This window comes from Gilliamella sp. Occ4-3 (genome assembly GCF_001690675.1).
Lineage (GTDB): Bacteria > Pseudomonadota > Gammaproteobacteria > Enterobacterales > Orbaceae > Gilliamella > Gilliamella bombi.
This window is the reverse complement of the sequence record NZ_LZHR01000073.1, coordinates 115,344-173,014: the sequence shown is the minus strand read 5'-3', so window position 1 is coordinate 173,014 and position 57,671 is coordinate 115,344. Positions and strand designations below refer to the sequence as shown.

The 57,671-nt window shown below is 34.3% G+C and carries 52 protein-coding genes and 4 tRNA genes (2 of these 56 cut by a window edge); 33 read left to right on the top strand and 23 right to left on the bottom strand.

Annotation, left to right across the window (positions count from 1 at the left end; genetic code table 11):
* The 4 genes in view from A9G44_RS08700 to A9G44_RS08685 are tightly spaced (at most 56 nt apart) and all read right to left on the bottom strand, a layout consistent with a single transcriptional unit that may run on beyond the window.
* Nucleotides 1-195, bottom strand: the 5' portion of a protein-coding gene (locus A9G44_RS08700; RefSeq protein WP_065610457.1) for a PTS sugar transporter subunit IIA. The gene continues 243 nt to the left of window position 1, outside the view; 195 of the gene's 438 nt are visible here — the first part of the coding sequence; it begins with the start codon at nucleotides 193-195; its stop codon lies beyond the left edge, outside the window.
* Nucleotides 196-251: 56 nt separating this feature from the next.
* Nucleotides 252-1,667 (bottom strand): PTS fructose transporter subunit IIC, encoded by a 1,416-nt coding sequence (locus A9G44_RS08695; RefSeq protein ID WP_065610455.1) that lies wholly within the window; start codon nucleotides 1,665-1,667, stop codon nucleotides 252-254.
* A gap of 11 nt (nucleotides 1,668-1,678) precedes the next feature.
* A complete protein-coding gene (gene pfkB, locus A9G44_RS08690; protein WP_034910212.1) occupies nucleotides 1,679-2,599 on the bottom strand; it encodes a 1-phosphofructokinase in 921 nt (306 codons plus the stop codon).
* Nucleotides 2,600-2,610: 11 nt separating this feature from the next.
* The gene (locus A9G44_RS08685; RefSeq protein WP_034910211.1) at nucleotides 2,611-3,465 is read right to left on the bottom strand and encodes a tagatose bisphosphate family class II aldolase; all 855 of its coding nucleotides are present in this window, start codon (nucleotides 3,463-3,465) and stop codon (nucleotides 2,611-2,613) included.
* A 345-nt stretch (nucleotides 3,466-3,810) separates the two neighbouring features.
* On the opposite strand from A9G44_RS08685, the gene A9G44_RS08680 reads away from it, so the two are divergent.
* Both A9G44_RS08680 and A9G44_RS08675 read left to right on the top strand, forming a co-directional pair.
* On the top strand, nucleotides 3,811-4,632 hold the full coding sequence (locus A9G44_RS08680; RefSeq protein WP_065610453.1) for a DeoR/GlpR family DNA-binding transcription regulator: 822 nt from the start codon (nucleotides 3,811-3,813) through the stop codon (nucleotides 4,630-4,632).
* A 1-nt stretch (nucleotide 4,633) separates the two neighbouring features.
* A complete protein-coding gene (locus tag A9G44_RS08675; RefSeq protein WP_034910205.1) occupies nucleotides 4,634-5,599 on the top strand; it encodes a sugar kinase in 966 nt (321 codons plus the stop codon).
* Nucleotides 5,600-5,843: 244 nt separating this feature from the next.
* Here the strand turns inward: A9G44_RS08675 and hemW are convergent, their stop codons facing one another.
* Nucleotides 5,844-6,971 (bottom strand): radical SAM family heme chaperone HemW, encoded by a 1,128-nt coding sequence (gene hemW, locus A9G44_RS08670; protein WP_065610450.1) that lies wholly within the window; start codon nucleotides 6,969-6,971, stop codon nucleotides 5,844-5,846.
* 180 nt (nucleotides 6,972-7,151) lie between these two features.
* Between hemW and A9G44_RS08665 the strand changes: the two genes are divergently transcribed.
* From A9G44_RS08665 to yfbR, 21 genes are all read left to right on the top strand, one after another.
* Nucleotides 7,152-8,024, top strand: coding sequence for a D-hexose-6-phosphate mutarotase (locus A9G44_RS08665; protein WP_065610448.1), 873 nt, complete (start codon nucleotides 7,152-7,154; stop codon nucleotides 8,022-8,024).
* 181 nt (nucleotides 8,025-8,205) lie between these two features.
* On the top strand, nucleotides 8,206-8,490 hold the full coding sequence (gene rplY, locus A9G44_RS08660; protein ID WP_065560399.1) for a 50S ribosomal protein L25: 285 nt from the start codon (nucleotides 8,206-8,208) through the stop codon (nucleotides 8,488-8,490).
* Between the two features lie 181 nt (nucleotides 8,491-8,671).
* Nucleotides 8,672-10,132, top strand: coding sequence for a glucose-6-phosphate dehydrogenase (gene zwf / locus A9G44_RS08655; protein ID WP_065610446.1), 1,461 nt, complete (start codon nucleotides 8,672-8,674; stop codon nucleotides 10,130-10,132).
* 13 nt (nucleotides 10,133-10,145) lie between these two features.
* Nucleotides 10,146-10,844, top strand: a complete 699-nt coding sequence (pgl, locus tag A9G44_RS08650; protein WP_065610444.1) for a 6-phosphogluconolactonase — start codon at nucleotides 10,146-10,148, stop codon at nucleotides 10,842-10,844.
* Between the two features lie 255 nt (nucleotides 10,845-11,099).
* The gene (mraZ, locus tag A9G44_RS08645; RefSeq protein WP_065610442.1) at nucleotides 11,100-11,546 is read left to right on the top strand and encodes a division/cell wall cluster transcriptional repressor MraZ; all 447 of its coding nucleotides are present in this window, start codon (nucleotides 11,100-11,102) and stop codon (nucleotides 11,544-11,546) included.
* Nucleotides 11,547-11,561: 15 nt separating this feature from the next.
* Nucleotides 11,562-12,497 carry a 16S rRNA (cytosine(1402)-N(4))-methyltransferase RsmH gene (rsmH, locus tag A9G44_RS08640; protein WP_065610440.1) on the top strand — a complete coding sequence of 312 codons (936 nt, stop codon included), beginning with the start codon at nucleotides 11,562-11,564 and terminating at the stop codon, nucleotides 12,495-12,497.
* Complete coding sequence (gene ftsL / locus A9G44_RS08635) at nucleotides 12,490-12,870, top strand: cell division protein FtsL (RefSeq protein ID WP_080702296.1); 381 nt, start codon at nucleotides 12,490-12,492, stop codon at nucleotides 12,868-12,870. The genes rsmH and ftsL overlap by 8 nt, the downstream gene beginning before the upstream one ends.
* Nucleotides 12,870-14,648 (top strand): peptidoglycan glycosyltransferase FtsI, encoded by a 1,779-nt coding sequence (gene ftsI / locus A9G44_RS08630; RefSeq protein WP_065610438.1) that lies wholly within the window; start codon nucleotides 12,870-12,872, stop codon nucleotides 14,646-14,648. Before ftsL ends, ftsI begins: the two co-directional genes overlap by 1 nt.
* Before the next feature lie 9 nt (nucleotides 14,649-14,657).
* Nucleotides 14,658-16,211 (top strand): UDP-N-acetylmuramoyl-L-alanyl-D-glutamate--2,6-diaminopimelate ligase, encoded by a 1,554-nt coding sequence (murE, locus tag A9G44_RS08625; protein WP_081298302.1) that lies wholly within the window; start codon nucleotides 14,658-14,660, stop codon nucleotides 16,209-16,211.
* The gene (gene murF, locus A9G44_RS08620) at nucleotides 16,208-17,581 is read left to right on the top strand and encodes a UDP-N-acetylmuramoyl-tripeptide--D-alanyl-D-alanine ligase (protein ID WP_065610436.1); all 1,374 of its coding nucleotides are present in this window, start codon (nucleotides 16,208-16,210) and stop codon (nucleotides 17,579-17,581) included. The genes murE and murF overlap by 4 nt, the downstream gene beginning before the upstream one ends.
* 4 nt (nucleotides 17,582-17,585) lie before the next feature.
* Nucleotides 17,586-18,668, top strand: coding sequence for a phospho-N-acetylmuramoyl-pentapeptide-transferase (gene mraY, locus A9G44_RS08615; protein ID WP_065560405.1), 1,083 nt, complete (start codon nucleotides 17,586-17,588; stop codon nucleotides 18,666-18,668).
* Nucleotides 18,669-18,690: 22 nt separating this feature from the next.
* Nucleotides 18,691-20,025 carry a UDP-N-acetylmuramoyl-L-alanine--D-glutamate ligase gene (gene murD, locus A9G44_RS08610; RefSeq protein WP_065610434.1) on the top strand — a complete coding sequence of 445 codons (1,335 nt, stop codon included), beginning with the start codon at nucleotides 18,691-18,693 and terminating at the stop codon, nucleotides 20,023-20,025.
* Nucleotides 20,022-21,173, top strand: coding sequence for a cell division protein FtsW (gene ftsW / locus A9G44_RS08605; protein WP_081298301.1), 1,152 nt, complete (start codon nucleotides 20,022-20,024; stop codon nucleotides 21,171-21,173). The genes murD and ftsW overlap by 4 nt, the downstream gene beginning before the upstream one ends.
* A complete protein-coding gene (gene murG / locus A9G44_RS08600) occupies nucleotides 21,173-22,225 on the top strand; it encodes an undecaprenyldiphospho-muramoylpentapeptide beta-N-acetylglucosaminyltransferase (RefSeq protein ID WP_065610432.1) in 1,053 nt (350 codons plus the stop codon). Before ftsW ends, murG begins: the two co-directional genes overlap by 1 nt.
* Nucleotides 22,226-22,385: 160 nt before the next feature.
* Nucleotides 22,386-23,834 carry a UDP-N-acetylmuramate--L-alanine ligase gene (gene murC / locus A9G44_RS08595; protein WP_065610430.1) on the top strand — a complete coding sequence of 483 codons (1,449 nt, stop codon included), beginning with the start codon at nucleotides 22,386-22,388 and terminating at the stop codon, nucleotides 23,832-23,834.
* Between the two features lies 1 nt (nucleotide 23,835).
* Nucleotides 23,836-24,744 carry a D-alanine--D-alanine ligase gene (locus A9G44_RS08590; protein ID WP_065610428.1) on the top strand — a complete coding sequence of 303 codons (909 nt, stop codon included), beginning with the start codon at nucleotides 23,836-23,838 and terminating at the stop codon, nucleotides 24,742-24,744.
* 13 nt (nucleotides 24,745-24,757) lie between these two features.
* A complete protein-coding gene (locus tag A9G44_RS08585; RefSeq protein WP_065610426.1) occupies nucleotides 24,758-25,591 on the top strand; it encodes an FtsQ-type POTRA domain-containing protein in 834 nt (277 codons plus the stop codon).
* 21 nt (nucleotides 25,592-25,612) lie between these two features.
* Nucleotides 25,613-26,866, top strand: a complete 1,254-nt coding sequence (gene ftsA / locus A9G44_RS08580; protein WP_065610424.1) for a cell division protein FtsA — start codon at nucleotides 25,613-25,615, stop codon at nucleotides 26,864-26,866.
* Between the two features lie 81 nt (nucleotides 26,867-26,947).
* A complete protein-coding gene (ftsZ, locus tag A9G44_RS08575) occupies nucleotides 26,948-28,087 on the top strand; it encodes a cell division protein FtsZ (RefSeq protein WP_034910168.1) in 1,140 nt (379 codons plus the stop codon).
* 69 nt (nucleotides 28,088-28,156) lie between these two features.
* Complete coding sequence (gene lpxC, locus A9G44_RS08570) at nucleotides 28,157-29,071, top strand: UDP-3-O-acyl-N-acetylglucosamine deacetylase (protein ID WP_065610422.1); 915 nt, start codon at nucleotides 28,157-28,159, stop codon at nucleotides 29,069-29,071.
* Between the two features lie 81 nt (nucleotides 29,072-29,152).
* Entirely contained in the window at nucleotides 29,153-29,740 is a 588-nt protein-coding gene (yfbR, locus tag A9G44_RS08565) for a 5'-deoxynucleotidase (protein WP_065590386.1), read from the top strand.
* Between the two features lie 7 nt (nucleotides 29,741-29,747).
* On the opposite strand, the gene A9G44_RS08560 is transcribed toward yfbR, so the two are convergent.
* The 3 genes from A9G44_RS08560 to A9G44_RS08550 all read right to left on the bottom strand — a co-directional run bounded on the left by A9G44_RS08560 (nucleotide 29,748) and on the right by A9G44_RS08550 (nucleotide 31,397).
* Nucleotides 29,748-29,954, bottom strand: coding sequence for a zeta toxin family protein (locus A9G44_RS08560; RefSeq protein ID WP_143426354.1), 207 nt, complete (start codon nucleotides 29,952-29,954; stop codon nucleotides 29,748-29,750).
* A gap of 11 nt (nucleotides 29,955-29,965) precedes the next feature.
* Nucleotides 29,966-30,259 carry a hypothetical protein gene (locus A9G44_RS08555; RefSeq protein ID WP_065610418.1) on the bottom strand — a complete coding sequence of 98 codons (294 nt, stop codon included), beginning with the start codon at nucleotides 30,257-30,259 and terminating at the stop codon, nucleotides 29,966-29,968.
* A gap of 433 nt (nucleotides 30,260-30,692) precedes the next feature.
* A complete protein-coding gene (locus A9G44_RS08550) occupies nucleotides 30,693-31,397 on the bottom strand; it encodes a lipopolysaccharide core heptose(II) kinase RfaY (RefSeq protein ID WP_065610417.1) in 705 nt (234 codons plus the stop codon).
* A gap of 184 nt (nucleotides 31,398-31,581) precedes the next feature.
* Here A9G44_RS08550 and A9G44_RS08545 point away from each other — a divergent pair, with 184 nt between their 5' ends.
* Nucleotides 31,582-31,875 carry a GIY-YIG nuclease family protein gene (locus A9G44_RS08545; protein WP_034914645.1) on the top strand — a complete coding sequence of 98 codons (294 nt, stop codon included), beginning with the start codon at nucleotides 31,582-31,584 and terminating at the stop codon, nucleotides 31,873-31,875.
* Between the two features lie 12 nt (nucleotides 31,876-31,887).
* On the opposite strand, the gene A9G44_RS08540 is transcribed toward A9G44_RS08545, so the two are convergent.
* The 3 genes from A9G44_RS08540 to argD form a co-directional block, all read right to left on the bottom strand.
* Entirely contained in the window at nucleotides 31,888-32,874 is a 987-nt protein-coding gene (locus tag A9G44_RS08540) for a serine/threonine protein kinase (RefSeq protein WP_065610415.1), read from the bottom strand.
* Nucleotides 32,875-32,885: 11 nt separating this feature from the next.
* The gene (yihA, locus tag A9G44_RS08535; RefSeq protein ID WP_065610413.1) at nucleotides 32,886-33,497 is read right to left on the bottom strand and encodes a ribosome biogenesis GTP-binding protein YihA/YsxC; all 612 of its coding nucleotides are present in this window, start codon (nucleotides 33,495-33,497) and stop codon (nucleotides 32,886-32,888) included.
* Between the two features lie 65 nt (nucleotides 33,498-33,562).
* Nucleotides 33,563-34,774: a bifunctional acetylornithine/succinyldiaminopimelate transaminase gene (argD, locus tag A9G44_RS08530; protein WP_065610411.1), complete on the bottom strand. Its 1,212-nt coding sequence runs from the start codon at nucleotides 34,772-34,774 to the stop codon at nucleotides 33,563-33,565.
* Nucleotides 34,775-34,988: 214 nt separating this feature from the next.
* Here argD and A9G44_RS08525 point away from each other — a divergent pair, with 214 nt between their 5' ends.
* From A9G44_RS08525 to pflA, 6 genes are all read left to right on the top strand, one after another.
* Complete coding sequence (locus A9G44_RS08525; RefSeq protein ID WP_034914624.1) at nucleotides 34,989-35,258, top strand: oxidative damage protection protein; 270 nt, start codon at nucleotides 34,989-34,991, stop codon at nucleotides 35,256-35,258.
* 8 nt (nucleotides 35,259-35,266) lie between these two features.
* Nucleotides 35,267-36,334 carry a membrane-bound lytic murein transglycosylase MltC gene (mltC, locus tag A9G44_RS08520; RefSeq protein ID WP_034914627.1) on the top strand — a complete coding sequence of 356 codons (1,068 nt, stop codon included), beginning with the start codon at nucleotides 35,267-35,269 and terminating at the stop codon, nucleotides 36,332-36,334.
* A gap of 584 nt (nucleotides 36,335-36,918) precedes the next feature.
* The gene (locus A9G44_RS08515; RefSeq protein ID WP_065610409.1) at nucleotides 36,919-37,857 is read left to right on the top strand and encodes a hypothetical protein; all 939 of its coding nucleotides are present in this window, start codon (nucleotides 36,919-36,921) and stop codon (nucleotides 37,855-37,857) included.
* A gap of 632 nt (nucleotides 37,858-38,489) precedes the next feature.
* Complete coding sequence (gene focA / locus A9G44_RS08510; RefSeq protein WP_081298300.1) at nucleotides 38,490-39,338, top strand: formate transporter FocA; 849 nt, start codon at nucleotides 38,490-38,492, stop codon at nucleotides 39,336-39,338.
* 67 nt (nucleotides 39,339-39,405) lie between these two features.
* Complete coding sequence (gene pflB / locus A9G44_RS08505) at nucleotides 39,406-41,688, top strand: formate C-acetyltransferase (RefSeq protein WP_034914636.1); 2,283 nt, start codon at nucleotides 39,406-39,408, stop codon at nucleotides 41,686-41,688.
* A gap of 247 nt (nucleotides 41,689-41,935) precedes the next feature.
* On the top strand, nucleotides 41,936-42,715 hold the full coding sequence (pflA, locus tag A9G44_RS08500; protein ID WP_218055817.1) for a pyruvate formate lyase 1-activating protein: 780 nt from the start codon (nucleotides 41,936-41,938) through the stop codon (nucleotides 42,713-42,715).
* A 49-nt stretch (nucleotides 42,716-42,764) separates the two neighbouring features.
* On the opposite strand, the gene rarD is transcribed toward pflA, so the two are convergent.
* From rarD to recA, 11 genes are all read right to left on the bottom strand, one after another.
* On the bottom strand, nucleotides 42,765-43,661 hold the full coding sequence (gene rarD / locus A9G44_RS08495; protein WP_065610407.1) for an EamA family transporter RarD: 897 nt from the start codon (nucleotides 43,659-43,661) through the stop codon (nucleotides 42,765-42,767).
* Nucleotides 43,662-43,727: 66 nt separating this feature from the next.
* Entirely contained in the window at nucleotides 43,728-45,020 is a 1,293-nt protein-coding gene (serS, locus tag A9G44_RS08490; protein ID WP_065610405.1) for a serine--tRNA ligase, read from the bottom strand.
* 869 nt (nucleotides 45,021-45,889) lie between these two features.
* Nucleotides 45,890-46,066 carry a hypothetical protein gene (locus A9G44_RS13535; RefSeq protein ID WP_155266131.1) on the bottom strand — a complete coding sequence of 59 codons (177 nt, stop codon included), beginning with the start codon at nucleotides 46,064-46,066 and terminating at the stop codon, nucleotides 45,890-45,892.
* A gap of 1,061 nt (nucleotides 46,067-47,127) precedes the next feature.
* Nucleotides 47,128-47,204 (bottom strand) — tRNA-Arg (locus tag A9G44_RS08485).
* A 20-nt stretch (nucleotides 47,205-47,224) separates the two neighbouring features.
* A tRNA-Arg gene (locus tag A9G44_RS08480) sits at nucleotides 47,225-47,301 on the bottom strand.
* Nucleotides 47,302-47,320: 19 nt separating this feature from the next.
* Nucleotides 47,321-47,397, bottom strand: a tRNA-Arg gene (locus A9G44_RS08475).
* 18 nt (nucleotides 47,398-47,415) lie between these two features.
* Nucleotides 47,416-47,508: transfer RNA gene (locus A9G44_RS08470), tRNA-Ser, on the bottom strand.
* Between the two features lie 123 nt (nucleotides 47,509-47,631).
* The gene (gene csrA, locus A9G44_RS08465) at nucleotides 47,632-47,832 is read right to left on the bottom strand and encodes a carbon storage regulator CsrA (protein ID WP_034913196.1); all 201 of its coding nucleotides are present in this window, start codon (nucleotides 47,830-47,832) and stop codon (nucleotides 47,632-47,634) included.
* 132 nt (nucleotides 47,833-47,964) lie between these two features.
* The gene (alaS, locus tag A9G44_RS08460; RefSeq protein ID WP_065610404.1) at nucleotides 47,965-50,598 is read right to left on the bottom strand and encodes an alanine--tRNA ligase; all 2,634 of its coding nucleotides are present in this window, start codon (nucleotides 50,596-50,598) and stop codon (nucleotides 47,965-47,967) included.
* 205 nt (nucleotides 50,599-50,803) lie between these two features.
* Nucleotides 50,804-51,310, bottom strand: a complete 507-nt coding sequence (locus A9G44_RS08455; protein WP_162162656.1) for a regulatory protein RecX — start codon at nucleotides 51,308-51,310, stop codon at nucleotides 50,804-50,806.
* Nucleotides 51,303-52,349, bottom strand: a complete 1,047-nt coding sequence (recA, locus tag A9G44_RS08450) for a recombinase RecA (protein ID WP_034913207.1) — start codon at nucleotides 52,347-52,349, stop codon at nucleotides 51,303-51,305. Before recA ends, A9G44_RS08455 begins: the two co-directional genes overlap by 8 nt.
* Before the next feature lie 521 nt (nucleotides 52,350-52,870).
* Here recA and A9G44_RS08445 point away from each other — a divergent pair.
* Genes A9G44_RS08445 through A9G44_RS08435 form a run of 3 tightly spaced genes read left to right on the top strand, consistent with a single transcriptional unit; the run spans nucleotide 52,871 to nucleotide 56,352 of the window.
* Nucleotides 52,871-54,115, top strand: a complete 1,245-nt coding sequence (locus tag A9G44_RS08445; RefSeq protein WP_065610402.1) for a PqiA/YebS family transporter subunit — start codon at nucleotides 52,871-52,873, stop codon at nucleotides 54,113-54,115.
* A 15-nt stretch (nucleotides 54,116-54,130) separates the two neighbouring features.
* The gene (gene pqiB, locus A9G44_RS08440) at nucleotides 54,131-55,768 is read left to right on the top strand and encodes an intermembrane transport protein PqiB (RefSeq protein ID WP_065610400.1); all 1,638 of its coding nucleotides are present in this window, start codon (nucleotides 54,131-54,133) and stop codon (nucleotides 55,766-55,768) included.
* The gene (locus A9G44_RS08435) at nucleotides 55,765-56,352 is read left to right on the top strand and encodes a PqiC family protein (RefSeq protein WP_081298299.1); all 588 of its coding nucleotides are present in this window, start codon (nucleotides 55,765-55,767) and stop codon (nucleotides 56,350-56,352) included. The genes pqiB and A9G44_RS08435 overlap by 4 nt, the downstream gene beginning before the upstream one ends.
* A 44-nt stretch (nucleotides 56,353-56,396) precedes the next feature.
* Here the strand turns inward: A9G44_RS08435 and pabB are convergent, their stop codons facing one another.
* Nucleotides 56,397-57,671: the 3' portion of an aminodeoxychorismate synthase component I gene (pabB, locus tag A9G44_RS08430; RefSeq protein ID WP_179854829.1), read on the bottom strand. Its footprint extends 483 nt past the window's final position; only the last 1,275 of its 1,758 coding nucleotides appear in the window; the start codon falls outside the window, past its right edge — the gene reads right to left on this strand; the stop codon is at nucleotides 56,397-56,399.

Here is a 57,671-nt window from a genome sequence, read left to right as displayed (position 1 = left end):
GCCGTGTGGAATGGCGATTCCGTTACCTAAAAAAGTCGAAATTTGTTTATCACGATCAAACATTGCTTGGGTATAGTCGTCTTTGACTAACTTAGCTTGGATCATCTTTTCTGATACGTCTTTAATTGCTTCTTTTTTAGAATAGGATCCAGTTACGATTGAAATATCATGTACTGTCAAATTTAATGTGCTCATTTCTATTCCTTACTAAATTGAATATACCGAAATAAATCGGTATATTTCTTGATTGATTAAACTGATTTTTTGGCAACTAATTGTCGATTTTGATGAATACGTACTAAACCTAATAATATAGCGCCAACTAGTGCTCCTACGAAGATACAGCCTACCCATAAAAATGGTTTATTAACCAATGGCAGAACTAAAAATCCTCCATGTGGCGCTGGAACTTGAATTTGACATATGAATGTCAATACTGATGCGATTGCAGAAGATAACATCATAATTGGAATTACTCGCAAAGGATCCTTAGCCGCAAATGGGATTGCACCTTCTGTAATGTGTGTCGAACCTAAAACATAGTTAACAAGTCCAGCAGCACGTTCTTCTTCTGTGAAAGCTTTGCTGCGGAAAATAGTGGTAGAGAATGCAATAACAAAGGGTGGTACTATACAAGCAGCAGACACACCTGCCATGAAATAGAAATTTCCTTCACCTAACAACATAGTGCCAGTAACATACGCTGCTTTATTAACAGGACCACCAAAGTCAAACGAACACATTGCTCCAATAACAATACCGAGTAAAACAGGATTTGCAGATTGTAATGATTCAAGGAAAGATTTCATTCCATTATTAATACTTGCAATTGGACCACCAAGTAAAAACATACCTGCACCGATAACAAATACACCAATTAATGGCATAATAAAAATCGATTTAAGTCCTTCAAATGAACGAGGTAATCCATCTAACATTTTTTTGACATAAAGCATTAAATAGCCTGCTGCAAAGCCGGCTATAATTCCGCCTAAGAATCCTGCACCAGTAATGTTGGCGATTAAGCCACCAACAAAACCAGCCACCATGCCAGGTTTTCCGCTTATTGAATAGGCAATAAATCCAGTAAAGATTGGTACCATTATGCCAAATGCTTGCCCACCTATTTTCATTAACAATGCAGCAAATTCATTATATTGGGCATTATTAGGGTCGGCGGAATAGATTCCCCATAAAAATGATAAAGCAATTAGTACTCCACCTGCGACAACAAATGGTAGCATGTTTGACACACCACTCATTAGGTGTTTATAGATTTGGCGTCCAATCGATTCTTTTACTTCTACTTGGTTTGATGAAACTGTGTTATTAGTGCTATTTTGGGCACCTTTACGAACAGGAACTGTACCTGACATAATTTTTTCGATTAGTGCTGCAGCCTTATGGATACCGTCTTTAACCGGTACTTCAAGCACGGGTAAACCATTAAAGCGATCTGGATTGACATCTTTATCTGCTGCAATAACAACACCAATTGCATTGACAATATCAGCATCAGTAATGGCGTTATCAATACCACCTGCACCATTGGTTTCCACTTTTATTTCGACTCCAGCCTTTTGGGCCGCTGATTTTAAGGCCTCTTCAGCCATATAAGTATGCGCGATACCGGTTGGGCAGCCTGTAACGGCTAATATTTTTTTCATAACAATCTCCTTTACTTGATTAGGGTAACTTCAAGTTGATCCATATAAATATTGATTTTATTTAGTAAACCTAATCCGTCTGATTCTGCAACGTTAGCGCCTGTTGCTGATGCCTTTTTTATGGCTTTTTCAATATGTTGTTGTTTAGGTAGCCATTCACTAAGAAAAGCTGCTAGTGACGCATCACCGGCACAAGCCGAGCTAATTAATTTGATTTTTACAGCATTGCAAAACCAAATATTTGTCCCATTAGAAAAGTAAAGCCCTTTAGCTCCCATGGTTAATAAAATATTTCTCGCTCCTTGCGCATGAATATTTTCTAGTGCAGCAATGACTTGTGATTTTGTTTTCGTTTCAAAGCCAAAAATCTCTTTTACTTCATCATCATTAGGTTTAATTAATAGTGGTTTATAGGAGAGTAAATCACCTAATTTTGGGTGACTAATATCAAGGATAACTTGAATATTTTTTTTGTTGCATAAATTTAAAATAGCCTTGTAATATTCAGATTCAATATTATTTGGCAAGCTACCACTGACGACTAAATAACTATTGTTAACCAGTGATTCAATAATAGTTAGCATTTCTGTTTTTTTATCATTAGGTATAAACGGACCTTTACTGACTAATTTATATTCGTTTTCATTATCATTGATAAAAACATTAATACGCGTGATATCATCAATAAAACAGGGTTTTGTCTTGACCTGTATTTTCGTTAGTTCATCAATAATATATTTACCAGAAAATCCGCCAAAGAATCCTAATGCACAAGTGGGGCTATCAAATTTATGCAATACGATTGAAACATTGACTCCTTTTCCATTCGGGCTATATTCAGTATGAGAGGTTCGATTAACTGCATTAGGGTTAAGCCCTTGACAATGAATATTCATATCGATTGCAGTGTTAAGTGTTAATGTATAGATCATTATCTTGGCCTCTATAATTTGCCTGCACATCCACATGTTGTAATAATTTTTTTGACAATGTCTTTCATTGCTGCTTTTGCAGGTTTCATATAATGGCGGGGATCATTGGCATCGGGATGTTCAATAAAGTATTGTTTTAATGCATCTGAAAATGCAATTTTTAATTCTGTCGCAACATTTACTTTACAAATTCCACGCTTAATACACTCACGCACGTCTTTTTCTGGAACACCCGAAGCGCCATGTAATACGAGAGGAATATCAACCATTGAGCGAATTTCTGATAAACGATCAAAATCCAGTTTTGGCTCTGATTTATAAAGACCATGTGCTGTACCAATGGCGATAGCGAGGGAGTCAATTCCTGTTTTTTCAATAAAATCTAAAGCTTGTTTTGGATTAGTATATAAAGCATCTTTATCATTAACGATTAAATCATCTTCAACGCCACCAAGGCGACCTAATTCAGCTTCAACACTAACATCGTAACGGTGAGCATATTCAACTACTTGTTTGACAATGGCGATATTTTCTTCATATGGAAAATGGGATCCATCAATCATGACCGATCTTACTCCAGCATTAATTTTACTGGTGATATCGTTATATTCTTCGTGATGATCTAAATGGACAGCTAATGGAATGTTATGCTTTTTTGATAAAGCATTTGCTATAGCAAGTATATTTTCTGTTTCTGCATAACTGTATGTACCAGGTGTACCAGCCAAAATAACGGGCGATTGTAATTCTGTTGCTGTTTCAACAACGACCTGCATAGTTTCTAAGTTATGGATATTAAAGGCAGGCACAGCATAATGTTCTGTTTGAGCCTTTTTTAGCATGTTATTACTTGAAATAATAGTCATATAACTTCTCCTTAATAATCTAATTCACTTTGTATTATGTTAGTAACTTTTGTTTTGAAAATTATTTCCATTAATTATGATTTCAAAACGAAAGTTACGCTAGTAATAATCGCGTGAGTTAGATCACAAAAATTAACATTACTTTTAAAACGAAATAAAAAAGATTGATAAATTTTCGTTTTGATAGTTAACATGTATATGTAAAACGCTGTGGGATAAAAAATGCTAATTATTAATGGTATGATTTATAAGATAAAATTCTAATCATAGTTTGATGTTGACCTAATATATGATTAATTCTATTATCACTATCCTTAATTTTTATCTATGGCGTAGGAAATAAAATTGGCTAGAGCATCTTCAGGTTTATTAAAACGACGATTACAAATTGCAGAAATTGTTCGTAAGCAAGGTGAAGTTAAAGTTGATGAATTATCTGAATTGCTTCAGGTCTCAAATGTGACTATTCGTCAAGATTTAACTTATTTAGAGCAGCAAGGATATTTAAAGCGTTCTTTTGGTGGTGCAATTTATGTTACCCCTGAAGGTGTGTTTAATCAGCTAAGTGTTAATACACCAAGTTATATACAAAGTAATAGTTGTGATATTGAATTAGTCAAAACCTGTTTAAGCTATATTAATGATGGCGATACATTGTTTTTAAGCCATGGAAATTTGATAAGAAAGTTGATTCCGTTTTTACATTGCAAAAAATCATTAATACTCATTATGAATGACATTAGCAATGCACAATTAGCGAAAGAGTTTACCGATGCTGAAGTAGTGCTTGTTGGTGGAGCCATACTGGAAGGGAATCTTTTGTTAGATAACAAAATGATCAATTTTATTTTGAACCAATTTTCTATATCACATTTTGTTATCGAATTAAGTTCAATCAATACTGATAATCAATTGATTATTGAAAGTTTAGAGCAGGTTAGAATTTATCAACAAATAATGAAAAAAGCAGCACATACAATTGGCATATTACCGCAACGTATTATTCATAATAATGATAATAGTATTGGAACTTTAGTTGATATTGATATGGTGATGTTATCAAGATCTGCTGTAACCGAGTATCATCAACAATTATTAGATGCTAATTTTGAGCAGCTTATTTCAAATAAATATTGTGTAACTTATCAAAACAAATTGGAGACATAATATGCGTTTTAAAATCTGCACGATAGGCGAACTGCTAGTTGAGTTTTTAGCAAAAGAACAAAATCAGCGTTTCGATCAAGCTGGGGAGTTTATCGGCCCTTTTGTTAGTGGCGCCCCTGCAATATTTGCAGATCAAGTTGCAAAATTAGGTTTTCCTGTTGTTTTTTTTAGTTGTGTAGGAAAAGATATTTTTGGAAAAATGTGCATCCATCGCCTTAAAAGTGATGGTGTCATTATTGATGGTATTACTCCACATAATAAGGCCAATACAGGTAGTGCGTTTGTTACTTATAAAGGTTCTAATGAAAGAGATTTTATTTTTAACATTCCAAATAGTGCATGTGGTTTACTTTCGTTTAACCATATTAATGAAAACTTATTAAGAGATTGTACTCATTTGCATGTAATGGGATCATCGCTTTATTCATTTCGTGTGATTGACGCTATGAGAAAAGCGTTGGATATCATCAAAAGTAAAGGCGGTACAATTTCATTTGATCCTAATCTACGCAAAGAAATGTTTGATATACCAGAAATGGAACAATCTTTCGATTATATTATGGAGTATACCGATATATTTTTACCCAGTGAAAGCGAAGTTAGCTATTTCATTAACAATAATGAAAATGAACAACAAACTATGTTTAAGTTGCTTAAAAAAGGCATTAAACATATTGTGGTAAAAGGGGGAGCTAAAGGAGCTAAATATTATGGACTTGATGAACAAGGTCATTTACAAACACTTCATGTTGATGGATACAAGGTCAACTCGATAGATCCAACTGGTGCGGGAGATTGTTTCGGGGCAACATTTGTCAGTTTAATGTTAGCAGGTTACTCTGTTGAACAAGCCTTGCAATATGCTAACGCTAGTGGTGCTTTAGCCGTATCTAAAAAGGGCCCGATGGAAGGAACTTCTACATTAGCTGAACTAAAACATTTCCTTTTTCATACTTCAATTGAATAGTTATTAAAATTAATGTGATTATCGGAATTATAGGCAAAAAAAACCCAATAACAAAAGTTATTGGGAAAACATAAGGAATAGGAAAACAATGAAATAATGCATTGTCGAGACATAGTATGTACTTTTTTTTGAAGAAAGTCTGTAAAGATATGTGAATAATTGATTAAATAGTTCGTATCTATCATGTTAAATAAACGTAAAGGATAAGTTTTTTTAGATAAATATAGGTATTTCAAAATGTTATCTATAAAAACATCTCTAATAACGAATTCAAGAATAACTTGCCATGATCAGTTACCAGCCAGTTTTGTTTATCCTCAATTAAATAGTTCTTTTCAATGGCAATCGCTATTTGTTTTTCAACTGAGTGTAAAGGTAAATAAGTCCGTTGTTCAAATTCATGTTTAGGTGTTGGTTCAAAAAGTCTAAAACGATTCATAAAAAATTCAAAAGGCAATTCCTCTTTTGGAACTGTATAATATTTATCTAAATAACGTCCCTCTAAATACCCTTTTGGATGACGAGTTTTTATAGTGCGAATAATTTTTCCATCAGGTTGCGTTAATTTACCATGAGCGCCACATCCAATGCCTAAATAGTCTCCAAATCGCCAATAATTTAAATTATGTTGGCATTGTAATCCTTCTTTAGCATAAGCAGAGGTTTCATACTGTTGGTAACCATTTTCAGTTAATAATTGATTACCTTGTTGATAAATTTCCCAAAGTTTATCATCATCAGGTAAAACTGGTGGTTTTGAACCAAATAGCGTATTTGGCTCAATCGTTAATTGATACCAAGATAAATGCGGTGGTGCAATAGCAATGGCTTGTTTTAGGTCATATAGAGCATCATCAATACTTTGATTTGGCAAACCATGCATTAAATCTAAATTAAAACTTCTTAAATTTAATGTTTTGGCAAGTTTTCCGGCTGTGATTGCTTCTTTGGGATCGTGTACCCGTCCTAATTTAACAAGTTTATCGGTCTGAAAACTTTGCACGCCAATTGATATTCGGTTTATACCCGCTTGTTGATAGCCATTAAATCTTTCTATATCAACAGAATTTGGGTTAGCTTCAATAGTGACTTCGGCATCTTTATGTATTGGGATGATCTCATTTATATTTGATAATAATTTATCAATCAACTCGGCTGAAAATAGACTAGGTGTACCTCCACCAATAAAGATTGAATGAATTGAGCGATTTGAACAGAAAATAGTATCGTTTTGTAGGTCTTTAAGTAAATGCTCTACATAAGACTCATAATTTGGCGTTTTTTTTATGGTATGTGAATTAAAATCGCAATAGGGACATTTTTGTACGCACCATGGCATATGGATATATAAACTTAATGGGATTTTATACATAAACGTAGTGTTACCTGAAACTTTTTGACAAAAACAATTAGAGTGTTGTTTCACTATTTATAGTGCTTTATTTTACTCCAATTCTTTAAAAAATGCTTTTGCATCTATTATGTTTTTATTATTAACTTAAGAAGTATACAATTATCAATAAGTTGTTAAATTTATTATTTAGGAGTAAATATGAGTATATATAAAGAGATTTTAGAGAGTAGCTTATCAGGTGTATCCTTAAGCCCATCAATTAAACAATCAATTTATGGTGAACTGCCAATTTTAGTTATTAATCATAGCACTTGTTGTGCTGTTGTTGCATTACAAGGTGCTCACTTATTATTTTGGCAACCATTTACTGAACAAACACCAGTTGTTTGGCTGAGTAACAAAACAAATTTTAAAAAAGGCGTAGCTATTCGAGGTGGAGTGCCTGTTTGTTGGCCTTGGTTTGGTCAGTTAGGCAATCCTTCTCATGGTTTTGCACGCATTGTCGAATGGACATTAGATTCATGTAAAGAGGACGAGCAAGGCGTTACCCTTGTTTTATCGCTCACTAATAATCCGCAGACAGAATCTTATTGTAGCAAACCTTTCTCGGTATCATTAAATCTTCATCTAGGTAAAACTTGTGAAGTTTCTTTAAGCTGCTCAGCAGATTTTGATGTAACTAGTGCTCTACATACTTATTTTGGAGTTGATAATATTGATAGTGTTGTAGTCAAAGGTTTAGGTGAAGCTTATCAAGAAAGACTTGCTGATGAAAACAAACCAGCGACTGTAGGTCAATTGACATTTAATCAAGAAGTCGATCGTATTTATACCAATGCAAGTAATCAAATCACTGTTACTGATGGCACTCGAACAATTCAATTAACCAATACTAATGTAAGTGATATTGTTACTTGGAATCCATGGATAAATAAAGCTAAATCAATGGGAGATTTTGGTGATGATGAGTATAAATCTATGGTTTGTGTCGAAGCAGGTTGTATCACAAAACCATTAAAGTTATTACCGAATAAAAAATCAACTTATGGTTTTAAAATAGAATTGATCTAAGTGTGCATATAATATTCCATATACGTAATCAATATTTTACTGATTTGTAATATGATTAATTGATTGCGTTTAGAGGGATAACACTTTATAATCTCCAACGCTTTTTAAAGTACTAGTTTGATAGTCAATTACTGGGTCGCCTGTAATTGGTTTCAATTTTAAATAATTAAGAGAAATTAATATGTTTACATTCAAAGCTGAAGTTAGAAAAGAGCATGGTAAGGGTGCGAGCCGCCGCCTGCGTCACGCTGGTAAATTCCCAGCCATTATTTATGGTGGAACTGAACCTGCAATCTCTGTTGTGCTTGATCACAACCAAGTTTTTAATATGCAAGAAAAACCAGAATTTTATTCTGAAGTGTTAACTATTGAAGTTGACGGAAAAGCAGTTAAAGTAAAAGTGCAAGCAGTACAACGTCATGCATTTAAACCAAAATTAGTTCATATGGATTTTGTACGAGCATAATTTGCTTATTGGAAAATTACCCAATAACTTGTTTCAAGCAAAAGGTCACCCAGAGGTGGCCTTTTTGTTTTAGAGTAAATAAAGGATAATGCCTATTACTATGATTTATCCTATTAATCGGGTGTACACCAACCATTCAACATAATAGAATAATTACATTATACCATCGTAGGAGAAAACCATGTCTGATATCCCAGCTTGCGATTTAGTTATTTTTGGTGCTAAAGGGGATTTGACAAGACGTAAATTATTACCGTCTTTATACCAATTAGAAAAGTACGGAAAACTACCTGAACAAACAAAGATTTTAGGCGTAGGGCGTGCTGATTGGGATCATGTTGCTTATTGTGAGGTAGCAAAAGAAGCGCTAATCTCGTTTATGCCGGAATCGTTAGACGATAATATTTGGCAACGATTTAGCCAACGATTGGACTTTCATAAACTAGATGTTAATGATAGTGCTGGTTTTGAAGGATTGAAAAATAAACTTGATTTGAATCATCCAGCTATTTTCTATTTTGCAATGCACCCAGGTGCTTTTGGGACTATTTGTCAAGGTTTAGCTGCTGCAGGATTAAATCAATCGCAAAACCGCATTGTGATGGAAAAACCACTTGGAACAGATCTCAACTCATCTCGTGAAATCAATGATTCAGTGGCTAAGTTCTTTAACGAATCACAAGTTTATCGTATTGATCATTACTTAGGTAAAGAATCAGTATTAAACCTATTAGCCTTACGATTTGCTAATACAGTGTTTGCGTCATTTTGGGATCGTAATTCTATCGATCATGTTGAAATTACGGTAGCTGAACAAGTAGGTATTGAAGGGCGTTGGGGATATTTTGATAAGGCCGGTCAAATGCGTGATATGGTACAAAACCATTTATTACAAATATTAACCATGATTGCCATGTCCCCACCTGCTAATCTTGAAGATGATAGCTTGCGTAATGAAAAAATAGCTGTACTTAATGCGCTTAGACCAATTAACAAATCCAATATTCGTGAAAAAGTAGTTAGAGGACAATATACAGCAGGTTTTGTTAATGGTGTTAATGTGCCGGGATATTTAGAAGAAGATGGCGCAAATCAAAAAAGTAATACCGAAACATTTGTTGCAATTCGAGTTGATATTGATAACTGGCGCTGGGCAGGTGTTCCTTTTTATTTACGTACTGGTAAGCGCTTACCAAGTAAATGTTCTGAAGTTGTAGTTTATTTCAAACCATTACCGCTTAATTTATTTAGTGAATTTTATCTAGAATTGCCACAAAATAAATTGACGATTCGTTTACAACCTGATGAAGGTATGGATATTGAAATCCTAAATAAAGTACCAGGATTGGATAGTAATCATAATTTACAAACCACTAAACTTGACTTAAGTTTCAGCGAAACTTTTCACCAACAAAGTGCTGATGCCTATGAGCGTTTATTACTTGAAGTTATGCGTGGGCGTCAAGCATTATTTGTTCATCGTAATGAAGTTGAAGCTGCATGGAAATGGGTTGATTCAATTATTAGTGCATGGGAATCAGAAAATGATGCCCCAAAAACCTACCAAGCCGGAACTTGGGGACCAGTCGCATCCGTTGCCTTAATCACTAAAGATGGGCATTCATGGCACGAATTTGAATAAAGGAAAAATAACTATGTTTACGTTAAATAAATATCAAAATAGTCAATTATTGATCGAAGATTTAACCTCACATATCGTCAATGAATTAAAACAGGCCATTGTACAAAAAGGACATGCTTCAATTGCGGTTTCTGGTGGTAAAACACCTATTCCATTATTTGTTTCACTAAGTCAACAAAATATAGAATGGAGCCGAGTTTTTATTACGTTGGTGGATGATAGATGGGTTGATGATACTGATGATGCTAGTAACGAAAAGTTAGTGAACACTTATCTATTACAAAATAATGCTAAATTGGCTAATTTTGTTGGTTTAAAAAACAGTTGTAATAATCCATTTGATGGTGCAGAAGTTACAGATAAACTTTTAGATAAAGTTCCGATGCCATTTGATGTAGTGATTTTAGGTATGGGAGAAGATGGGCATACTGCCTCATTATTCCCAGGCGCTGCTAATTTGGCTAACGGTTTAGATATGAAATCTGGACGGAAAGTTGTTGGTATGACACCATTAACAGCACCACTAGATCGTATTACATTAACATTGCCAGCTATTTTAAATAGCAAAAATATCTACCTACATTTAGTTGGTGAAAGCAAATTGCGTGTATTAGAACAAGCCGAAAAAGATAATGATGTTAATCAAATGCCTATTCGTGCTGTTTTGCAGCAGGATAAAGTTAATATAACTGGTTTTTGGACCGTATCTTAAATTTTCTTCATTTTTGTTTGCCGACTTACGTCGGCAAATCCCCCCTCCTTAATTTCCTTATACCAGCAATTTATTTTCTACATAAAAAACCTAGAAGATGCTTTTAAATCATTTATAAATTAATTATTCAAATACCTATTAATTTATTAAATTTTGTGGTAAAAAGTGGGGTTAAGTGGTAAAAATGGGTGTTTTTATTAACATATTGATTTTTATTAATTAAAATTTAAATAAATTATAAAGAAAAATACTTTTATGTTTAGTGGTGCAATTTCAATTAATTTAGATAATAAAGGGCGATTAGCTATTCCTACTCGCTACCGAGAGTTTTTATCTGAAGGTATGGTTTGCACAATTGGTTTATACGACCCATGCCTGACACTTTATTCAATGTCCGAATGGAAATGTATTGAACAACAACTTGCAACATTATCAGCTATTGTTGAAACTGAACGTAGAATAAAAAGATTGTTATTGGGGTATGCAACTGAGTGTCTAATGGATAATTCTGGACGAATTTTATTGTCATCTACATTGCGTACTTATGCAAAATTAGAAAAAAATACAATGTTTGTTGGTCAATCTAATAAATTTGAAATTTGGGATGAGACAAGTTGGTATCAACAAATTAATGATGATATTACCGCATTATCAAGCGATATTGAAAACTTATCAGATAATTTGAAAAGTTTAACTATTTAATAAGAGTAAAGATTGATGGATTATCAACATACGACGGTTTTATTAAACGAAGCTGTGAATGCATTAAATATAAAAAAAGATGGCATTTATGTTGATGGTACTTTTGGGCGAGGAGGTCATTCTCGTTTAATACTTGAACAACTTGGTACACAAGGACGATTGATTGCTATTGATCGTGATGAACGTGCAGAGCAAGCTGCGTTACAGATAACAGATCCTCGATTTACTTTTATTCGTGGTGAATTTTCTAATTTATACCGATATATTGAAGAGTTAGAATTATTGGGTGAAATTGATGGTGTCTTGTTAGATCTAGGTGTTTCATCACCACAACTTGATGATCCTGACAGGGGATTCTCTTTTATGCGTGATGGACCTCTTGATATGCGCATGAATACTAGCAAAGGTTTAACTGCAAGTGAATGGTTACTTAGCAGTGATGAAGACGATATTTCATGGGTATTAAAGACATTTGGTGAAGAGAAATTTGCCAAACGTATTGCTCGATCGATTGTCGAGCAGAATAAAATTTCGCCGATTACTCGTACCTTAGAGTTGGCTAATTTAATTGAAAAAGCTACACCAAAAAAGGATAAAAATAAGCATCCAGCTACACGTAGTTTTCAGGCTATTCGTATTTATATTAATAGTGAGTTGGAAGAAGTCGAGCAAGTGCTAAATAGTTGTTTATCAGTGCTTGCCAATCAAGGAAGATTAGCGGTTATTAGCTTTCATTCTTTAGAAGATAGGATTGTAAAACAATTTATTAGTAAACAGAGTAAAGGTCCAGATTTACCAGCTCGATTACCATTAACTGAACAACAAATAAAAAAATATGGTGGTGCTAAATTAAAATCCCTTGGCAAAATTAAACCTCAAACTATTGAAATTAATAATAACCCGCGTTCCCGAAGCGCAATATTAAGGGTAGCAGAAAGGAAAAATGAATAACCAAAACAATGATTTTTTTCTAGATAAAACTTATATTGATAAAAATTTTCAAAAAAGACCGAGTAAAAGCTTGTTTGGTGTAATTATTGGGGATTTATTTAGGCATCAAAAAATTTCATTGTTATTACTTGTGATGATTATTATTTCTGCTGGTGCAGTATTAATAACAACGCAACAGATTCGTAAACAGTTATTTGAACGTGAGCAACTTTTATTAGAACAAGATGTGTTAGAAAGCGAATGGCGGAATTTAGTTATTGAAGAAAATGTACTTGCTGATCCAAAACGTGTCGAAGAGAAAGCTAGAAATCAATTAGGTATGTCTTATGTGACACAGCAAAATGAAACAGTCATTGTAATAAAGAGTAAATAATGAAACCTGCCACTAAATATAAAAAAAATAAAACTAAAAAGGTTGCAAAAACAAATAAAAATAATAGGTTAAATGGTAAAAGACAGTTTTTTACACCGAATCGTTTTTATATTATATATGGACTTATTATTTTAGCGATTATTTGTCTTATGGCTCGAATGGCATTATTGCAAATTATTGAACCAGATAAACTGATTGCTGAAGGTAATAAGCGCTCACTTCGTCACCAAGAAATTGATGCACCAAGAGCCATGATCACCGATCGTAATGGGCGTGCGTTAGCAGTAAGTGTACCGATGTTTGATGTTTGGGCAGATCCTAAAATTGTTGTACAAAAAGGTGGTGTTAAAGCTGATGATATTAGATGGCAAGGATTAGCGCAAACGTTGAATATCCCAATGTCAACGCTAAAGCAAAAATTAAATAATCCATCAATGAGATTTGTTTATTTGTCTAAGCAAGTAACACCAACAATATCTGACTATTTAAAAAAACTAAAGTTACCGGGGATATCGTTTGCTAAAACATCTAAACGTTATTACCCTGCGGCAGAAAATATAGCTCAATTAATTGGTTTAACAGATATTGATGCAAATGGTGCTGAGAAAGGTTCTGAGGGTATTGAAAAAAGCTTTAATAAATGGTTAATAGGTGAATCGGGGCAAAGAGTTGTAAGACGTGATCGACTAGGTCGTGTTATTGAAGAATTAGAACGGACAGAAACAGAAACAGCATCAGATTTAATATTAAGTATAGATGAGCGTTTACAATCACTAGTTTATAGCGAACTTAGTCAAGCGGTTCAATTTAACAAAGCGGATAGTGGAACAGCTGTATTGGTTGATGTGCATACTGGTGAGATTTTAGCGATGGCAACCAGCCCATCTTATAATCCAAATAATCGCTCATCAATTGATTATAATTTATTGAGAAATAGAGCTGTTACTGATGCGTTTGAACCAGGCTCTACGGTTAAACCGCTAGTTGTAATGGCTGCCTTAGAAAAGAAAATTGCTAACTTAAATACTATTATCGATACTAGACCTTTTTATGTTAATCGTTATGAAATTAAAGATGTGTCATATCAAAAAACACTTAATTTGGCAGGTATCTTAGAAAAATCAAGTAATGTTGGCGTAAGTAAGCTAGCTTTACAAATGCAACAGGATGATCTTGTAGAATTCTATAGTCGATTTGGATTAGGTCAACCAACGGAATTAGGTTTAGGTGGTGAAGTTAGTGGTTCAATTGCAGCCGATAGAACCAGAAAATGGGCTGATATTGAGCGAGCAACATTTGCGTTTGGATATGGATTAACTGTTACCCCATTACAATTAGCAAGAGCTTATGCAACTATCGGTAGTTATGGAATTTACCGACCTGTATCAATTTTAAAAGTCACAGAACCTGTTAAGGGTAAACGTGTAGTTTCTGAAAAAGATGCTAAAACAGTTGTTCAATTAATGGAGGCTGTAGCTGTTACTGGTGGAGGAACTAAAGCATCGGTTCCTGGCTATAGTGTTGGAGTTAAAACAGGAACAGCGAAAAAATTATCTGGTGGACGGTATGTTAATCAATATTTAGCTTATACCGCAGGTATCGCTCCAGCAACAGCACCAAAGTATTCACTAGTTGTTGTTATTGATAATCCTAAAGCTGGCCAATATTATGGTGGTTCAGTTTCTGCACCTGTTTTCAGTCGTATTATGGGCGGTGTGCTTAGGACGATGAATGTGAAACCCGATCGCCAAGTTGATGGACAAATGATTATTTATTAGTAGGTGAAAATGCTAGCAACAAACTCGTTTAAAACATTATTGGAATTATTAGGTGGAAGATGTAATTTAAAATTAGATGATTTTCCACTTAATCATTTGCGTATAGATAGTCGCAAAGTAGGAAAAAACGATGTTTTTATCGCTATCAAAGGTCATACAGTTGATGGTCAAGCATTTATTCCACAAGCTATTTCAATGGGTGCAGTTGTTATCTTAGTAGAAGCAAGTAGAAAATCAAATGACTTAAAAATTGACTATATTAGGCATGAAAATAAATCGATAATTCCACAAATTAGTGTTTTCCAACTTTCACAGCGTCTATCCTTGATTGCTAATGAGTTTTATCATTCTCCATCAAAAAAATTATCTGTTATTGGTGTGACAGGAACCAATGGGAAAACAACTGTTAGTCAGCTTATTGCCCAATGTTTAACATTATTGAATGAAAAAACAGCACTAATGGGAACTATTGGTAATGGAATTTATAATGAACTTGAGCCATCAGTTAATACAACGTTATCAGCAGTAGATGTGCAAACCTTATTAGCCGAATTTGTAGAGAAACAGGTCAAAGTTGTAACGATGGAAATTTCTTCACATGGGCTTGCTATGGACCGGGTTAAAGGACTAAATTGCGCAGCTACTGTATTTACCAATTTAAGTCGAGATCATCTTGATTATCACAAAACAATGAGTAGATATGCAAAAGCAAAATGGTCGTTATTTAGCCTTGATGAAAAAGAAAAACAAGTTTTAACTGCTGGTAAATCAATTATTAATTATGATGACAACTATGGTAAAAGATGGATTGAAAAACTTCCACAAGTGACAGCTGTATCATGTCAAACAAAATCATTACGTCGACTCAAGGCGTTAAATATACCTTACGTTGGTGTATCAATGATCGAATATATTGATAAAGGTGCCCAAATTCATATGGAATCAAGTTGGGGAAATGCCATTATTAATAGTCGATTGCTAGGTGAATTTAATGTTTCTAATTTGTTATTAGCCATAGCTACACTTTTAACATTGAACTACCCATTTTTTGCTGTTGTTAATATGGCTTCTTTTTTGACTCCAATCTGTGGGCGAATGGAGGTTTTACATGTAAAAAATAGCCCAACGGTTATTGTTGATTATGCACATACTCCAGATGCGTTACAGAAAGCTTTGCAAGCTAGTCGAATTCATTGTAAAGGTTCTTTATGGGTGATTTTTGGATGTGGTGGCGATAGGGATACAGGAAAAAGACCTTTAATGGCTGAAATCGCAGAACAATTTGCCGATAAAATTGTTTTAACTAATGATAATCCACGTACTGAAGATGAAATGAAGATTATTCACGATATCCAACAAGGTTTAAATCATACCGATAATGTAAACATAATTACCAATAGAGTGCTGGCTATTACGCAAACATTAAAGCAGGCTAAGCCTAATGATGTCATTTTAATTGCAGGTAAAGGGCATGAGGACTATCAAATAATTGGTAATACCAAATATCACTATTCAGATCAAGAAACAGTGAAAAAACTTCTAGGAGTAGAGAATCAATCATGATTCCATTAGAAATTGAGCAAATAAAAAAAATAGTTAATGGTGAATCTTATTACATTCAAGACGAAAGTGCTGTGATTGATACAATTTGCACTGATTCACGAAAAATAATAAAACAATCGCTATTCATCGCGCTTGTTGGAAATAATTTTGATGGACATGCTTTTGCTGAACAATCTATTAAAGATGGTGCTATAGCCGTGATCGTCGATCATAAACTTGATAAGCCCATACCACAGATTGTTGTTAAGGATACTCGCTTGGCTTTAGGGGGAATCGCTAATTTTATCCGGCAGCAAAGTACAGCTAAAATTGTTGCGCTTACAGGTTCATCAGGTAAAACGTCAGTTAAAGAAATGACTGCGGCAATATTACAACACTGTGGACAGACCCTTTATACACAAGGCAATTTCAATAATGATATCGGGGTGCCATTAACGCTGTTACGCTTAACTAAACAAGACCAGTTTGCAGTTATAGAATTAGGCGCTAATCATATTGGTGAAATTGCCTATACTACAAATTTTGTTAAACCACAAAGTGCTTTAATTAATAATATTGCAGAAGCACATATAGAAGGTTTTGGATCACTTGAAGGTGTAGCAAAAGCTAAAGGCGAAATCTTTCAAGGATTGCTTGATGGTGGTATTGCTATTATTAATTTAGATAGTTGTTCTGATAAATGGTTTACTCAGTTAGTAAACAAAACAGTTTGGACTTTTTCGTTAACGAACCCTTCTGCTCAATTTTATGCTAGTAATATTCAACACGAAAAAAATACAACATTTACATTACATACACCTAAAGGTGAATGTGAGATTATGTTATCGCTAGTTGGGAAGCATAATATTTCAAATGCTATCGCAGCATCAGCTTTAGCACTTTCTGTCGGAGCAACTTTTAATCAGATCCAGCAAGGCTTAGCCTCTTTAACGCCTGTAAAAGGCCGGTTATTTCCAATAAAATTAAATCAAACCCAATTAATTTGGGATGATACTTATAATGCTAATGTTGGATCGATGTCAGCGGCTGTCAAAGTCTTGGCAAAACAACCTGGTTATCGGATTTTAGTCGTCGGTGATATGGGAGAGCTAGGACCAGAAGCTGAAAAATATCATTGCCAAATAGGTGAGCTTGCTCATGATGAAAAAATTGATTGTGTAGTAAGTGTAGGCAAATTAAGTCAATTTATTAGCCAGTTTAGTGGCGTGGGTCACCATTTCAATAATAAACAAGATGCAGTGAATTATCTATTAATGCTGTTACGCCAACAACCAAATTTGACAATGTTAGTTAAAGGGTCGCGTAGTGCAAAAATGGAAGAAGTTATCGAAAAAATTCAAATTGAACAACTCAAAATGAGTCAGGATTAAGATTATGTTACTTTGGATATCGGAATATTTAGTTAAACATTTTACCTTTTTTAATGTTATCTCTTATTTAACAGTAAGAGCTATTTTAGGTTTATTAACCTCGTTAGCAATTTCATTATTTTTGGGACAAAAAGTCATTGACTGGCTACAAAAATTACAGATTGGTCAAGTTATTCGTCATGATGGACCTGAGTCTCATTTAAGTAAAAAAGGAACACCGACTATGGGAGGGACGCTAATTTTAGCCTCAATTTCCTTATCGGTATTGCTATGGGCAGATTTACGCAATCCTTATGTTTGGGTAACTTTGTTTGTTTTAATTGGTTATGGCATTGTTGGCTTTGCTGATGATTATTTAAAAGTGATTCGTAAAAATAGTGCTGGATTAATTGCTAGATGGAAATACTTTTGGCAATCGGTTATTGCATTAATTGTTGCTTTTGGTCTTTATGTTTATGGCAAAGATAGCACGGTAACAGTACTTGTTGTGCCATTTTTTAAAGATGTAATGCCTCAATTAGGACTATGGTTTATTTTATTAACTTATGTAGTTATTGTTGGGGCAGGTAATGCCGTTAATTTAACAGATGGACTTGATGGATTAGCAATTATGCCAACTGTTTTTGTAGCTGCTGGTTTTACGCTTGTAGCATGGGCTACAGGGAATGTCAATTTTGCTGCTTATTTGAATATTCCTTATATCAAATTCAGCGGAGAGTTGATGATTGTTTGTACTGCAATTATTGGAGCTGGACTTGGTTTTTTATGGTTTAACACATATCCGGCGATGGTTTTTATGGGAGATGTTGGATCGCTAGCTTTAGGTGGCGTGTTTGGAATTATTGCTGTTTTATTACGACAAGAATTTTTATTACTGATTATGGGTGGAATTTTTGTTATTGAAACTTTATCCGTAATTTTACAAGTAGGATCATTTAAATTACGGGGTAAAAGAATTTTCCGTATGGCACCAATTCATCATCACTATGAATTAAAAGGTTGGCCAGAACCGCGTGTTATTGTGCGGTTTTGGATAATTTCATTGATGTTAGTTGTAATAGGTTTATTAACTTTGAAATTACGTTAATAAAAGATATTAGGAGCAAATCATGGTTAGCTATCAAGGAAAAAATGTCGTTATTATTGGCTTAGGTGTCACAGGACTTTCTTGTGTAGACTATTTTCTTGCTCAAAATGTTATACCTAAAGTTATTGATACTCGTAAGTCGCCATCAGGGATGGAACAATTAGACAAACGTGTTGCTTGCCATTTAGGGGAATTAAATGTTGATTGGTTGCTTGATGCTGATTTAATAATAGTCAGTCCAGGAATTGCTTTATCAACACCTGAACTACAACAGGCAGCTAAAAAAGGTATTGAAATTATTGGTGATATTGAACTATTTTGCCGTGAATTGAATCAACAAAATAGTAAGCAAATTGTAGCCATTACAGGTGCAAATGGTAAAACTACAGTAACAACATTAGTTGGTGAAATTATTAAGTCGGCAGGTATTAAAGTCGCTATTGGTGGTAATATTGGGCAGCCAGCATTATCGTTATTGAATCAAGTTTACGATGTATATGTTCTTGAACTGTCTAGCTTTCAGCTAGAAACAACTCAGAGTTTAAAAGCTACAGTTGCAACAATCTTAAATATTTCAGAAGATCATATGGATCGTTATCCTCTTGGATTAATGCAATATGTTGAGGCTAAGCAACGTATTTATCATAATGCCAAGTATTGTGTAATTAACCATGATGATAAGTTAACTATTCCGACTGACCGACAAAAAAACTGCGTTTCATTTGGTGTGAATAAAGGGGATTATCATTTAGATTTCCTCTTTGAACATTTGATTGCACAAGAGCAGCCAGTAGTAGCGACTAACATAATGAAACTGGCGGGATGCCATAATTATCTTAATGCGTTAGCAGCTTTAGCTATAGTTGATAAACTGAAAATTTCACGGGAATTCAGTATAGCAACAATTATTTCATTTCATGGCCTATCACATCGTTTTGAGTTAGTGTTGGAAAGAAATGGTGTGAAGTGGATTAATGATTCCAAAGCAACCAATGTAGGTAGTACAGAAGCAGCATTAAATAGCGTAGTTTGCAAAGGGAAATTATTTTTATTATTAGGTGGGGATGGAAAATCAGCGGATTTTTCGCCATTGATCCCTTTTTTTGAAAACAGAAATCTAGAAATTTTTTGTTTTGGGCGTGATCGTTTTATCCTTGCTAAGCTAGCACCTCATATAACAACTGTAACTGAAACATTGTCAGATGCAATGCAAGTTATTGCTCAAAAAGTTGAACCAGATGATGTGGTTTTGCTTTCTCCAGCATGCGCAAGCTTAGATCAGTTTAAGAATTATATTGAACGCGGAAAACAGTTTTCACAACTTGCTGAACAATATATTCAAAGGAGTACAAAATGACACTCTTTTGGTTAAAAAAACAGGTTAATCCCCACATACCATTTGACAACCAGCTACTTTGGACTGTGTTAGGTTTAATGATCTTCGGTTTGATCATGGTGACATCTTCTTCAATGGCATTTAATGAAAGCGATCCTTTCTTTTATACACAACGAGAACTTATTCAGTTAGGACTATCATTATTTTTAATGTTTATTACGTTTTATATTCCAATGCAACGTTGGCAACAGTTTGCTTCTGTTTTACTTATTATTGCTATTATTATGTTAATCGTTGTGTTAGGTATTGGTTCTTCGATTAATGGAGCATCTCGTTGGATACCTCTAGGAGTATTCAATTTTCAACCTGCAGAACTTTCAAAATTAGCGCTATTTTTATTCTTAGCTGGTTATTTATCACGTAAATCTGAAGAAGTACAAAGTGGCTTTTGGGGGTTTTTTAAACCAATGGTTGTTATGACTATACTTTCTATTTTGTTACTTAAACAACCAGATTTAGGTACTGTTATTGTTTTATTTATGGTCACTATTGGCATTTTATTTATTGCAGGTGCGCAATTGTGGCAATTTATTGCTATTTTGCTAACGGGAGTTGGCGCAGTAATTTGTTTGATTTTGTATGAGTCTTACCGCTTGACACGACTGTTAACCTTTCTTGATCCTTGGCAAGATGCTACAGGTTCAGGTTATCAATTAGTCGCCTCATTAATGGCAATTGGTAATGGAGGCGTTACTGGGCAAGGTATGGGAAATTCTGTACTGAAATTAGGTTATTTACCCGAATGTCATACTGATTTCATTTTCTCAATTATATCAGAAGAGTATGGATATATAGGTGTAGTTGCTTTATTGTCATTACTTTTCTTTCTAACATTTAAGGCGCTTGCAATTGGTTATCGAGCACTGAATGAAAATTCATTGTTCTCTGGTTATTTAGCTTGTGAAATCGGGATATGGTTTGGTTTTCAAACATTTGTAAATGTGGGTGTTACATCTGGTATGTTGCCTACTAAAGGATTAACACTACCATTTATTAGTTATGGTGGATCAAGTCTTATTGTGATGAGTATTGCAACAGCAATATTACTCCGAATTGATTTTGAATTTAGACAACAACAAGCCCAAGCAAGAATAAGGTTAATAAAATAATGAAAAAATTATTAGTTATGGCAGGAGGAACTGGGGGGCATGTTTTTCCGGGTATTGCTGTGGCGCAATATTTAATGAAGCAAGGCTGGCAGGTAAGATGGTTAGGAACTGCCGATCGAATGGAAGCACACTTAGTTCCTGAAAATGGTATTGATATTGATTTTATCGAAATATCAGGGCTACGAGGCAAAGGTGTTATGGCATTATTAAAAGCACCTTATAAAATTTTAAAAGCAGTTTTACAAGCTAGAAAAATTTTAAAAACTTATCGCCCTGATGTTGTTCTAGGTATGGGAGGATATGTTTCAGGCCCAGGGGGAATAGCAGCAAAAACACTTGGCATACCGGTTGTAGTACATGAACAAAATGGTATAGCAGGTTTAACCAACAAATATCTAGCTAAGATAGCGGTTAAAGTTTTACAAGCATTCCCTACTGCTTTTCCTAAGGCTGAAGTAGTTGGCAATCCTGTTCGTAGTGATCTTTTAACTGTAGCAAAACCTGAAGAAAGATTCAAAGATCGTGATGGGCCAATTAGAGTATTAGTCATGGGAGGCAGCCAAGGAGCTAAAGTTATTAATGATATTGTGCCTAAAGTGATAACAAAATTATCCGATAAATATATAGTATGGCATCAAACAGGTAAAGGAATGTTGAATTCCGTAATTCAGTCATACCAAAATTGCGATATGACCAATAACAAAGTGACTGAATTTATCCAAGATGTTGCAGATGCATACAATTGGGCAGATATTGTAATTTGTCGTAGCGGAGCATTAACCGTTAGTGAAATTGAAGTAGTTGGTATTGGTGCTATTTTTATTCCGTTTATGCATAAAGATCGTCAGCAATTTTGGAATGCAAAATCACTAGCAGATATAGGTGCTGCTAATATTATCGAGCAACCTGATTTTAGTGCTGAATCGCTATCCAATTTGTTATGTAATTTGAACCGTGACAAATTAATTGAAATGGCAATAAAAGCTAAAAGTTTATCTATTGTGAATTCCACAGAAAAAGTAGCAGAAGCCCTTTATTCGGTGATAAAATAATACTTTTCTGACATAAATTTATGTAATATTTTTGTCAAAATGTTTCAGGTTAGATATATGTTTGAGTCAATGATTCATTTGAGCAATAAAAAATAACGATGATAGATATGTTCAATGATGATATGTACTGTGAACTATAAAATAATTTAGGAGTTAAATAGTGAATACAAAGGAATTAGCGAAGTTAAGAGCAATTATTCCTGAAATGAAGCGAGTTAAACATATTCACTTTGTGGGTATTGGTGGTGCTGGTATGGGAGGAATTGCTGAAGTTCTCGCTAATGAAGGATACCAAATTAGTGGATCAGATATTGCTGAAAATGCGGTTACTCAACATCTAGAAACATTAGGGGCAAAAATTGTTATTGGCCATGCGGCTGAAAATGTGATTAATTCTAGCGTTGTTGTTATATCCTCAGCTATTTCGCAAGATAACATTGAAGTAATTGCCGCTCGTGCAGCACGTATACCTGTTATTCAACGTGCTGAAATGCTAGCTGAATTAATGCGCTTTCGATATGGTATAGCAATTGCTGGTACTCATGGTAAAACTACAACTACCGCTATGGTTACCTCTATTTATGCTGAGGCGAAACTCGATCCAACTTTTGTTAATGGTGGTTTAGTTAAGGCGGCAGGAACACATGCTCAATTAGGAAGTAGCCGTTATTTTATTGCTGAGGCTGATGAAAGTGATGCTTCATTTCTTCATTTGCAACCGATGGTATCTATTGTAACAAATATAGAGCCTGACCATATGGACACTTATCAAGGTAGTGTTGATAATCTAAAACAAACATTTATTTCATTTTTACATAACCTTCCATTTTATGGTTTAGCTATTATGTGTTACGACGATCCTATTAATCGAGAGTTACTACCGATTGTGGGACGTAAAATCATCACTTATGGATTTAGCGAAGAGGCTGACGTTGTCATTAAAAATTATCGTCAAGAACGAGGCGTAAGCTATTACACCGTTTGTCGCCCTGATCGCCAAGATTTGCAGATTGAGTTAAATGCACCTGGTAAACATAATGCTTTAAACTCGGTGGCTGCGATAATTGCAGCAACAGAAGATGGTATTGATGATGAATCAATTATAAATGCATTAGCTAAATTTGCTGGTACTAGTCGGCGTTTTGATTTATTAGGTATATTCCCGCATGTTGATGGTGGCGATATAATGATGGTTGATGATTATGGTCATCATCCTAGCGAGGTTAATGCAACAATTCAAGCAGCAAGAAACGGCTGGCCTGAACGAAGATTGGTTATGTTATTCCAACCACATCGATACACGCGTACTCGGGATTTATTTGACGATTTCGCACAAGTGCTTTCTCAAGTCGATGCACTTGTTATGTTAGATGTCTATTCCGCAGGAGAGCAACCTATTGCGGGTGCCGATAGCCGTTCGTTATGCCGTTATATCCGCAATCGTGGCAAAGTTGACCCAATTTATGTTTCGGATTTAGATTTGCTACCCGAAATAATGCAAGAAGTTTTACAAAGTGGTGATTTATTAATTACACAAGGTGCAGGTAGTGTTGGTCGTATAGCACGCCAATTAGCCAAAACTCAATTATCATCAGAAGAGGTTTTATAAAATGGTAGATAAAGTTGCTGTATTGTATGGTGGTACTTCAGCTGAACGGGAAGTGTCACTTAAGTCAGGTAAGGCTGTACATGCAGGATTGTTGGCAAATGGTATCGATGCGCATCTTATTGATACTAAATATCATTCTATTACTAATTTAAAAGAAGAAGGTTATACAAAAGCTTTTATTATTTTACACGGACGTGGTGGGGAAGATGGTATTGTTCAAGCGATTTTGACTTATCAAAATATTCCTTATACCGGTAGTGATGTTTTATCATCAGCCTTAACAATGGATAAACTGAAAACTAAGTTAGTGTGGAAATCACTCAATTTACCTGTTGCTGAATATGTTATGGTTGAAAAATCACAATCAATTGATACTGGTGCTATAGTTAAACAGCTTGGTTTACCGTTGTTTGTTAAACCAAGTCATGAAGGCTCAAGTGTGGGAATGGCAAGAGTTAATGAAGCATCTGAATTGGAAGTAGCTATTAGTGCGGCTTTTAAATATGATAGTGTAGTGATGGTTGAGTCATTTTTAGCTGGTCCAGAATTCACGGTAGCAATCGTTGGTGACGAGGTCTTACCTTCAATTCATATTAAGCCTGCAACTAAATTTTATGATTATGATGCGAAATACTTATCTGATACCACTCAGTATTTTTGTCCAAGCGGTTTACCTGATGAACAAGAACAGGAAATTCGTAAATTAGCGTTAGATGCTTATAAAGCAGTAGGATGTCGAGGATGGGGAAGAGTCGACATTATGTTTAATGCTAATCAAAAACCATTTTTACTTGAAATTAATACTGCTCCAGGTATGACAGACCATAGTTTAGTACCAATGGCGGCAAAAGAACATGGCTGGTCATTTAATGAGCTTGTTGCTAGAATTTTGAATTTGGCAACTTTATAATTGGCCTTATTTTATGAAACAACTTCGGCAAGCAGCGCATAGAAGGGACGATAAAAACAGAAGAAAGCTGCTTATTTTTCGTAATACAGAGCAATTAATAGGATTTTTGTTCTTTATTGCGATTATTTGTATTAGTATTTGGGTCGTTCAAAGTTTTAAAAACTGGATGGATGATCCCGAACAAATGGTATTGTCTCAATTAACATTGAGTGGAGAACATACCTATACAACTGAGGATGATCTTCGGGAAGCTATTTTAGGACTTGGGTTGCCTAATACCTATATAGGACAAGATGTTAATGATATTCAACAAGAAGTAATGCGATTTCCGTGGGTGAAGCAAACCAGTGTACGTAAACAGTGGCCAGATAGGTTAATTGTCTATGTCGAAGAATATAAACCCGTGCTTTATTGGAATGACTTATTTTTACTTGATAAAAGTGGCAATGTATTTAGCGTACCACTTGACCGTATAAGCAACTTAAAATTACCAAAATTATATGGTCCAGAGGGTAAAGCAAAATCGGCGTTAGAAACTTATTATAAATTAGAGAATCTTTCTAAAAAATTAGCTAATAATCAGTTGGCACTACATATTAAAACAGCAATAACTGATGAACGTAACGCGTGGCAATTGACGGTAAAACAGTGTGTATCAGGTTTTTGCCAAGAAAATCAGGAAATAAAATTACTATTAGGTAGTGAAAATATTGAACAAAGATATCAACAATTTATCAAGTTATTTCCGGAAATTCAGTCAAGAATGCCAGAAAATGAAAAAATAATGGTCGCTGATTTACGTTATGAGAATGGCATTTCAGTGCAAAGAGAAAAAATGGTGCAGTAAGGAATAAATTAAGGCTGAAGTATGAAAGCAACAGAAAAAAAATTGGTTGTTGGATTAGAGGTTGGTACATCCAAAGTACTTGCTCTTGTTGGTGAAGTTCTTCCCGATGGTATTGTTAACATCATCGGTGTAGGGCATTGTCCATCAAAAGGGGTTGATAAAGGTGGTGTGAACGATCTTGAGTCTGTCGTAAAATCAATCCAAAGAGCGGTTGACCAAGCTGAATTAATGGCTGATTGTCAAATATCTTCAGTATATTTAAGCCTTTCAGGTAAACATATTCGTTGTCAAAATGAGATAGGCATGGTGCCAATAGAGGATGAAGAAGTAACCGCAGAAGATGTTGACAATGTTGTTCATACAGCAAAATCAGTCAGAATTTTAGATGAGCACCGTATTTTGCATGTCATTGCACAAGAATATTCTATCGATTTGCAAGAAGGGATTAAAAATCCTATTGGCTTATCTGGAGTAAGAATGAAAGCCAAAGTTCACTTAATTACTTGTCATAACGATATGGCTAGAAATATTGTGAAAGCAGTAGAACGTTGCGGTTTGAAAGTGGATCAACTTATTTTTTCTGGATTGGCCTCTAGCTATGCAGTTTTAACGGATGATGAAAAAGAACTTGGTGTTTGCGTAATTGATATGGGCGGCGGTACAATGGATGTAACGGTCTATACGGGAGGTGCGTTACGTCATTCAGTTGTAATCCCTTATGCTGGGAATGTTGTTACTAGCGATATCGCATATGCATTTGGCGCTCCGCCAATGGATGCTGAAAATATTAAGATTCGTTATGGATGCGCTGTAGGTTCATTAATTGGCAAAGATGAAGTTATTGATGTTCCAAGTGTTGGTGGAAGACCATCACGTTCATTGCAACGACAAACTCTTGCTGATGTAATTGAACCACGCTATTCAGAACTTCTTTCGTTGGTACAAAAAGAGTTACTTGTATTACAAGAAGAACTTAAAAAACAGAATATCAAATATCAATTAGCAGCAGGTATTGTTTTAACTGGTGGTGCAGCGCAAATAAAAGGAATGGTAGAGTGCGCTGAAAAAGTTTTTCAAAATCAAGTGCGTATTGGTCAGCCATTAAATATATCTGGATTAACCGACTATGTTCAAAAACCTTATTGTTCAACAGCTATAGGGTTATTGCATTATGGAAAACAAAGTTTATTAAATGATGATGGAAAAGATAATAATAAATCATCATTAAAAGGGATAGCTAAACGATTAACCGGATGGTTTAAAAAAGAATTTTAGCTAATATATTTCAAGAACTTCGTGGACATTGTAGATGATTATCTGTACAATGTTCGCAGATCGTAAATTTGGAGATAAGTTATGTTTGAACCTATGGTTGCAGATGATGAACCAGCAGCAGTCATTAAAGTTATTGGTGTAGGTGGTGGCGGCGGTAATGCTGTCGAGCATATGATTGCTGAACATATTGAAGGCGTTGAATTTTTTGCAGCAAATACAGATGCGCAAGCCTTAAAAAGAATTAAGGTAGGTCAAACTATCCAAATCGGGACTAATGTTACTAAAGGGCTTGGTGCAGGTGCTAATCCAGAAGTCGGTAGAAATTCAGCTGAGGAAGATCGAGATGTCATTCGTAGTGCTATCGAAGGAGCCGACATGGTTTTTATCGCAGCAGGAATGGGTGGTGGCACTGGAACGGGTGCAGCTCCTGTTGTTGCAGAAATAGCAAAAGAATTAGGAATTCTAACTGTTGCAGTTGTTACTAAACCTTTTGGTTTTGAAGGTAAAAAGCGAATGGCTTTTGCTGAGCAAGGTATTTCTGAGTTGGCAAAACATGTTGATTCACTAATTACTATTCCGAATGATAAATTATTAAAAGTATTAGGTCGTGGTGTTAAATTACTTGATGCTTTTGCTGCAGCTAATGGTGTTTTAAAAGGTGCAGTACAAGGGATCGCTGAGCTGATTACTAAACCTGGTCTTATCAATGTCGATTTTGCTGATGTTAGAACAGTGATGTCTGAAATGGGATATGCTATGATGGGATCTGGTCGAGCTAGTGGTGATAATCGAGCTGAAGAAGCCGCAGAAATGGCAATTTCTAGCCCATTACTTGAAGATATTGATTTATCTGGCGCTCGAGGCGTATTAGTTAACGTAACATCTGGATTTGATATTGGTTTAGAAGAATTTGAAACAGTCGGTAACACAGTTAAAGCATTTGCTTCTGATAATGCTACGGTTGTTGTTGGTTCAACTTTTGATCCAGATATATCTGATGAAATTCGAGTAACAGTGGTTGCAACGGGTATTGGTATGGATAAACGTCCAGAAGTTAAAATACCTAAATCAGCATCACACAATGATCTATTTAGTCGAAGCAATCCTTTGGGACAACAAGAAGATAAATTAGCTAAGGTTGTTAATGAACCAATAGCTTCTCCTCTTGAAGAACATAAGATTTTAGATATTCCAGCTTTCATACGGAAGCAAGCGAATTAAAGTAAAGTTGAACTTATTTGATTTTTTATTGTCAAAATCGGTAAGAGTAAATAAAAAAGTAGGTGCAAAGTGAAACAAAGAACATTAAAAAAGACTATTCAAGCAACTGGTGTTGGTTTACATACTGGCAAAAAAGTTACTTTGACATTACGTCCTGCGCCTGAAAATACAGGTATAATTTACCGTCGTACTGATTTAAATCCATATGTAGATTTTCCTGTGGATGCGAAGTCTGTGCGTGATACAATGCTTTGTACTTGTTTAATAAATGAAGACAATGTTCGTATTTCTACAGTTGAACATATTAATGCTGCATTAGCAGGGCTTGGTATTGATAATATTATTATTGAAGTTAATGCTCCTGAAATACCAATTATGGATGGTAGTGCAAGTCCGTTTGTTTATTTATTGCTTGATGCTGGTATTGCTGAACAAAATGCACTTAAAAAGTTTTTGTGTGTAAAAGAAACAGTTCGAGTTGAAAATGGTGATAAATGGGCTGAAGTAAGACCTTATAGTGGTTTTAAGCTAGATTTCACTATTGATTTTCAACATCCAGCTATCGACAATAGTTCACAACGTTATCAACTAGATTTTTCGTCTGAATCATTTATTCGTCAAATCAGTCGTGCTAGAACATTTGGCTTTATGCGTGATATTGAAGCATTACAATCTAAAGGCTTATGTCTTGGTGGTAGTTTAGATTGTGCAATTGTTGTTGATGATTATAAAGTGCTTAATGAAGATGGTTTACGTTTTGAAGATGAGTTTGTGCGTCACAAAATGCTTGATACTATCGGTGATTTATATATGAGCGGTCACAATATGATTGGTGAAGTTGTTTGTTATAAATCAGGTCATGCATTGAATAATCAATTATTGCAAGCATTGCTAGCAAAACAAAATGCATGGGAATATATCACATTTACAGAAGAGCAAATCGTGCCACTTGCATTGGGTACTCAACAGCTTATTTTTGCATAAAATATAAGTAATATTGTTTTATATTATAGACGCTCCTGTTTTTAATAGGAGCGTTTTTATTTTATATTAAAGGGATAATGTATGAATAACAGTCATTTTTTTGCTCATTTATCACGATTAAAACTTATTAATCGTTGGCCTTTAATGCGTAATGTAAGAACTGAAAATGTATCGGAGCATAGTTTACAGGTTGCTTTCGTTGCACATGCCTTAGCAATAATTAAAAACAAGAAATTTAATGGAAATGTTAATCCAGAAAGAATTGCATTGCTGGCAATGTACCACGACGTTTCGGAAGTGATAACTGGCGATCTACCAACACCAACAAAGTATTACAATCCACAAATAACGGTTGAATATAAAAAGATTGAAAAAATAGCACAGCATAAACTTATCAATATGCTTCCTAAAGAGTTACAAGATGATTTTAGAACATTAATTGATGATGATTTTTATGACGAAATCGAGAAAAGTATTGTAAAACAAGCTGATGCATTATGCGCTTACCTTAAAACGATTGAAGAGCTCAGTGCGGGCAATAATGAGTTTAAATTAGCAGAACAACGTTTAAAAAAGACTTTATCTGAACGTAACAGTCCTGAAATGAATTACTTCTTAGACGTTTTTGTTCCAAGCTTTAGTTTATCACTAGATGAAATAACCATGTAAAATTAGTTTATTTATAAGCATCGGTATCAATAACCAAGAAATTGTTTTTGGCGTATTCATTTCTTACTGTTGATTTGCCTGAGCCGACCTGTCCGCGGAGTAAAATTACTTCAGGGTTATTTGAAGGTTTAACAAATCTCAGATATTCATTTTTGATTGCATTCTCGAAAATTCTGTCATGCTTATCTTTGGGAAGAATAAATTTATTAGCCATAAAATAAATAGTCAATCATCTTCTGAAAATACTACATCAGGAAATACTTCATTAAATTTCGGGTGAAAATTACCAGCCGCAATGGCTTTGAGTTCGTCTATATCTGCTGTACTTGGGGGGATAATTGCAACGCCATATAAATCTTGTAGTGCCTTTATATAAAGTGGATAAGCGGCATCATAAGCGGCTTGGTCGCCTGTTTCTTCAATTGAGCTGAAGTAGTGGCAAAACTTGATTTTTTCTCGTTTAACCGCCTGTTTTGCTGCGTCAATCCAAGGGTAAATGCTGGGATCTAGTGTTTTCATGATGTTTCCTTATTCATCGTTATAAATCGAGTGCGCCGAAATGGATCATAGACATAAAGAAAAAAGTCAAAATTACCATACCAATGGTGGTGGGCATACTAAAGTAGGCATGGCCTAAAAGGTAGCTACCCACTTAAACATTTTTTATTTCTATTATAGATTATTAATAAAAAATACATACTTTTTCAGAATATTAAATTCTGTGATAATAAAAAGGTTTTTACTCTAGTTATAATAAATGTATTTTATGTCAGATACAAGTTAAATGGCTTTTAAGCTCGTCAATTTCCTCTAACTAATCGAGATATTTTTTAGTGATATACGTGATAACGAAACTAATTCACGATATCACTAATTAAAAAATTACGATTATACTGAATAATAATCACTCGAACCTTTACAGGATCAACAAACTCTCACAATGGTAGAATAATTAATCTTCTTTCCCTCGGATCTTCCGAGACAATCGTTTAAACCCATGAGTAAACTTTTTAATTGCCATTGCAAAAAAAGGAACCTTAATTTTGATATCAAAGCGTTCTTTCAACTCGATTGCGTCATTGGCTTTAGTTAGCCAAATAAATCCTGAGTTCGTTAAATCGATGGCCTTGATTTTTCCTTCAGGCGTTAAGATAAAATTTCCGCCATGAATATCATTAGATACTAAATTATAACTATGCAGTTTTTCAATACAGTTTTTAACTTGCTCGCCATACTCTTTCATTTCTTCCCACTTTAAAGAGCGCCCTTTGATAAAGTTAAAAATCATATAATGGCGTTTAGTTTTTTGATCGAAAGCAACCAAATACAGTTCATAAGCAATATCGGCATTATCAAGTGATATTTTGGCGAGTTTACGAATTAAATTGAAATAAAAGTCGCCTGTAATTTTGGCGATTAAACGACGCTCTAAACGGTGCTCAATACCGCCATCAATTTTAAAAATAAATTTTGATTCATTATGATCGATTAAATAAGTATATCGCTCTAATTTATCGCTAGGATCGAGTAATTCATGATGTCCTTCTTCTGCCAAAAATTGGTCAAAAAGTTCTAAATAATTGATTTCGTCATTTTGCACATAGGCGAACTTCATATCGCCACGTTGAACTTCAATAATTTTTGCAAAGTTATTCAAATTTTATTATCCCAGAATACATCAAAAAAATTGACTTATATTAAACATTATCTGCGTTAAAGTAAATGAAACAGTAACGTTTAACTAGTAGTATGAATAGTATTAATTAAAAAGTGATGAATATTTGCTATGCCATTAAAATGATATTATGGTTAAATAATTGAATTTATATTATTGGTTAGTTATGTCTAATAGCGCATCCGAATGGTTTTTATATATTATTAGAACAGCAAAAAAATCACTCTATACTGGTATTACAACAAATGTGGAAAGAAGGCTTCACCAACATCAAACCAACAAAGGTGCAAAGCATCTAAAAGGGCAAAAAGATTTAACTATTGTGTACCGGATCTATATTGGTGACAGATCGATGGCGCTTAGGCTTGAGTACCGAATAAAACAGCTTTCTAAACAAAAAAAAGAGAAGTTAGTCACAAACCAGCCTAATTTAAACGAATTATTAAAACTACTCAATTAATACGCTTTATATTCACATCATTGGCATTAACTGTATTGTAGGAGCTTTAATTGCATCAATTTGCTTATTAAACTCAGCTAATTGTTGACGCCAAAAATCCTCATCAGTAATCCATGGAAAGGCGATAGGAAAAGCAGGATCTTGCCAACGCTCTAAAATCCATGCTAAATGATGAACCATTCTCATCGCTCTTAAAGGTTCGATAAGCTTTAATTGATGATGATCAAACTCACAAAACTCCTGATACATTTCAATCAATAAATCCAACTGTAAACGTTGCTGTTGACGATCACCATGCAGTAACATCCATAGATCTTGAATTGCAGGGCCATTACGAGAATCATCAAAATCAACAAACATTGCATTATCGCGCCATAAGATATTACCCGCATGGCAATCGGCATGTAATCGAATAGGCTGCCAATCGTTATGCCAATGCTGTTCAACAGTTTTTATTAACTGGGCTAAAATATCTTTAAGGTCAGTTTGAACTTTCTTAGAAATATAAGCGCTAGATAGCAAGATATCTTGTGGCCGATAAAGATACTCTTCTAATCCAATAGTTGGACGATGTAAAAATGTCTGCTTAGCACCAATTTGATGGATACGACCAAGCAACATACCCACAGATTCCATTTGCTCGATATTATCCATCTCATATTGTCGTCCTCCAACACTAGCAAACAACGTAAACAGATAACCTTGATATTCGTGTAGTGTCGTATTATTAAATGTTAATGGCGTAATAACGGGAACCTCAGCATCAGCTAATTGCTTAGTAAACTGATGTTCTTCAAGAATTTGCTGACGATCCCAACGATTTGGTCGATAAAACTTAACCACATAACGTTTATGATCTTCATCTTGAAATTGATAAACACGATTTTCATAACTATTTAACACAGTCAAACCAGAATCTATACTCAATCCTATTGAAGATAGGCTATCAATAATTAAATCTGGTGATAAAGATTGAAACGAAAATGTTGAACTATTCATTGAATGATCCTTTATTGCAAACTAAACCATTCATCTAATTTTTGTTTTAGAGCTTCAAGTCCAATACGCTTAGGTGATGAAAAAGGAGCAACAGTAATATCTCCTTGAAAAGGTAAAATGGCTTCTTTCACCATATTAACTTGTTTTTTTTGAGCGCCAGAAGCTAATTTATCAGCTTTAGTAAGCAGTAACATAATAGGGATATCAACAGAAACCGCCCACTCAATCATCTGTTGATCTAAATCTTTTAACGGATGTCTAATATCCATCAATACAACCAAACCTTTTAAACTTTCACGTTTTTGCAGATATTCGCCCAATGCTTTTTGCCATTTACGCTTTATCGCCTCTGGCACTTGAGCATAGCCATAACCGGGTAAATCTACTAAACGGCAATTTTCTTCAACTTCGAAAAGATTAATAAGTTGGGTTCGACCTGGCGTTTTACTTGTTCTAGCAAGCCCTTTTTGATTGGTTAATGTATTAAGTGCGCTTGATTTACCAGCGTTAGAACGGCCAGCAAAAGCAATTTCAACACCACTATCAACAGGTAGATGAGAAATATCAGGCGCACTCAAAATAAAATGAGTTTTAGCATAATTTAATTGGTGAATATTGGTCATAAATAAGTATCCTTTAAATGCAACGGCATTTAATTGACTAAAATGCCGTTACTGTATAGAAAAACTTAAGAATTGACAACTTTTTCCACAGCTTTCGCAAATCGAGTCATACCTTCTTTAATTTCATCTTCAGAAATAATTAGTGATGGGGTAAGGCGTAAAACATTAGGTCCGGCATTTAAAATCATCACTTTAAATTCGGATGCTACGTTCAAAAAATCACGAGCTTTATTGTGAAATTTGGGTTGTAATTCTACGCCTAACAATAACCCTTTTCCACGATACTCTCGGAATAATTTAAATTTATCATTAATTTCCTCTAATTGCTCAATAAATACAGCACGTCGTTTTTGCACACCTTCAAGTATTTCAGGAGAATTAATAATATCAAAAGCCTCGCAACCCACAGCACAAGCTAAAGGGTTACCACCATAAGTTGTACCATGCACACCGGGATGCATAACTGAAGCAATTTCGTCTGTTGTTAACATAGCACTAATTGGAAATCCACCGCCCAGTGCTTTAGCTGAGGTCAAAATATCGGGTTTTACATCATATTGCTGATAAGTAAATAAACTGCCTGTTCGACCCATTCCACACTGCACTTCATCAAACACCAGTAACGCTTTATATTCATCACATAGCTCACGCAAACCTTGTAAAAATTCGGGTGTGGCTGAAGTTAATCCACCTTCACCTTGCACAGGCTCTAGTACAACCGCACAAGTATGATCATCCATTACAGCTTTAACTGCATCAAGATCATTAAAAGGAACATGAATAATATCAGCTGGTTTTGGACCAAAACCATCCGAATACTTAGCCTGACCGCCAACAGAGACGGTAAAAAATGTACGCCCATGAAAAGATTGATAAAAAGCAATAATTTTAGTCTTATAAGGATTGTATTTATGTATTGCGTAATGACGAGCTAATTTAAACGCAGCTTCATTAGCTTCGGCACCAGAATTTGCAAAAAAAACACGTTCAGCAAACGTATTATCGATAAGTTTTTGAGCAAGATTTAAAGCCGGCTCATTAGTAAAAACATTACTTACATGCCATAACTTTTCACTTTGTTCATGTAATGCTTTAACTAATCTTGGATGACAATGCCCAAGCGCATTTACAGCGATGCCACCTGCAAAATCAATATATTCTTCACCATTTTGATCCCAAACACGACTTCCTTTACCCTTTACGGGGATAAATTTTGCTGGTGCATAAATAGGTAAAATAACTTTATCAAAAAGTTCACGTGTGATTTTTGGCTGCATTGTTTAATCCTTATTTATTTTATTAACTAGTCCATATCATTTTAATCAAACTAATTACGGTGTAAAGTAAATAATTATTCAAATATTTTAAATTAATATTCAGTTGTTAAAGGTGAGTTCAATTTACAACTAATATAATAATTTTCTTCTTATCTATAATTATTTTCAGGTATAATTAGCCACTATTCGTTGAGTGTACTTAAAAGAGATAAAAATGAGCCGTGTCGTTTATTGCCATTATTTAAAAAAAGAAGCAGAGGGATTAGATTTTCAACTTTATCCGGGGGAGATTGGAAAACGTATTTTTAACGAAATATCCAAACAGGCATGGCAAGAGTGGCTCAAAAAACAAACAATGCTCATTAACGAACATAAACTCAATATGATGAATCTAGAACACCGAAAAAAAATTGAAGCTGAAATGATCAAATTTCTATTTGAAGGCGAAGAAGTTGTTATTGATGGATATAAACCCCAAAATTGAGATGTAAAATGAAAAAAAATAAAAAAATCATCGCGTTAATTATTTCTGTAACTCTTCTAACAGGTTGTCCTAGTACGAATTCAAAAAAAAATGAAAACAATTATGTTAAAGATACTAATGCTTTTAATATTTTAATTAGTCAATATGCTAATAACATTGAAGAAATTTGGGGGCCGAAAGAAGTCCTTATTGCAGGACCTAAAGATTATGTTCAATATGAAGATAATTTAAAAACGCGTGTCCATATTAACTTTGTTTCTGGTGTGATTACTATTGAAACGATGGCAGAATCACCAATAGAAAACCTAAAAGAAGCGATAGTTTCGACATTACTTATGTCAGAGCCAGTTGACATTATACGACATGACAAAATCAGTCAAGACTTATCTCAAGAACCATTTTTATACAATCAGGTATTAGATCAAGAGCATCAACCGATTCGTTGGAGTGGCAGAGCCAATAGTTTTGCTGATTATCTGCTTAGCAATAATATAAAAACTCGTTGGTCTGGTTCTTATAAAATTACTTATGTTGAAATTAAACTTGTTCCTAACCACATAAATCAACGTGCTAGAAAATTCTTACCAATAGTAGCTGAAGCTTCTAATCGTTATTTTATTGATGAACGCTTGATTTTAGCCATTATGGAAGTTGAATCTGCATTTAACCCATATGCTGTCAGCCGTACTGATGCACTTGGACTAATGCAAGTACAACAACACACCGCTGGGCGTGATATTTTCAAATTACAAGGTAAATCGGGTGAACCAAGTCGAAAATTCTTACTCGATCCGCGTAATAATGTTGATATAGGTACAGCTTATTTATCTTTATTAAAAACGAAATACTTAGCAGGCATTAATAACCCAATTTCGTTAAGATACGCCGTGATTACATCTTATAATGGAGGAGTAGGAAGTGTGTTGCGTACGTTTTCTAACGATCGCAATGAAGCTATCAACATCATAAACTCAATGACACCACAGCAGGTTTATCGAAAACTAGTCACTTCTCACGTTTCGCAAGAGTCACGTAATTATCTAATAAAAGTCAATAGAATCTTAGATAATAAATAAGTTATTAAAAAATAAATATTTCCTCATCATTCATAAGTAATGATGAGTAAATATGTCATTTACCAGCTCATAAACAAATGATAAAGCAAAATGGATTTAAAGCTTGTTTAAAGATTACACAACATAATCAGCCAATATCTATCTATTCAGAAGTTAACAAACAATAACTAACTAACAAAAGGTAATAAACAAAAGTCTAAGCGATTGTAGGTAAAACACCCTAACAGTTTTTAAAAGATTATTTTCATCTTTACATTTCTTTACAAAAAATTCGCCAAAAAACTAGCCAACTATTTTTTAAACGGCTATACTTTAACCACTATAGGGAAACAAGCTTATTAAATAAGTGAATAATTATAAAAATTTAAATAAAACAAATAATTACTTGACAGGTAAACCATAATGCATTATCATTTTAGACACCAGACACCAGACACCAGCACTGGCAAACCTATGTCTTAAATTTATCAAATAATCCTATTCGACGAGTTTTTACAAAAAACTCATTTATACCTTCCAAATTATTTCTCAAATTATTATCAAAATTGTCCCAAAAAAGCTTATTGGTGTTAGGGCTGTTATTATTGTCATCTTCATGGAACTTACAGGCGAATGGCAAAAAATATCGAACAGGTAATCGTAGTGATGCAATAATGCTACCATCGCCAGTTATCAATTATGTAAGGCCGAATCTGCTATTTGGTAAAAATGGTGCAGATATGAGTGGGGTCAACTTCGCAGGTCCAGCTGATATATGGAATCCTGATAAGGGCTTCTTAGTTCAATCAATCAGTCCTGAATCATACAACCTAAATTTTCCGACCACGGGTGGGCATAACTTATATTTTGATTTACTCATAAGTGGAGTAGATATAAATGAATTGACATGGGAACCCGTTACTTTGGGGGGAATCACTGCGACAGTGACAAATGTTGTAGCTAATGATAAGTGGATTCCTGATGAAGACAAGGGACAAGTTGTCGCCCGTGTTAAGCTAACAGGTCCAGAGGCAAGAAATCAATGGCTTAATCCGAATCCCACCCCAATTGCTAAGCCAGTGTTACCGCAGACGTTTGAGTTAGTGGGTAGAGATATTAAAACTAATGACGAGGTAGTAAAATATGGCTTTAAGTTAAAGCAGTGGTTTGTTAACCGAGGAGGTAAATACGATACAGCACCAGCTCAAATAACATGGTGTCGTCGTTTGGGGTATCGTCTTACGCAGTTAAGAGATTTAACCAATGCAGTCAGAACAACTAGTTTTCCTATTTCTAGTGCTACACCGTCGTCATCTGAAAATAATTACCAGCGTCGAATTGGAGCTGGATTTTTCACGGAGTGGGGCTACATGTCGCATTATGCTAATGCGGACTTCGCTTACAGCACTCACTCCCACTATGGTTATTGGACGAGCAATGCCATACCCGGCCGTCAGTTCTATGCCTACTCTGATACAGGCTACATCAATAGCAATCACATGGGGGCCACCTTCGGCTATTATGCTGTTTGCACCGCACCTTAGATTTAGTGTGTATTTCTTAATCCTTAAGATCTGGAATAGTTTATGGTGCAAATAGAGGACAATATAACAAAGAACCAAGCCCTGCGCCGTAGGGGCATTGAGCAGGCAAAGCTTGCGAGCCTTGCGCTTTAATGGCAGAAAATCAAAATAGCGCCCGACCGATACGACTTAAAAGCTTGCGCTTTTGCTATTAACTGACTGTTATTAACAAGTTATTATTAAATAACTATTATCAAATAACAAAAGCGCTTTTATTAAAAAGCCAAATTCAACGTAATAAAAAAATAACTAGCCTATAATTGTTTGATTCTATTTAGAAACGCAAATAAAAGTTCAATAAAATCAATAGTCTACCTGAACGTTTTTAGAGCGAAAAACACGCTTATAGCACGGAAAGGTTAATGTGGCTAATTTTTATCACGTCCAACAGGTTGATTCTAAATAAGATTAGCTCCCCAGTAGGTATAAATTTTTCTAAAAATTTTAACTCACTATTTTTACTATAAGTAACCTATTTAATAATGAGGGATTTTTGTGGTTTTAAAGTTTTTTAATAAAAAAAACGTGATCTGCTTCAAATTTTGAGTATACTATGCGTCTCATAAAACCCTAGTTTTTTTGAGGATGTTAGTTTGAGTACCAATAAACTTGTGGATTCATATTCTCCCGCACAAATGACCCAAATTGCTGAAGACCTTGGCAATTACAAAGTAAACAAACACCCATGTAGTACGATTTTATCCGCAATGCTTGCTGGTGTTTATATTTCTATCGCTTTTGTATTTTATATTACTGTAACAACCGGAACAGCAACCGTTGCTTTTGGTTTGGCAAAATTAGTCGGCGGTATTTGTTTCTCTTTAGGACTTATGCTTGTTGTTTGTTGTGGTTCTGACTTATTTACTTCAACTGTATTGACCATTTTACCTAAAATGACCCATAAAATTGGCTGGACTAAAATGATTCGTAATTGGATTTTGGTCTATGTTGGTAACTTTATTGGTGCTATACTGTTTGTTACAGTTATTTGGTTTTCAGGCCAGTATATGGTAGCCAATGGTTTGTGGGGACTAAATATTTTACAAACCGCTGATCATAAATTACATCACACCTTTATTGAGGCAGTATGTCTTGGCTTTTTAGCTAATCTAATGGTCTGTTTGGCCGCCTGGTTGAGTTACGCTGGTCGTAGTTTACTTGATAAAATGCTAATTATGGTTTTACCTGTTGCGATGTTTGTTGCCAGCGGTTTTGAGCATAGTATTGCAAATATGTTTATGATTCCTATGGGCATTGTGATTAAGAACTTTGCGTCCCCTGAGTTTTGGCAAGCAGCTGGTGTGTCGGCAGATGCATTTAAAGAGTTAACTGTATCGCATTTTGTATTTAAAAATTTAATTCCAGTTACAATTGGGAATATTTTAGGTGGTTTAGCTGTAGCACTACCTTATTGGGCTTTATATTTACGTAAGCCACATTGATTTTATAATATTTACCCTCATATGTAATGGGGTAAATAGTTATTTTTGTAAACCTGAGGTGAAAATTATGAGTAATTTAAACGAAGTACAAGCAGCAGCTTGGAAAGGATTTAAAGATGGTGATTGGCAAAATAATGTTAATGTCCGCGATTTTATTCAAAAAAACTACACGCCATATGAGGGCGATGAGTCTTTCTTAGCTGGCGCAACTGAAGCCACAACTAAGTTATGGGATAAAGTAATGGAAGGCATTAAAATTGAAAATGCTACCCATGCCCCTGTGGATTTTGATACAAGTGTTATTTCGACAATTACTGCTCATGATGCAGGTTATATTGAAAAAGATTTAGAAAAAATTGTTGGCTTACAAACTGAAAAACCATTAAAACGTGCAATTATTCCGTTTGGTGGTATCAAAATGATCGAGAATTCTTGTAAAGCTTATAACAGAACGCTTGATCCTTTAGTCAAAAAAATCTTTACTGAATATCGTAAAACTCATAACCAAGGTGTTTTCGATATTTATACTCCAGATATTCTTCGTTGTCGTAAATCAGGTGTTATTACAGGTCTTCCTGATGCTTATGGTCGTGGTCGTATTATTGGTGACTACCGTCGTGTTGCGCTCTACGGTATCGACTACTTAATGCAAGATAAATTTGCACAATTCAATTCACTACAAGCTGATTTCGAAAACGGTGTTGATCTTCCAATGATTATGCAACGTCGTGAAGAAATTGCTGAACAGCATCGTGCACTTGGCCAAATTAAAGAAATGGCAGCTAAATACGGCTTCGATATTTCTGCCCCAGCAAAAACTGCACAAGAAGCAGTTCAATGGACATATTTTGGTTATTTAGCTGCGGTTAAATCACAAAATGGTGCTGCAATGTCATTAGGTCGTACTTCGACTTTCTTTGATATTTACTTCCAACGCGATCTTGAAGCTGGTTTAATTACAGAAAAAGATGCTCAAGAAATTGTTGACCATTTTGTTATGAAGTTACGTATGGTTCGTTTCTTACGTACGCCAGAATATGATGAATTATTCTCTGGTGACCCAATTTGGGCAACTGAATCTATCGCTGGTATGGGTGTTGACGGTCGTACATTAGTTACTAAGACTTCTTTCCGTTTCTTAAATACTTTATATACAATGGGTCCATCTCCAGAACCTAATATGACAATCCTTTGGTCTGAAAAATTACCAAGTGGATTTAAAGAGTTCGCATCAAAAGTATCTATCGATACATCATCATTACAATATGAAAATGATGATTTAATGCGTCCTGACTTTAACAATGATGACTATGCTATTGCATGTTGTGTAAGCCCAATGATTGTTGGTAAACAAATGCAATTCTTTGGTGCGCGTGCAAACCTTGCTAAAACTCTACTATACGCAATCAACGGCGGTGTGGATGAAAAATTAAAAATGCAAGTTGGTCCTAAAGAGACTCCAATCACTGATGAATATTTAGATTTTGATACAGTGTTTGCTCGTTTAGACCACTTTATGGATTGGTTAGCAAAACAATACGTAACTGCATTAAATGCTATTCACTATATGCACGATAAATACAGCTATGAAGCATCATTAATGGCGCTTCATGATCGTGATGTTATTCGTACTATGGCATGTGGTATTGCTGGTCTTTCAGTTGCAGCTGACTCTCTTTCTGCGATTAAGTATGCAAAAGTAAAAGCAATTCGTGATGAAGATGGTTTAGCTACTGACTTTGAAATTGAAGGTGAATATCCACAATTTGGTAATAACGATCCACGAGTTGATGATATCGCTGTTGATTTAGTTGAACGTTTTATGAAGAAAATTCAAAAACTTAAAACTTATCGTAATGCAACACCTACACAATCTGTATTAACCATTACATCAAACGTTGTTTATGGTAAGAAAACAGGTAATACTCCAGACGGACGTCGTGCTGGTGCGCCATTTGGACCAGGTGCCAACCCAATGCACGGTCGTGACCAAAAAGGTGCGGTAGCTTCATTAACATCTGTTGCTAAACTTCCATTTGCTTATGCTAAAGATGGTATTTCTTATACTTTCTCTATCGTTCCAAATGCATTAGGTAAAGATGATGATGTGCGTAAACGCAACTTAGCTGGTTTAATGGATGGTTATTTCCATCACGAAGCTACAGTAGAAGGTGGTCAACATCTAAATGTTAATGTATTAAATCGTGATACATTATTAGATGCGATGGAACATCCTGAAAAATATCCACAATTAACTATTCGTGTTTCTGGATATGCGGTGCGTTTCAACTCATTAACTAAAGAACAACAAAATGACGTAATTAATCGTACATTTACACAAAAAATGTAATTTAGTTAATTGTTAACTTAATCGAAATAGCGTCTTTAAAGGCGCTATTTTTTTATCAGTGCAAATATTATTTTTGCCATCTTTAAATTAAATATTAATACGATGATAATAATTTAATATTGTTGATATTTATCCAGTATAATTAATCAAAATATAATTCGTGACGATTAATACTATTGGTTTAAGTTTGACGGTAGTGGAGTTAAAATTATTAAAAAGTCATATGAGCAATGATTCGAGATTATCTATGGAACAACAAAATATTATTATGACAACTAATTCGCCTATTAAAGGCCGTATCCACTCTTTTGAATCCTTTGGTACTGTTGATGGTCCAGGGATTCGTTTTATTGTTTTTTTTCAAGGTTGCTTAATGCGTTGCTTGTATTGCCATAATCGTGATACATGGGATTTAAAAGCTGGCCGAGAGGTCACCGTTGATGAGCTTATGAAAGAAATTGTTTCTTACAAAAGTTTTATTATGCCTAATGGTGGTGGTGTGACAGCTTCGGGCGGTGAGGCTACGTTACAAGCTGAGTTTGTTACTCAATGGTTTAGAGCTTGTCATCAAGAAGGCATTAGTACTTGTTTGGATACTAATGGTTATGCAAGGCAGCTCGACCATGTTGTTGATGAACTTTTAGAAGTAACAGATTTGGTCATGCTTGATTTAAAGCAAGTTAATGATGAAATTCATCAAAAATTAGTTGGAGTACCAAATAAACGAGTTCTTGAATTTGCTAAATATTTGCAAAAAATTAATAAGCGAACTTGGATACGTTATGTTGTTGTTCCTGGATGGACTGATGATGATAATTCAGCACATCTGCTTGGTAAATTTATTGAGGGGATGGATAATATTGAGCGTGTAGAATTACTTGCTTATCATAAACTAGGTGCTTATAAATGGGATACGATTGGTGATAAATATAAGTTGGAAGGCGTTGAGGCTCCACCAAGAGAAACCCTTGATAGGATCCAAGGTATTTTAGAAAGCTATGGTCATTATGTTACATTTAGTAAATAGTTGATAGATTGTTTGATAAGAGGCGCATTCAATTGTGCCTCTTTTGTATCTATTGTAATCTTTTTCGTTTTATTGCACGTATAACAAAAATCCCACCCTCAAAAGCTAGAATGCAAACAGATAACCAAATAAATCCATATGATACAATATGTTCTGATGAAACTTTCTCATGCAAAAACAGTATAGAAATAACTGTTAGTAGTACTGGCTCTACATATCCTAATAAACCAAATAATCCCATAGGCAGTAAACGACTTGCAACAAAATAGATTGCAAAAGCAATAGCCGTGATGATCCCCAAGGTTGGTATGTAAATCGGGAAATTAGAAAGATCACTAATTATTTTGTCTAAACGATAATTTAAGGCACAATATATAAGGCACCCTAGGAAGATAAAGAAAAAGTCAGAAAACGTGCCCACAATGCCATCTATTCGCAATTTGCGCCTTGTCATAAAGTAGATTGGATACCCCAAAGCAATAACAGCGGTTTCCCATGAGAAAGCACCAGTGATGTAAATTTCAATAGTAACGCCTAATATTGCAAGTGTAACAGCTATTTTTTGCAAGAAGCTGAGCTTTTCTTTATAAAAAATTTGCCCAGAAATCACCATTGCTAGTGGCAATAAAAAATAACCTAGCGATGCTGATAACCCATGTCCGTTAAGTGGTGCCCAAATAAAAATCATCATCTGTATTGTGAGCAAAACAGAAGAAAATAATAACCCTAATAAAAAAAGTGGTTGTTGTTTTATTCGTCTAAAAAGTGCAGTTATAACTGACCACTGTTTTCCAGCAATGATTAATATAACTATTGCAGGAAATGAAGTTAGTAATCGCCAACAAAAAATATCAACAACAGATAAGGAGTGTAACAAAACTGGGTAGTAATAAAGTAACCCAAATAGACATGATGCCAGTATTGAAAGCGCTACACCTTTTATCATTTTTTCCACCTTTATTAATAAAAAAATAGCGCTAATAGATAGCGCTATTCTCTAAGATAATGTGAGTTATTTAATAAACTCAACACCATTCATATAAGGTACTAAAACGGATGGAACTTTAATTGAACCATCTGCTTGTTGATAGTTTTCCATAATAGCAACAAGTGTACGTCCAACAGCTAGACCAGAACCATTTAGTGTATGTACTAAATATGTTTTATTATCAGCCTTATTACGATAACGAGCTTGCATTCGGCGAGCTTGGAAATCCCACATATTTGAGCAAGAAGAAATTTCTCGGTATGTATTTTGAGCTGGTACCCATACTTCAAGATCATAGGTTTTACAAGAGCCAAAGCCCATATCGCCAGTACATAACACAATTTTTCGATATGGTAATTCAAGTAATTGCAATACTTTTTCTGCGTGAGCAGTTAACTCTTCTAATGCCTTCATCGATTCTTCAGGCTTAACAATTTGAACCAATTCTACTTTATCAAATTGATGCATACGAATTAAGCCACGAGTGTCTTTACCATAAGAGCCAGCCTCAGAGCGGAAACAAGGGGTGTGTGCTGTCATTTTTAATGGTAATACACTTTCATCAAGGATTTCATCGCGCACAAGATTAGTTACAGGCACTTCGGCAGTTGGAATTAATGCATAATTACTACTTTCAGCTTCTTCATCAAGCGGTTTAGTATGAAATAAGTCACCTGCAAACTTTGGCAATTGTCCTGTTCCAAAAAGTGTTGCTTGATTGACTAAATACGGTACATAAATTTCGGCATAACCATGCTGTTCTGTGTGTAAATCTAACATGAATTGAGTAATAGCACGATGTAAGCGTGCGATTTGCGATTTCATAACCACAAAACGTGCACCAGTGAGTTTTACCCCTGCTGCAAAGTCAAGATCACCAAAGCGTTCTCCTAATGCAACATGATCTTGAATTGGGAAATCAAATTTTCTTGGTGTGCCAAAGCGAGAAATTTCAACATTGTCATTTTCATCTTTTCCATCAGGAACAGAGTCATCAGGAATATTTGGGATAGTGGAAGCGATATCTTTAATTTTGCTTAGTAGGATATCAAGCTCTGTTTTAGCGCTATTGAGTTTTTCACCAAGTTTATTGACTTCTTCACGGACAGCTGTAATATCTTCGCCTCGTGCTTTTGCTTCACCAATTGCTTTTGAACGAGCATTACGTTCGGCTTGTAAGTTCTCGGTTTCAACTTGTAATACTTTGCGTTTTTCTTCTAAGTGGCGAATCGTATCAATATCTAATTTAAATCCTCGACGTGCTAATTTATTAGCGACAAGATCCAATTCATTTCGGAGTAAATTTGGGTCCAACATAAATAGTGTCCATTATTAACTAGGGAATATCTTTCTACCTTATCGTTATTCTATTATAGTAAACAGAACATATAAATTAAAAAGTAGATTAATTTACCGATATTAAAATTTGTTAGCTTAGTATACTAGAATTATATTGGGATTCAACCGAAATGGCGACCAGAAGAACTTTAGGGAACTAGTAAAATATTATTTATTTAAATAGATAGGTAATTAGCTATTTTTTGATATATTATCACATACAAATAAATATTTTTCATAATATCAGCTAGGTGGCTGCTTATCTTTGAATAAAAAGAAAATAAAAAGGCATAAAGATGTTGTTATAATATAATTTCAAATTACTTAATATCGATATAATCATCAGATCATTTGATTATTTAGGATGATAATAGTAAACGCTGTGGATTAATCTTACAATAGCACAGCTCATGGTAATTGAAATAGATTGAATAGGCTGTAGCTATTTTGTCCACGTTTTTGTGCTGATTTCTTCTTGATGCTGTAATTTTGCAAACATCCGTTTAGGCTTGAGATTTTTCGCTTCTAACTCTTTTAAACATCTGATATCCGAAATTTCTAGACCATCGTATTTTTCCTCCATTTATAAAAAGTTGAATATCCCATATCTTATTTGAGGCAAAGCGCTTTAATTGAAAAATGTGCTTTAACTTTTTTAATATCGGTACGATTTAGTGCTTATCACCTTTTTCATATTCAAATTCTCTTTTACTTTTGTCATAGACAATTTTCTACTTTTTAGGGGATAGTTATGATAAAGGGGGGAGCTTTTAGTTCCCCTTTTTATTCGTTTTATTGTATTTTAGTTTTTTTGGTTGATGTTGATGTAAGTAGGTTTCCTAAAAAAACTAATAAATATCAATAATAAAGTCAATATCTTGTTGTTCTTGTAATTTCACCCTTAACAATTCTTTAAGTTCTTTTATTAAGCTATTTAGTTCAAATATTTCTTTTTTTGTGAGTAGCCCTGTTTTTGATTTTAATTCTTTAATTCTTAGAATTTTTTGCTTGATATTTTTGCACATTATTTACACTCCTTTCATTATTTAAATTTACTATAACTTATTACTTTTTAAAAATATTTGAAAGATTTCAACGATCAGTAACATCAATTGATATAGGTTTTAGCTATCGTGAGCTATTTAATCGATCTGTAAAACCGATCATAATATACTACCAATCAAAATTGATTTAAAGAATAAGAAAGGGATAAGTTATGTTTCGGTAAAAATGTAGTAGATGATATCGTCGATTTCTATCAGAAAAATTAAATTGAATATAAAGAATTATGGAAAAGATTAATCGAATTTTTAATATTTCAGTATCTGATTGTAACGATTTTCTAAATCGATAGCTCGGTTATAAATGGAACATAAACGTGTATATCGGGTATATTGTGAGTTAAGGTTTACTCAGAATAAAACATAGAAGCATACTTCATTTCGAACACCAGAAAAGTGGTGAATGTTGGTCAATGGATTTTATGAGTTTCGTTAACGTCTTTTTATAACGTTTAATGTCATCGATAACTTTAAATGAGAAGCATTAGGCATTGATATTGCGGACTGGTAGTATTTATCCTTTATCTGAATAAACAGACCCAATATCATGGTTATCCACTCAAAATACGGGTAGATAATGGATTAGAATTAGAAAAAGTATTTATCTATTGTGAAAAATCATATGGTATTACTATTGATTATATTGAGTCTGATAATGCATATCTAATTGGTTATATTTAACAATCTAATCGTACTTACTAAAACAGAGTGTTAGATTTATATCTTTTTAACAACCAATAGTAAACAAAAAGAATAACTGAAAATTAGCTCTCCATTTATAATACTGAAAGACTTTATGAGACATTAAATAACGTGGCGCCTATTGAATATAAAACACGAAAGCAAGCAGCGTAATTTTCTACATTAGTTTTAACTATGTGCTATTAAAATTCCCAAAATATACAAATAAACGTACAAAGTGGTGTGATGAGTAGTTCTTAACTGTTTTTGATTCTGGATATAATAAGATAAGTTTTTATTTTTTAATTATTGCTATAACTGATAAAGTGTTCGCAAGTGGTAAATGGTGCACCCGAAGGGATTCGAACCCCTGACCGCTCGGTTCGAAGCCGAGTGCTCTATCCAGCTGAGCTACGGATGCGTGTAAGTTCGTTAAAAAAGTGGTGCATCCGAAGGGATTCGAACCCCTGACCGCCCGGTTCGTAGCCGGGTACTCTATCCAGCTGAGCTACGGATGCGTTTTGAATTTATTTAAAATGGTGCATCCGAAGGGATTCGAACCCCTGACCGCCCGGTTCGTAGCCGGGTACTCTATCCAGCTGAGCTACGGATGCATATTTTAATTTATTTAATGGCGGTGAGAGAGGGATTCGAACCCTCGATGCAGCTTTTGACCGCATACTCCCTTAGCAGGGGAGCGCCTTCAGCCTCTCGGCCATCTCACCAAGACATTATGACTTTGCTTGAACAACAAAATCACAATGTGTGGCGCACATATTACGTTTTACAAAAAATAAGTCAAACATTTTTTTGCTTACGCGTGCTAGTTGTTTATTTCCTGCCCAATATTACCCTATGGACTTAGGTATTTCATCATTTGCTTCTTGTGGTTGATGAATTTTGTTATATATTTCTTCCCTATGAATAGAAACTTCTTTAGGTGCATTAATACCTACTCTGACTTGATTTCCCTTCACGCCCAAGATGGTAATAACTACATCATCACCAATTATTAGTGTTTCACCTACTCTCCTAGTTAAAATTAACATTAGATCTCCTAATATCAGTTAAGTATATATCCAAACAATTTTAATATATAGCTTTATCAGCCCCCATCAATAAGACGGGATTTTACAGAAAAACTCTAATATTCAATTAACAAATATTTTGAGTCTATCTGGCTAATTTGCTTGTAATTTATTACTGATTTCCTTTTTCACAGAAGATAACGCTTCTGGTAATGCCGAGAGATCCATTCCACCTGCTTGAGCGAAATCAGGTCGCCCACCCCCTTTACCGCCTACTTTTAATGCTAATTGGGAAACCAAATCTCCTGCCTTAACTATATTGACTAAGTCATTGGTTACACCTGCAGCTAAATTGATTTTATCATCATTGACGGCGGCTAAAATTATTACACCTGTCTTTAATTGATTTTTTAGATCATCAATCATAGTTCGTAATAATTTTGCTTCAACATTATCAAGTTTAGCAATTAGTAAATGTTTATCATTGATTTTTTCACATTGATTAAGTAATTGTGCACTTTCTTGGCTGGCTTTCTGTGCTTTTAGTTGTTCAATTGTTCTTTCAAGCTGTTTAGTTTGATCGATTAATTGCTCAATGCGTGCCAAAACTACAGATTTATCACTTTTAGCTAGTTGTCCAATTTGAGTTAGTAAATTGGATTCATTATGTATCAAATCCATTGCATTTTGCCCTGAGGTTGCCTCAATACGGCGCACACCAGAGGCAATGCTTGATTCTGATATTATTTTAAATAACCCTATATCACCAGTTCTATCTACGTGAGTACCTCCACAAAGTTCAATTGAGAAATCGCCCATTGTCAGAACTCTAACGATATCTTCATATTTTTCACCAAATAAAGCCATCGCGCCTTTATCTTTAGCCTTATCAATTGGCATTAGCTCAATATCTACAGGTAAATTACGACGAATCTGTTGATTTACTAAGTTCTCTATTTCAATAATTTGTTCTGGCGTAATGGCTTGATTATGTGAAAAGTCAAAACGCAGATAGCTATCATTAACTAAAGACCCTTTTTGGTGAACATGGTTACCTAAAATACGTTGTAAAGCCGCTTGCAATAGATGCGTAGCTGAGTGATTACGTCGAATACGTTCACGCAACTCAACATCAATAGCAGCAGTGACATTATCACCAACTTTTAACGAGCCTTTTATAATTTGGCCTAAATGACCAATACTTTGACCATATTTTTGGCTATCAAAAACATTAAATTCAAGATTAGCCGCAGTTAGTAAGCCTTTGTCACCAATTTGGCCACCAGACTCTCCATAAAATGGAGTTTTGTCTAAAACGACAATAGCTTCATCGCCAGCGTGAATATTTTCGACTTTTTGGCCGTTTTTAAATATAGCAATAACTTTTCCTGATGATTCTGTTGCTTGGTAACCTAAAAATTCAGTTTTATCATCAAGCTTGATAACATTACTATAATCAACATTAAATGAGCTTGATTCGCGGGCTCGCTTTCGTTGCTCTTCCATGCATTGGTTAAAGCCATCTTCATCGATAGTGATGTTTTTTTCACGACATACATCTGCCGTTAGATCTAATGGAAAACCATAAGTATCATAAAGTTTAAATGCGATATCTCCAGGTAAAACTTTCCCCGTTATTTTGGTTAATTCCTGATCTAATAAAGATAATCCTCGTTCAAGAGTCTTTAAAAATTGCTCTTCTTCAATTTTAAGTGCATTTTCGACTAGTTTTCGATTTTTTTCTAATTCAACCGCTGCGCTTCCCATCACATCAATTAATGGTTTAACTAGTTTATAAAAGAAAATGTCTTTTGCTCCTAGCATATGCCCATGACGCACTGCGCGTCGAATAATGCGTCGTAGCACATAGCCTCGCCCTTCGTTTGAAGGTAAAACTCCATCTGAAATTAGGAATGCACAAGAGCGGATATGGTCGGCAATAACGCGTAGCGATTTATTTTCTAAATCTTTAGTCTGAATAACGTTAGCTGCATCATTAATTAATTTCTTAAACAGGTCTATTTCATAATTAGAGTTGACGTGTTGTAACACTGCAGCAATACGTTCTAGTCCCATACCAGTATCCACAGATGGCTTAGGTAATGGTTCCATTGTGCCATCAGGATGGCGGTTAAATTGCATAAAGACAATATTCCAAATTTCTATAAATCTGTCACCATCTTCTTCTGCGCTACCAGGAGGTCCTCCCCAAATATGATCACCATGATCATAGAAAATTTCGGTACAAGGACCACAAGGGCCGGTATCACCCATCTGCCAAAAGTTATCTGAGGCATATGGAGCACCTTTATTATCACCAATACGAATTATACGTTCTTTAGGGATTCCGATTTCTTTTTCCCATATTGCATATGCTTCGTCATCTGTCTCATAAACGGTAACGGTTAACTTCTCTTTAGGTAGGTTAAACCACTCTTTGCTGGTCAATAATTCCCATGCAAAATGTATTGCATCATGTTTAAAGTAGTCACCAAAACTAAAGTTTCCTAACATCTCAAAAAATGTATGGTGTCGAGCAGTATAACCAACATTATCTAAATCATTATGTTTACCACCAGCACGGACGCAACGTTGCGATGTTGTTGCTCTAGTGTAAGAACGCTTATCAACACCAAGGAATAAATCTTTAAATTGATTCATTCCAGCATTAGTAAATAATAGTGTTGGATCATTGTGTGGAACAAGGGAACTACTTGCGACAACTTCATGTCCTTTGCCACGGAAAAAGTCAAGAAAATTTTGACGAATTTCTGCAGTACTTTTCATTTATGCTTCCATATAAAACGATAGATTTTTAAACATAGTAATATACCCGTTACAACTAAAGTTGAAAAGTAAATCTTCCTAAATTGGAGTGGAGCTAACTAATATTTATTACAAGTAAATAGGGATAAAATAAAAAAAGAATTAATGAGCTTTATTTGTAATAGGCTTTAAATTATATATTTTGTATTCTAGATATTATAATTATTTAAGTCAACAAATCGTAAGCAGTTTTAATATCATTTTGTGTATAGCCTCTAGCTATTAGAAATTGAATAACTTTTTGTTTTTCATTGGTATTTTTTGCTTTGATTTGTTTTGACTTTTTTAATAATTGTTTATATGCAAGGTTTCCCCAGTTGATATTAGAGGCTTGCAATAACTGACGACTTAAGTCAACAGATAAACCCCGTTGTTTAAGTTCCATTGCAATTTTATATTTTCCGTAACCTTTATTGGCACGCATAACAATATATTTTTCAATATAGTGGGCGTCATTTATCCAATTTTGATTAATACAATGTTCAACCACATCTTGTATTTCAGCTTTTAGGGTACTCAATTGGTCATGATATTCATCTTCTGTACTTTGTAGCTTTTTTGCAAAAAAGAATATCATTTTTTGGCTTAGTTCATACGAAGAGTGATCGCGCTGTGCAAGTAATTGCACAGCTTTATTTAGGATTGATTTATTGAGTTTTTTTTCATTATTCAATGCTGTCATTCTCTAATGAAGTATCGTCTTCAGGTGCTGTAAAATCTGCAGGGCTATTTAGTAATAAATCACGTAGTTTTGTTTCGAGCTCTTTTGCGATTTCAGGATGTTCTTGTAAAAACTTAATTGAGTTAGCTTTACCTTGTCCAACTTTTTCGCCATTGTAGCTATACCATGCACCAGCTTTATCGACTAACTTATGTTTAACCCCTAAGTCAATCAATTCGCCTTCTTTAGAAATACCACAACCATAAAGAATCTGGAATTCTGCTTGTCTAAAAGGTGCTGCAACTTTATTTTTAACCACTTTAACGCGAGTATCACTACCAATAATATCTTCGCCTTCTTTTACAGAACCTGTGCGACGAATATCAAGGCGAACAGAAGCATAGAATTTTAGTGCATTACCACCAGTTGTTGTTTCTGGGCTACCAAACATAACACCAATTTTCATACGAATTTGGTTAATAAATACAACTAAACAATTTGCATTTTTGATATTCGCAGTTAGCTTACGTAATGCTTGTGACATTAAGCGAGCTTGTAATCCCATATGAGAATCGCCCATTTCACCTTCAATTTCAGCTTTTGGAGTTAATGCTGCGACTGAGTCGACAATAATAACATCAACAGCACCAGAACGAACCAAAGCGTCACAAATTTCAAGAGCTTGCTCTCCTGTATCAGGTTGAGAAACTAATAAATCATCAACTTGAACGCCTAATTTAGCCGCATAAATTGGATCGAGTGCATGTTCAGCATCAATAAATGCACAAGTTTTACCTTCTTTTTGAGCTTGTGCTATGACTGATAAGGTAAGCGTTGTTTTACCAGATGATTCTGGTCCAAATATTTCAACAATTCGACCCATTGGTAAACCGCCAATACCTAGTGCAATATCAAGTCCTAAAGAACCTGTAGATACAGCATCTACATCTAACGTTTGGGTATCCCCTAAACGCATAATTGAACCTTTACCAAATTGTTTTTCGATTTGACTTAATGCAGCAGAAAGTGCGCGTTGTTTGTTTTCGTTCATATTATAAAATTCCAATGAGTTAGGATTGGTAATATTATACTGTATTGTTATACAGTATCAAGTTTTTTTTATACTCAACAATTATTTTATTAATTATGGAAATTAAGTCACAATTTTTATGGATAATTTATTTTATGTAATAATTGAAACTAACAAATGATGATGAAATATCGATATTCAAGATTAAATTTATTGAATTATTTTGTTAATTTTATAACTGTGAATTTTTATCAAATCTAGGTTAATAATGATTATTTTAGTATAATGAAACGAATAACGCATTTTATAAAGATTATATTTGATAATAATCAAAACCCACTAATTTAATTTAGTAATACTTTCATAAAAAAATGTCATTTGATATGATTAGTTTTGAAGCTAATATAGCCAACATTTTATTCATTAAAATATTTGTTCTTCAAAAGATTATTTAATAATAACTCATTAATTTCATACTTAAATGTTATATTAATCTGAAATATTTATTTAGGTTAAAATATATTTCGAAATAAAGGAAAACAATGGCCATTGATAAACAACATTATGTTTTATGCTCACACTGTGATTTGGTCATAGAATTAACTGATATAACAGTAGGGCACAAAGCTGTTTGTCCACGCTGTAATACTACATTAGCTAAAAATAGTAGCAATATGAAGTTTAGAGCTGCTATGTATGCAGCTTGTTCATTAATTATGATTATTGTCGCCTGTGGCTTTGTCTTTATTGATATCCGAATTGTAGGAAATTACATTGGCGTTAGCGTATTAGATATTCCTAAGACCCTTTATTTTGATAAATATAGCTATGTTTCAGCACTTTTTATTTTATTTGTTTTACTTTTCCCTATATTTAATTTATTAATTATCGTCCTGCTTTGCTCCAGAATTCAATTAACAAAATATCGCAGACGCGATCTACTTATTGTTTATGAAAAATTTCAACATTGGTGTATGCCGGAAATCTTTCTTACAGGTGTTTTGGTTAGCTTTGTTAAATTAATGAGTTATGGAAGTATTGGGGTTACTGGTACGTTTTGGGCATTTTGTCTATTTGTCTTTTTTTATATAAAATCTTTAGTTATTTTCTCGCCTGAAGTAATTTGGAACGAAATTCATCGTAATAACTTTGCTGTTAATTCATTGAAAGTTGGAAAAACAGGAATTAGCCAAAATCTAAAATTATGTAATTGTTGTCAGGCTATATTACCCATACATTATAAAAAATGTCCTCGATGTAAACAAAAAAGTAAAATTAGGGATCGTGATAAAATACAATGGACTATAGCTTTGTTGATTACTTCGTTAATTCTTTACATTCCAGCTAATTTATTTGGAATTATGATAACTGTTGTTTTGGGGGCTGCATCAACTTCAAATATCATGGATGGAGTTATTTATATGTGGCAAGCAGGTGATGTACCTGTTGCTCTTGTTATTTTTCTCGCTAGCGTTGTTATACCAATTTTAAAAATTATTTCACTAAGTTGGCTTTGTTATTTTGCATTAGCAGTAAAACGAAAAAATAAGAATAATTGTTTAAAAATGAAAAAATTATATACTGCAGTTGAGTTCATTGGTAAATGGTCAATGATAGATATATTTGTTGTTTCTGTTGTTTGTTCGTTAGTGAGAAATCAGCAAATGATGGGGGTTTATCCTGATATTGGCGTTACATTCTTTGCAACTGTCGTTATTATCACAATGATTGCATCACAAAAATTTGATCCTCGTTTAATTTGGGATCGTCCGCAAAATAGAAAATAGATTAATAGGAACAATATGGCAACATCAAGTAAATTGGCAAAAATAATTAAAATTAGAGCTATTTCAGCAATATGGATTATTCCCATTGTCACTGCAATTGTTGGTCTATGGATAATCTACTCTCATTATGCTGATAGAGGTACCTCGTTCACATTACTTGCAAAAGACGCAAGTGGCATTGTTGCTGGCAAAACGGTAATTAAAAATCGCAGTGTTGATGTGGGTATAGTCGATGAAGTGACTTTATCTGATGACTACCAGCAAGTGGTTATAAAAGGCCGTATTTATAATGATATGGCGCCGTTACTGAAAAATGATTCGATTTTTTGGGTTGTTAAGCCAGAAATTGGTCGTGATGGAGTAACGGGATTAGGTACTATTTTATCGGGTGTCTATATAGAATTAGCCGCAGGGAACGATACTCACAGTTTTCAAAATAAACCTTTTGTGCTTTCTGATGCGCCTCCGTTGTCTGATCCTAGTATCAAAGGAATTCGTCTAAAATTAGAAAGTGAGCAAAATGGTGTGATTCCTCGAGGGGCAGCTATCATGTTTCATGGTTATCGTGTAGGTAATGTGGAGACCTCTGAATTTGATGTTGAATCGCGTAAGATGAAATATCAAATTTTTATTACTAAACCTTATGATGTGTTAGTGACACAAAACGTACGATTTTGGAAAGAAGGAGGTATCAATTTGACTCTTTCATCTCGAGGTGCAAGCCTAGATGTCCCTTCTCTGGATGTATTAATGTCTGGAGGAATTAGTTTTGATTTACCCGAAGGATCCAAATTAGGTGCACCTGCTGAGCAAAATGCAGTTTATACATTATATGAAGATAAAAAATCTATCCAAGATTCGCAGTATACTGAATATAAAGAATTCCTTATTATGCTTTCTGATTCTATATCAGGGTTAACAGAGGGAGTACCAGTTGAATATCATGGTATTAGATTAGGAACAGTATCTAAAGTACCATTTTATACCGCTGAAATGTTAGAAAAATCATCAATTTTAAATAAAAGGGTGCCGATATTAATTAGGATAGAGCCTGATCGTTTATCTGAATTAGTTGATGAGAAAATTGATATTGCCGCTTTGATAATGAAAGAACAAAAAAATGGGTTAAGAGCGTCATTAAAAACTTCAAATATGTTTACTGGTGCGCTATATATAGATCTTGATTTTTATCCTGAATTAAAAAATAAGTATGATCCTCAACTAGCGAAGCAGTTTGGTTACGATACAATTGAGGCAACTTCGACAGGGATTGCGCAAATTCAGGCAAAAATTATGCAATTACTTGATAATTTTAATAATTTGCCACTTAACAATACTCTATCGCAGTTCAATCAATCATTAGCTTCGAGTGAACGATTAATGAAATCATTAAATCGTATTATGGCTAGTAAAGAGATGCAAAATATACCAAAAGATTTACAAAAAACATTACGTTCATTAAATGAAACAATGAAAGAATTACAACCAGGTTCTGAATTAAATAACCAAATGAAAGAGAGTTTACAAAAAGTGCAACAGATGATGGATGAATTAACGCCATTACTTAATACTCTCAATGATAAGAGCAATGCACTGATTTTTTCTGCCCCAGCGAAGAAAGATCAAGAGCCTAAAGCAAAAGGTAAAAAATGATGAACAAAATATATAAAAAGCTACTTACAGTCATATTTATGCCATTACTTGCTATATTAGTCGGCTGCTCAGCTAACAACCCAAGTAAAAGCTATTTTCAACTGACTAGTAATTTACCAAGTCCAGTATCGCAAAAAATAAAAACTACAAAACATTTTATTTGGATTGAGTCGGTAGATGTGGTGAGTTTTTTAAGTAAACCAGGTATTGTATTACAAACGGACAATATCAAATATGAAACAGCAACGCATCATTTATGGGCTTCAACACTATCTCAGCAATTGCAAGAACGATTGACGCAAGATTTAACGGTCATGTTACCAAATTATTTAGTCTCTAGCAGATCAATTACAACGCCAACATTGACGGTAAAGTTATTTATTGATGGGTTTCATGGAAGCTATACTGGTGATGCGGTGATTAAAGGACGATGGGTTGTTACTGATAGTAAAAATAATATTGAAAGCAAACCATTTGAACGCCATGTTCCTTTAGCAAGTAATGGATATGGTGCTTTAGTTAACGCGCTATCTAAAGGTTGGCAGGATGAAGAACTAGACTTTGCAAACTCAATAAAACTTTAATGTCATAATAATATTCCGCCATAATGTTGGCGGAATATTTGAATTTAAACGGTAATTGATCTTAACGATCGTTTGAACTGGCTAAAAACCTTGTCATCAATTTCTACCCATTTACGAACACTGTTGATAAATGCGATTTTATCGGCTTTTAAAAGGTCATCTTTTAAAATCGTTTTTTCTAACAATTGATTGTGATCTAAATAAAATTGCCTCATGGTGCCAGCTAGTAACCCCGATTCTTTTTTAGGGGTAATCCATTGATCATTAATCAGCAATGCGAGGTTACCGTTAACAAATTCAGTTATTTCATTGTATTGGTTAAAATTAATATATTCTTTTCCTGTAATTAAATTAGGAAAATGCTCCCGATTAGACGTTTTATGATACAAATATACATTTTGGTTATGAACACACTGTTTTGCAAATGCGATTTCATTGATCTCCATTGGCGAGTTAATTGTATTCTCGCTAATGGTATATAGCCCATTTTTTTGCAGTAAAATTCTGACTTTATAGATATTCCCAATATTTTTATTAGCTGCATTTGCTAACTTAATAAGTTGCAACTTAATTGCATTGATGTCATAGTTAAAATCAAAATAATCAGCTGATTGAGAAAGTCTGCTTAAATGTTCTTCCAATAAGAAAAATTGCCCTTTTTCAAGCAATAATGATTCAATGACATATTTGGGAGAAGAGGTGGTGCGAGTTAAAATTGCTGTTTTAGCTAAAATCTCGTTATATTCATCTTGTGAGGTTGAATCCCAAGTGATCCCTCCGCCAACACCATAATGCATTTGTTGATTGTGTATGGTTAAAGTCCGAATTGGGATATTGAATATAGCTTTGTTCATATATGGTTCAATATAACCAATTGTCCCGCAGTAAACTCCACGTGGTGAGTTTTCAATATCTGCAATAATTTGCATTGTACTGGTTTTAGGCGCTCCAGTTATTGATCCACAAGGAAATAGTGCTTGAAAAATATGATATAAATTAACATGTTCTTTCAATTCACCTTGAATCATAGAAGTCAATTGCCAAACGGTTGGATATTTTTCGGCTGAAAATAATTTAGGAACTGTAACTGATCCTGCCTTTGCAACCCGACTTAAATCATTACGTAATAAATCAACAATCATCATATTTTCAGCTTGGTTTTTTTCAGAGAATAATAATTCTAATTGTTGTTTATCTTGGTGATTATTTAAACCGCGCGCAGTTGTTCCTTTCATTGGTTTGGTTGTAATAATTTTATTTTCTAACTTAAAAAATAATTCTGGCGAAATTGATAAAATACAATAATCGTCAAACTCAAT

Coding starts and splice junctions, on each gene's coding strand:
- A9G44_RS08695 (WP_065610455.1), bottom strand. CDS start 1,667: ATGAAAAAAATATTAGCCGTTACAGGCTGCCCAACCGGTATCGCGCAT.
- pfkB (WP_034910212.1), bottom strand. CDS start 2,599: ATGATCTATACATTAACACTTAACACTGCAATCGATATGAATATTCAT.
- A9G44_RS08685 (WP_034910211.1), bottom strand. CDS start 3,465: ATGACTATTATTTCAAGTAATAACATGCTAAAAAAGGCTCAAACAGAA.
- A9G44_RS08675 (WP_034910205.1), top strand. CDS start 4,634: ATGCGTTTTAAAATCTGCACGATAGGCGAACTGCTAGTTGAGTTTTTA.
- hemW (WP_065610450.1), bottom strand. CDS start 6,971: ATGTATAAAATCCCATTAAGTTTATATATCCATATGCCATGGTGCGTA.
- A9G44_RS08665 (WP_065610448.1), top strand. CDS start 7,152: ATGAGTATATATAAAGAGATTTTAGAGAGTAGCTTATCAGGTGTATCC.
- rplY (WP_065560399.1), top strand. CDS start 8,206: ATGTTTACATTCAAAGCTGAAGTTAGAAAAGAGCATGGTAAGGGTGCG.
- zwf (WP_065610446.1), top strand. CDS start 8,672: ATGTCTGATATCCCAGCTTGCGATTTAGTTATTTTTGGTGCTAAAGGG.
- pgl (WP_065610444.1), top strand. CDS start 10,146: ATGTTTACGTTAAATAAATATCAAAATAGTCAATTATTGATCGAAGAT.
- mraZ (WP_065610442.1), top strand. CDS start 11,100: ATGTTTAGTGGTGCAATTTCAATTAATTTAGATAATAAAGGGCGATTA.
- rsmH (WP_065610440.1), top strand. CDS start 11,562: ATGGATTATCAACATACGACGGTTTTATTAAACGAAGCTGTGAATGCA.
- ftsL (WP_080702296.1), top strand. CDS start 12,490: ATGAATAACCAAAACAATGATTTTTTTCTAGATAAAACTTATATTGAT.
- ftsI (WP_065610438.1), top strand. CDS start 12,870: ATGAAACCTGCCACTAAATATAAAAAAAATAAAACTAAAAAGGTTGCA.
- murE (WP_081298302.1), top strand. CDS start 14,658: ATGCTAGCAACAAACTCGTTTAAAACATTATTGGAATTATTAGGTGGA.
- murF (WP_065610436.1), top strand. CDS start 16,208: ATGATTCCATTAGAAATTGAGCAAATAAAAAAAATAGTTAATGGTGAA.
- mraY (WP_065560405.1), top strand. CDS start 17,586: ATGTTACTTTGGATATCGGAATATTTAGTTAAACATTTTACCTTTTTT.
- murD (WP_065610434.1), top strand. CDS start 18,691: ATGGTTAGCTATCAAGGAAAAAATGTCGTTATTATTGGCTTAGGTGTC.
- ftsW (WP_081298301.1), top strand. CDS start 20,022: ATGACACTCTTTTGGTTAAAAAAACAGGTTAATCCCCACATACCATTT.
- murG (WP_065610432.1), top strand. CDS start 21,173: ATGAAAAAATTATTAGTTATGGCAGGAGGAACTGGGGGGCATGTTTTT.
- A9G44_RS08590 (WP_065610428.1), top strand. CDS start 23,836: ATGGTAGATAAAGTTGCTGTATTGTATGGTGGTACTTCAGCTGAACGG.
- A9G44_RS08585 (WP_065610426.1), top strand. CDS start 24,758: ATGAAACAACTTCGGCAAGCAGCGCATAGAAGGGACGATAAAAACAGA.
- ftsA (WP_065610424.1), top strand. CDS start 25,613: ATGAAAGCAACAGAAAAAAAATTGGTTGTTGGATTAGAGGTTGGTACA.
- ftsZ (WP_034910168.1), top strand. CDS start 26,948: ATGTTTGAACCTATGGTTGCAGATGATGAACCAGCAGCAGTCATTAAA.
- yfbR (WP_065590386.1), top strand. CDS start 29,153: ATGAATAACAGTCATTTTTTTGCTCATTTATCACGATTAAAACTTATT.
- A9G44_RS08560 (WP_143426354.1), bottom strand. CDS start 29,954: ATGGCTAATAAATTTATTCTTCCCAAAGATAAGCATGACAGAATTTTC.
- A9G44_RS08555 (WP_065610418.1), bottom strand. CDS start 30,259: ATGAAAACACTAGATCCCAGCATTTACCCTTGGATTGACGCAGCAAAA.
- A9G44_RS08545 (WP_034914645.1), top strand. CDS start 31,582: ATGTCTAATAGCGCATCCGAATGGTTTTTATATATTATTAGAACAGCA.
- A9G44_RS08540 (WP_065610415.1), bottom strand. CDS start 32,874: ATGAATAGTTCAACATTTTCGTTTCAATCTTTATCACCAGATTTAATT.
- yihA (WP_065610413.1), bottom strand. CDS start 33,497: ATGACCAATATTCACCAATTAAATTATGCTAAAACTCATTTTATTTTG.
- argD (WP_065610411.1), bottom strand. CDS start 34,774: ATGCAGCCAAAAATCACACGTGAACTTTTTGATAAAGTTATTTTACCT.
- A9G44_RS08525 (WP_034914624.1), top strand. CDS start 34,989: ATGAGCCGTGTCGTTTATTGCCATTATTTAAAAAAAGAAGCAGAGGGA.
- mltC (WP_034914627.1), top strand. CDS start 35,267: ATGAAAAAAAATAAAAAAATCATCGCGTTAATTATTTCTGTAACTCTT.
- pflB (WP_034914636.1), top strand. CDS start 39,406: ATGAGTAATTTAAACGAAGTACAAGCAGCAGCTTGGAAAGGATTTAAA.
- pflA (WP_218055817.1), top strand. CDS start 41,936: ATGGAACAACAAAATATTATTATGACAACTAATTCGCCTATTAAAGGC.
- rarD (WP_065610407.1), bottom strand. CDS start 43,661: ATGATAAAAGGTGTAGCGCTTTCAATACTGGCATCATGTCTATTTGGG.
- serS (WP_065610405.1), bottom strand. CDS start 45,020: ATGTTGGACCCAAATTTACTCCGAAATGAATTGGATCTTGTCGCTAAT.
- A9G44_RS13535 (WP_155266131.1), bottom strand. CDS start 46,066: ATGTGCAAAAATATCAAGCAAAAAATTCTAAGAATTAAAGAATTAAAA.
- csrA (WP_034913196.1), bottom strand. CDS start 47,832: ATGTTAATTTTAACTAGGAGAGTAGGTGAAACACTAATAATTGGTGAT.
- alaS (WP_065610404.1), bottom strand. CDS start 50,598: ATGAAAAGTACTGCAGAAATTCGTCAAAATTTTCTTGACTTTTTCCGT.
- recA (WP_034913207.1), bottom strand. CDS start 52,349: ATGAACGAAAACAAACAACGCGCACTTTCTGCTGCATTAAGTCAAATC.
- A9G44_RS08445 (WP_065610402.1), top strand. CDS start 52,871: ATGGCCATTGATAAACAACATTATGTTTTATGCTCACACTGTGATTTG.
- pqiB (WP_065610400.1), top strand. CDS start 54,131: ATGGCAACATCAAGTAAATTGGCAAAAATAATTAAAATTAGAGCTATT.
- A9G44_RS08435 (WP_081298299.1), top strand. CDS start 55,765: ATGATGAACAAAATATATAAAAAGCTACTTACAGTCATATTTATGCCA.